Source organism: Salmonella sp. 32120201201600049SM (assembly GCF_017572835.1).
GTDB classification, from domain to species: Bacteria; Pseudomonadota; Gammaproteobacteria; order Enterobacterales; family Enterobacteriaceae; genus Salmonella; species Salmonella enterica.
This window is the reverse complement of sequence record NZ_JAGESA010000001.1, coordinates 285383-343053: the sequence shown is the minus strand read 5'-3', so window position 1 is coordinate 343053 and position 57671 is coordinate 285383. Positions and strand designations below refer to the sequence as shown.

Annotated in this window: 49 protein-coding genes and 1 other RNA gene (2 of these 50 running past the window's edge); 32 read left to right on the top strand and 18 right to left on the bottom strand. The window is 50.5% G+C overall.

Features of this window, described 5'->3' with window-relative positions; all coding sequences use genetic code 11:
- Positions 1–1008, bottom strand: the 5' portion of a protein-coding gene (gene spiA / locus J4650_RS01700; protein ID WP_000261287.1) for an SPI-2 type III secretion system protein SpiA. Its footprint begins 486 nt before the window's first position; only the first 1008 of its 1494 coding nucleotides appear in the window; the start codon lies at positions 1006–1008; its stop codon lies off the left edge, out of view.
- 1 nt (position 1009) lies between these two features.
- Entirely contained in the window at positions 1010–1411 is a 402-nt protein-coding gene (spiC, locus tag J4650_RS01695) for an SPI-2 type III secretion system protein SpiC (protein ID WP_001562740.1), read from the bottom strand.
- A gap of 400 nt (positions 1412–1811) precedes the next feature.
- On the opposite strand from spiC, the gene J4650_RS01690 reads away from it, so the two are divergent.
- The 4 genes from J4650_RS01690 to mlrB all read left to right on the top strand — a co-directional run bounded on the left by J4650_RS01690 (position 1812) and on the right by mlrB (position 7281).
- The gene (locus J4650_RS01690; RefSeq protein WP_023993761.1) at positions 1812–4574 is read left to right on the top strand and encodes a two component system sensor kinase; all 2763 of its coding nucleotides are present in this window, start codon (positions 1812–1814) and stop codon (positions 4572–4574) included.
- Positions 4575–4604: 30 nt separating this feature from the next.
- A complete protein-coding gene (locus J4650_RS01685; RefSeq protein WP_000666335.1) occupies positions 4605–5243 on the top strand; it encodes a two component system response regulator in 639 nt (212 codons plus the stop codon).
- A 178-nt stretch (positions 5244–5421) separates the two neighbouring features.
- A complete protein-coding gene (locus J4650_RS01680) occupies positions 5422–6150 on the top strand; it encodes a MerR family transcriptional regulator (protein WP_000122320.1) in 729 nt (242 codons plus the stop codon).
- A gap of 171 nt (positions 6151–6321) precedes the next feature.
- Positions 6322–7281 carry a transcriptional regulator MlrB gene (gene mlrB, locus J4650_RS01675; protein WP_001060717.1) on the top strand — a complete coding sequence of 320 codons (960 nt, stop codon included), beginning with the start codon at positions 6322–6324 and terminating at the stop codon, positions 7279–7281.
- 95 nt (positions 7282–7376) lie between these two features.
- Here mlrB and fumD read toward each other — a convergent pair whose 3' ends face one another.
- The 3 genes from fumD to ttrS form a co-directional block, all read right to left on the bottom strand.
- A complete protein-coding gene (gene fumD / locus J4650_RS01670; RefSeq protein WP_000165779.1) occupies positions 7377–7589 on the bottom strand; it encodes a fumarate hydratase FumD in 213 nt (70 codons plus the stop codon).
- Positions 7590–7686: 97 nt separating this feature from the next.
- Positions 7687–8307 carry a tetrathionate respiration response regulator TtrR gene (gene ttrR, locus J4650_RS01665; protein WP_000190927.1) on the bottom strand — a complete coding sequence of 207 codons (621 nt, stop codon included), beginning with the start codon at positions 8305–8307 and terminating at the stop codon, positions 7687–7689.
- On the bottom strand, positions 8282–10060 hold the full coding sequence (ttrS, locus tag J4650_RS01660) for a tetrathionate respiration histidine kinase TtrS (protein WP_001214415.1): 1779 nt from the start codon (positions 10058–10060) through the stop codon (positions 8282–8284). Before ttrS ends, ttrR begins: the two co-directional genes overlap by 26 nt.
- Positions 10061–10241: 181 nt before the next feature.
- Between ttrS and ttrB the strand changes: the two genes are divergently transcribed.
- The 10 genes from ttrB to J4650_RS01610 all read left to right on the top strand — a co-directional run bounded on the left by ttrB (position 10242) and on the right by J4650_RS01610 (position 22355).
- Positions 10242–10976, top strand: a complete 735-nt coding sequence (gene ttrB, locus J4650_RS01655) for a tetrathionate reductase subunit TtrB (RefSeq protein WP_001523928.1) — start codon at positions 10242–10244, stop codon at positions 10974–10976.
- Positions 10977–11999 carry a tetrathionate reductase subunit TtrC gene (gene ttrC, locus J4650_RS01650; RefSeq protein WP_000149760.1) on the top strand — a complete coding sequence of 341 codons (1023 nt, stop codon included), beginning with the start codon at positions 10977–10979 and terminating at the stop codon, positions 11997–11999. It begins immediately after the preceding gene.
- A complete protein-coding gene (gene ttrA / locus J4650_RS01645; protein WP_023993760.1) occupies positions 11992–15054 on the top strand; it encodes a tetrathionate reductase subunit TtrA in 3063 nt (1020 codons plus the stop codon). The genes ttrC and ttrA overlap by 8 nt, the downstream gene beginning before the upstream one ends.
- A 322-nt stretch (positions 15055–15376) precedes the next feature.
- The gene (locus J4650_RS01640; protein WP_000471822.1) at positions 15377–16603 is read left to right on the top strand and encodes a PfkB family carbohydrate kinase; all 1227 of its coding nucleotides are present in this window, start codon (positions 15377–15379) and stop codon (positions 16601–16603) included.
- 11 nt (positions 16604–16614) lie between these two features.
- Positions 16615–17352 carry a glutamine amidotransferase gene (locus tag J4650_RS01635; RefSeq protein WP_000697195.1) on the top strand — a complete coding sequence of 246 codons (738 nt, stop codon included), beginning with the start codon at positions 16615–16617 and terminating at the stop codon, positions 17350–17352.
- A 58-nt stretch (positions 17353–17410) separates the two neighbouring features.
- Entirely contained in the window at positions 17411–18304 is an 894-nt protein-coding gene (locus J4650_RS01630; RefSeq protein ID WP_001000506.1) for a proline iminopeptidase-family hydrolase, read from the top strand.
- Positions 18305–18325: 21 nt separating this feature from the next.
- Positions 18326–19669 carry an APC family permease gene (locus J4650_RS01625; RefSeq protein WP_000756089.1) on the top strand — a complete coding sequence of 448 codons (1344 nt, stop codon included), beginning with the start codon at positions 18326–18328 and terminating at the stop codon, positions 19667–19669.
- 401 nt (positions 19670–20070) lie between these two features.
- Complete coding sequence (gene pykF, locus J4650_RS01620) at positions 20071–21483, top strand: pyruvate kinase PykF (protein ID WP_000751447.1); 1413 nt, start codon at positions 20071–20073, stop codon at positions 21481–21483.
- Between the two features lie 310 nt (positions 21484–21793).
- Positions 21794–22030, top strand: a complete 237-nt coding sequence (gene lpp / locus J4650_RS01615; protein WP_001082307.1) for a murein lipoprotein Lpp — start codon at positions 21794–21796, stop codon at positions 22028–22030.
- A gap of 82 nt (positions 22031–22112) precedes the next feature.
- Positions 22113–22355, top strand: a complete 243-nt coding sequence (locus tag J4650_RS01610; protein ID WP_023993759.1) for a major outer membrane lipoprotein — start codon at positions 22113–22115, stop codon at positions 22353–22355.
- Positions 22356–22421: 66 nt separating this feature from the next.
- Here the strand turns inward: J4650_RS01610 and J4650_RS01605 are convergent, their stop codons facing one another.
- The 7 genes from J4650_RS01605 to sufA all read right to left on the bottom strand — a co-directional run bounded on the left by J4650_RS01605 (position 22422) and on the right by sufA (position 29097).
- Entirely contained in the window at positions 22422–23423 is a 1002-nt protein-coding gene (locus J4650_RS01605; protein WP_000817060.1) for a L,D-transpeptidase family protein, read from the bottom strand.
- A 154-nt stretch (positions 23424–23577) separates the two neighbouring features.
- Positions 23578–23994 (bottom strand): cysteine desulfuration protein SufE, encoded by a 417-nt coding sequence (sufE, locus tag J4650_RS01600; protein WP_000729470.1) that lies wholly within the window; start codon positions 23992–23994, stop codon positions 23578–23580.
- A 12-nt stretch (positions 23995–24006) separates the two neighbouring features.
- Positions 24007–25227: a cysteine desulfurase SufS gene (gene sufS / locus J4650_RS01595; RefSeq protein WP_023993758.1), complete on the bottom strand. Its 1221-nt coding sequence runs from the start codon at positions 25225–25227 to the stop codon at positions 24007–24009.
- Positions 25224–26495: a Fe-S cluster assembly protein SufD gene (gene sufD / locus J4650_RS01590; protein ID WP_020438065.1), complete on the bottom strand. Its 1272-nt coding sequence runs from the start codon at positions 26493–26495 to the stop codon at positions 25224–25226. The genes sufS and sufD overlap by 4 nt, the downstream gene beginning before the upstream one ends.
- Positions 26470–27216, bottom strand: a complete 747-nt coding sequence (sufC, locus tag J4650_RS01585; protein WP_000948902.1) for a Fe-S cluster assembly ATPase SufC — start codon at positions 27214–27216, stop codon at positions 26470–26472. The genes sufD and sufC overlap by 26 nt, the downstream gene beginning before the upstream one ends.
- Positions 27217–27232: 16 nt before the next feature.
- The gene (gene sufB / locus J4650_RS01580) at positions 27233–28720 is read right to left on the bottom strand and encodes a Fe-S cluster assembly protein SufB (protein ID WP_000089375.1); all 1488 of its coding nucleotides are present in this window, start codon (positions 28718–28720) and stop codon (positions 27233–27235) included.
- An 8-nt stretch (positions 28721–28728) separates the two neighbouring features.
- Positions 28729–29097 carry a Fe-S cluster assembly scaffold SufA gene (sufA, locus tag J4650_RS01575; RefSeq protein ID WP_000418970.1) on the bottom strand — a complete coding sequence of 123 codons (369 nt, stop codon included), beginning with the start codon at positions 29095–29097 and terminating at the stop codon, positions 28729–28731.
- A 426-nt stretch (positions 29098–29523) separates the two neighbouring features.
- On the opposite strand from sufA, the gene J4650_RS01570 reads away from it, so the two are divergent.
- Positions 29524–30870: an L-cystine transporter gene (locus J4650_RS01570; RefSeq protein WP_023993757.1), complete on the top strand. Its 1347-nt coding sequence runs from the start codon at positions 29524–29526 to the stop codon at positions 30868–30870.
- 287 nt (positions 30871–31157) lie between these two features.
- Here J4650_RS01570 and J4650_RS01565 read toward each other — a convergent pair whose 3' ends face one another.
- From J4650_RS01565 to J4650_RS01555, 3 genes are all read right to left on the bottom strand, one after another.
- The gene (locus J4650_RS01565) at positions 31158–31346 is read right to left on the bottom strand and encodes a YdiH family protein (protein ID WP_001537749.1); all 189 of its coding nucleotides are present in this window, start codon (positions 31344–31346) and stop codon (positions 31158–31160) included.
- A gap of 98 nt (positions 31347–31444) precedes the next feature.
- Complete coding sequence (gene menI, locus J4650_RS01560) at positions 31445–31855, bottom strand: 1,4-dihydroxy-2-naphthoyl-CoA hydrolase (protein ID WP_000637927.1); 411 nt, start codon at positions 31853–31855, stop codon at positions 31445–31447.
- Complete coding sequence (locus tag J4650_RS01555) at positions 31852–34908, bottom strand: FAD-binding and (Fe-S)-binding domain-containing protein (RefSeq protein WP_023993756.1); 3057 nt, start codon at positions 34906–34908, stop codon at positions 31852–31854. Before J4650_RS01555 ends, menI begins: the two co-directional genes overlap by 4 nt.
- A 264-nt stretch (positions 34909–35172) precedes the next feature.
- Between J4650_RS01555 and ydiK the strand changes: the two genes are divergently transcribed.
- The 9 genes from ydiK to J4650_RS01510 all read left to right on the top strand — a co-directional run bounded on the left by ydiK (position 35173) and on the right by J4650_RS01510 (position 44709).
- Positions 35173–36291 (top strand): AI-2E family transporter YdiK, encoded by a 1119-nt coding sequence (ydiK, locus tag J4650_RS01550; protein WP_000248615.1) that lies wholly within the window; start codon positions 35173–35175, stop codon positions 36289–36291.
- Between the two features lie 182 nt (positions 36292–36473).
- An RNA gene (rprA, locus tag J4650_RS01545) (antisense sRNA RprA) lies at positions 36474–36581 on the top strand.
- A gap of 167 nt (positions 36582–36748) precedes the next feature.
- On the top strand, positions 36749–37108 hold the full coding sequence (locus tag J4650_RS01540) for a YdiL family protein (RefSeq protein WP_000980455.1): 360 nt from the start codon (positions 36749–36751) through the stop codon (positions 37106–37108).
- 140 nt (positions 37109–37248) lie between these two features.
- On the top strand, positions 37249–38460 hold the full coding sequence (locus J4650_RS01535) for an MFS transporter (protein ID WP_000797669.1): 1212 nt from the start codon (positions 37249–37251) through the stop codon (positions 38458–38460).
- A gap of 363 nt (positions 38461–38823) precedes the next feature.
- The gene (locus J4650_RS01530) at positions 38824–40059 is read left to right on the top strand and encodes an MFS transporter (RefSeq protein WP_000081207.1); all 1236 of its coding nucleotides are present in this window, start codon (positions 38824–38826) and stop codon (positions 40057–40059) included.
- A 66-nt stretch (positions 40060–40125) separates the two neighbouring features.
- Positions 40126–40992: a quinate/shikimate dehydrogenase gene (gene ydiB, locus J4650_RS01525; protein WP_000383488.1), complete on the top strand. Its 867-nt coding sequence runs from the start codon at positions 40126–40128 to the stop codon at positions 40990–40992.
- Positions 40993–41036: 44 nt separating this feature from the next.
- Entirely contained in the window at positions 41037–41795 is a 759-nt protein-coding gene (gene aroD, locus J4650_RS01520; RefSeq protein WP_000860221.1) for a type I 3-dehydroquinate dehydratase, read from the top strand.
- Between the two features lie 153 nt (positions 41796–41948).
- Entirely contained in the window at positions 41949–43544 is a 1596-nt protein-coding gene (locus J4650_RS01515; RefSeq protein WP_124234953.1) for an acyl CoA:acetate/3-ketoacid CoA transferase, read from the top strand.
- A gap of 13 nt (positions 43545–43557) precedes the next feature.
- Entirely contained in the window at positions 43558–44709 is a 1152-nt protein-coding gene (locus J4650_RS01510; protein WP_000347819.1) for an acyl-CoA dehydrogenase, read from the top strand.
- Between the two features lie 75 nt (positions 44710–44784).
- Here J4650_RS01510 and J4650_RS01505 read toward each other — a convergent pair whose 3' ends face one another.
- Positions 44785–45675: an AraC family transcriptional regulator gene (locus J4650_RS01505; protein WP_023993754.1), complete on the bottom strand. Its 891-nt coding sequence runs from the start codon at positions 45673–45675 to the stop codon at positions 44785–44787.
- Between the two features lie 462 nt (positions 45676–46137).
- Between J4650_RS01505 and J4650_RS01500 the strand changes: the two genes are divergently transcribed.
- The 5 genes from J4650_RS01500 to fadK all read left to right on the top strand — a co-directional run bounded on the left by J4650_RS01500 (position 46138) and on the right by fadK (position 51370).
- On the top strand, positions 46138–46902 hold the full coding sequence (locus tag J4650_RS01500) for an electron transfer flavoprotein (RefSeq protein WP_000692095.1): 765 nt from the start codon (positions 46138–46140) through the stop codon (positions 46900–46902).
- 21 nt (positions 46903–46923) lie between these two features.
- Positions 46924–47859 (top strand): electron transfer flavoprotein subunit alpha, encoded by a 936-nt coding sequence (locus tag J4650_RS01495; RefSeq protein WP_001015885.1) that lies wholly within the window; start codon positions 46924–46926, stop codon positions 47857–47859.
- 56 nt (positions 47860–47915) lie between these two features.
- Positions 47916–49202, top strand: a complete 1287-nt coding sequence (locus J4650_RS01490) for an FAD-dependent oxidoreductase (protein ID WP_001278555.1) — start codon at positions 47916–47918, stop codon at positions 49200–49202.
- Positions 49199–49492, top strand: coding sequence for a ferredoxin family protein (locus J4650_RS01485; protein ID WP_000093364.1), 294 nt, complete (start codon positions 49199–49201; stop codon positions 49490–49492). Before J4650_RS01490 ends, J4650_RS01485 begins: the two co-directional genes overlap by 4 nt.
- A gap of 237 nt (positions 49493–49729) precedes the next feature.
- On the top strand, positions 49730–51370 hold the full coding sequence (gene fadK, locus J4650_RS01480; RefSeq protein ID WP_000117492.1) for a medium-chain fatty-acid--CoA ligase: 1641 nt from the start codon (positions 49730–49732) through the stop codon (positions 51368–51370).
- Between the two features lie 41 nt (positions 51371–51411).
- Here fadK and ppsA read toward each other — a convergent pair whose 3' ends face one another.
- Positions 51412–53790 (bottom strand): phosphoenolpyruvate synthase, encoded by a 2379-nt coding sequence (ppsA, locus tag J4650_RS01475; RefSeq protein WP_000069340.1) that lies wholly within the window; start codon positions 53788–53790, stop codon positions 51412–51414.
- 336 nt (positions 53791–54126) lie between these two features.
- Here ppsA and ppsR point away from each other — a divergent pair, with 336 nt between their 5' ends.
- The 3 genes from ppsR to hemP all read left to right on the top strand — a co-directional run bounded on the left by ppsR (position 54127) and on the right by hemP (position 56510).
- Positions 54127–54960 (top strand): posphoenolpyruvate synthetase regulatory kinase/phosphorylase PpsR, encoded by an 834-nt coding sequence (gene ppsR / locus J4650_RS01470; RefSeq protein WP_000370992.1) that lies wholly within the window; start codon positions 54127–54129, stop codon positions 54958–54960.
- A gap of 155 nt (positions 54961–55115) precedes the next feature.
- Positions 55116–56162: a 3-deoxy-7-phosphoheptulonate synthase AroH gene (aroH, locus tag J4650_RS01465; protein ID WP_001082194.1), complete on the top strand. Its 1047-nt coding sequence runs from the start codon at positions 55116–55118 to the stop codon at positions 56160–56162.
- A 156-nt stretch (positions 56163–56318) separates the two neighbouring features.
- Entirely contained in the window at positions 56319–56510 is a 192-nt protein-coding gene (gene hemP, locus J4650_RS01460; protein WP_000089115.1) for a hemin uptake protein HemP, read from the top strand.
- Between the two features lie 34 nt (positions 56511–56544).
- Here hemP and selO read toward each other — a convergent pair whose 3' ends face one another.
- Positions 56545–57671, bottom strand: partial view of a protein adenylyltransferase SelO gene (gene selO / locus J4650_RS01455; RefSeq protein ID WP_000175682.1) — the 3' portion only. 316 nt of this gene lie beyond the right edge of the window; the window shows 1127 of its 1443 coding nt (coding positions 317–1443); its start codon lies off the right edge, out of view; the stop codon is at positions 56545–56547.

Below are 57671 nucleotides of genomic sequence, written 5' to 3'. Positions count from 1 at the left end.
AGAGCTTTTTTCCAGGGCATTCAAACGCACCATAAAGTTTGAGGTATCGCTGATTACCGTTGAAAAACCACTAGCACCACCGTCATTCAAACCTGTATTGAACGCAATTTTCTTGCCACCCAGCGACACTGCCGTTCCCCAGTCGATGCCTAACTGGTTAATATCTCCAGCATTAACATCGATAATTTTCACCGAAATCTCTATCATCTGCTGGCGTTGATCTAATTCTGTGATGAGTTTCCGATACCCGGCCATATTGGCCGCATAATCACGAACGATCACTGCATTCTGGCGTGGGTCGGCAGCAAACATGGGCAATGCCTGTGTAGCGGGTGAACCATTGGTCGTCGATGACGCCGGTACGCTGGTTTTACTCATCTCACGCAATACACTCACGACCCCTGGAACCACGACGGACTGATCGCGATATTGGTATTGGGTATCCATCGCAGTGGCATACTTAAGCGTGTATATACTTACACTCACCGCACTGTCTTTTCGTTTGATTAACGCATTATCCAGCACTGAAGCTAATTGACTAATACGAGTCAGACAGCTGGGAACACCGCTCACCTCCACAGCTCTGGTACCGGTAATTTCTTTAACCTCGCATCCCGGTGATGAAAGGATATTCTGGCTGCGTAAGTAATGAATGAACCGTCCAGTAGATAAAATATTGAAAGTGATAACCTGATGTTTTAATAACGATGCAGGATATACATATAACATGCTGCCATCAAACCAGGTTAGCAAATCATATTGTGCTGCCAGGTTATTCAAAATATCGACCGGTGGTCCAGGCGGAATTTTTCCACTAAATGTAGCTGTTATCAATGGGCTAATAGTAATAGCCGTATCATAGTTCTCTGAGAGCAGATGTAAAACCTCTGCTAATGGCATTTGTCTGGCATAAAGGGTGAAGTCATTACCTTTCCATGATAACTCATCACTCTTTGCTGTATTGAGTATAAATAGTAAAATTAAGATTAAACGTTTATTTACTACCATTTTATACCCCACCCGAATAAAGTTTATGGTGATTGCGTATTACATTTTTTAAAATGCAAGTTAAAGCCAGGTGTTTTTCTATCTCAATAGCAATAAGCTCAGAGCTACTACTTGTGGTATAATAACCGTTTAACCATCCCCCATCCGCTGTGAGCTGTATAGCATAATCATGGACGTCCGGGTGTGCTGCAAGCAGTAGTGTCACATAGGCAAGACAAGGCTTAGGTAAGCTTTCCAGGTCATTTAAGAACAAAGAAATAGAAAATGCTTCTGAGAAAATTTCTCCTCTGGCAGGATGCCCATCAATAGTCATTATCCAGGATCGGCTATTACCTTCGGCCTTGATATCCTGAATTAATGGAATGCCTTTTAAAACTGCCAGCATGAATCCCTCCTCAGACATAAATGGGAGTTTCTATCAAATTCGCTCACAACCACATCCGTAAAAAGCCTGATTCACATTTATTTCGACTATACTCTTCTTGTACAATATCAGGATGCTGTCTACATATACCTTGTCACAGGCGATTCTATCATTCGGATTTTCCGATAAATTCACAATTACACTTTCAGCATTGACATAAAAAATTACAATTTGAAAAATTATTTATTAAATAAACTGTTACGATGTTTTTACATCGCCATCTTATTAAAAAGTAATTGTAGTCATCGACTGGGTTATATATGAAGAAATTTATCTTCCTAATGATAACACCATCGATTAATCTTCTGATGAAACTATATGTACTGCGATAGTGATCAAGTGCCAAAGATTTTGCAACAGGCAACTGGAGGGAAGCATTATGAATTTGCTCAATCTCAAGAATACGCTGCAAACATCTTTAGTAATCAGGCTAACTTTTTTATTTTTATTAACAACAATAATTATTTGGCTGCTATCTGTGCTTACCGCAGCTTATATATCAATGGTTCAGAAACGGCAGCATATAATAGAGGATTTATCCGTTCTATCCGAGATGAATATTGTACTAAGCAATCAACGGTTTGAAGAAGCTGAACGTGACGCTAAAAATTTAATGTATCAATGCTCATTAGCGACTGAGATTCATCATAACGATATTTTCCCTGAGGTGAGCCGGCATCTATCTGTCGGTCCTTCAAATTGCACGCCGACGCTAAACGGAGAGAAGCACCGTCTCTTTCTGCAGTCCTCTGATATCGATGAAAAAAGCTTTCGTCGCGATAGTTTTATTCTTAATCATAAAAATGAGATTTCGTTATTATCTACTGATAACCCTTCAGATTATTCAACTCTACAGCCTTTAACACGAAAAAGCTTTCCTTTATACCCAACCCATGCCGGGTTTTACTGGAGTGAACCAGAATACATAAACGGCAAAGGATGGCACGCTTCCGTTGCGGTTGCCGATCAGCAAGGCGTATTTTTTGGGGTGACGGTTAAACTTCCCGATCTCATTACTAAGAGCCACCTACCATTAGATGATAGTATTCGAGTATGGCTGGATCAAAACAACCACTTATTGCCGTTTTCATACATCCCGCAAAAAATACGTACACAGTTAGAGAATGTAACGCTGCATGATGGATGGCAGCAAATTCCCGGATTTCTGATATTACGCACAACCTTGCATGGCCCCGGATGGAGTCTGGTTACGCTGTACCCATACGGTAATCTACATAATCGCATCTTAAAAATTATCCTTCAACAAATCCCCTTTACATTAACAGCATTGGTGTTGATGACGTCGGCTTTTTGCTGGTTACTACATCGCTCACTGGCCAAACCGTTATGGCGTTTTGTCGATGTCATTAATAAAACCGCAACTGCACCGCTGAGCACACGTTTACCAGAACAACGACTGGATGAATTAGATAGTATTGCCGGTGCTTTTAACCAACTGCTTGATACTCTACAAGTCCAATACGACAATCTGGAAAACAAAGTCGCAGAGCGCACCCAGGCGCTAAATGAAGCAAAAAAACGCGCTGAGCAAGCTAACAAACGTAAAAGCATTCATCTTACGGTAATAAGTCATGAGTTACGTACTCCGATGAATGGCGTACTTGGTGCGATTGAATTATTACAAACCACCCCTTTAAACATAGAGCAGCAAGGATTAGCTGATACCGCCAGGAATTGTACACTGTCTTTGTTAGCTATTATTAATAATCTGCTGGATTTTTCACGCATCGAGTCTGGTCATTTCACATTACATATGGAAGAAACAGCGTTACTGCCGTTACTGGACCAGGCAATGCAAACCATCCAGGGGCCGGCGCAAAGCAAAAAACTGTCATTACGTACTTTTGTCGGTCAACATGTCCCCCTCTATTTTCATACCGACAGTATCCGTTTACGGCAAATTTTGGTTAATTTACTCGGGAACGCGGTAAAATTTACCGAAACCGGAGGGATACGTCTGACGGTCAAGCGTCATGAGGAACAATTAATATTTCTGGTTAGCGATAGCGGTAAAGGGATTGAAATACAGCAGCAGTCTCAAATCTTTACTGCTTTTTATCAAGCAGACACAAATTCGCAAGGTACAGGAATTGGACTGACTATTGCGTCAAGCCTGGCTAAAATGATGGGCGGTAATCTGACACTAAAAAGTGTCCCCGGGGTTGGAACCTGTGTCTCGCTAGTATTACCCTTACAAGAATACCAGCCGCCTCAACCAATTAAAGGGACGCTGTCAGCGCCGTTCTGCCTGCATCGGCAACTGGCTTGCTGGGGAATACGCGGTGAACCACCCCACCAGCAAAATGCGCTTCTCAACGCAGAGCTTTTGTATTTCCCCGGAAAACTCTACGACCTGGCGCAACAGTTAATATTGTGTACACCAAATATGCCAGTAATAAATAATTTGTTACCCCCCTGGCAGTTGCAGATTCTTTTGGTTGATGATGCCGATATTAATCGGGATATCATCGGCAAAATGCTTGTCAGCCTGGGACAACACGTCACTGTTGCCGCCAGTAGTAACGAGGCTCTGACTTTATCACAACAGCAGCGATTCGATTTAGTACTGATTGACATTAGAATGCCAGAAATAGATGGTATTGAATGTGTACAATTATGGCACGATGAGCCGAATAATTTAGATCCTGACTGCATGTTTGTGGCGCTATCCGCTAGCGTAGCGACAGAAGATATTCATCGTTGTAAAAAAAATGGGATTCATCATTACATTACCAAACCAGTGACATTGGCTACCTTAGCTCGCTATATCAGTATTGCCGCAGAATATCAACTTTTGCGAAATATAGAGCTACAGGAGCAGGATCCGAGTCGCTGCTCAGCGTTACTGGCGACAGATGATATGGTCATTAATAGCAAGATTTTCCAATCACTGGACCTCTTGCTGGCTGATATTGAAAATGCCGTATCGGCTGGACAAAAAATCGATCAGTTAATTCACACATTAAAAGGCTGTTTAGGTCAAATAGGGCAGACTGAATTGGTATGCTATGTCATAGACATTGAGAATCGCGTAAAAATGGGGAAAATCATCGCGCTGGAGGAACTAACCGACTTACGCCAGAAAATACGTATGATCTTCAAAAACTACACCATTACTTAATATTATCTTAATTTTCGCGAGGGCAGCAAAATGAAAGAATATAAGATCTTATTAGTAGACGATCATGAAATCATCATTAACGGCATTATGAATGCCTTATTACCCTGGCCTCATTTTAAAATTGTAGAGCATGTTAAAAATGGTCTTGAGGTTTATAATGCCTGTTGCGCATACGAGCCTGACATACTTATCCTTGATCTTAGCTTACCTGGCATCAATGGCCTGGATATCATTCCTCAATTACATCAGCGTTGGCCAGCAATGAATATTCTGGTTTACACAGCATACCAACAAGAGTATATGACCATTAAAACTTTAGCCGCAGGTGCTAATGGCTATGTTTTAAAAAGCAGTAGTCAGCAAGTTCTGTTAGCGGCATTGCAAACAGTAGCAGTAAACAAGCGTTACATTGACCCAACGTTGAATCGGGAAGCTATCCTGGCTGAATTAAACGCTGACACGACCAATCATCAACTGCTTACTTTGCGCGAGCGTCAGGTTCTTAAACTTATTGACGAGGGGTATACCAATCATGGGATCAGCGAAAAGTTACATATCAGTATAAAAACCGTCGAAACACACCGGATGAATATGATGAGAAAGCTACAGGTTCATAAAGTGACAGAGTTACTTAACTGTGCCCGAAGAATGAGGTTAATAGAGTATTAACCAGGGGCGTCCGATGATATTAAGCATTGGTCATATTTTGATGAGCCTTACGCCACGCAGTATTGCTCATCATCGACAAAATCCATACGGATGCCCTGGTATGCCGCACCATTTATCACTACCTTAGTCTTCATTTGATCATGATATAGTAGAATCCCCTTATTTAACGGGCTTTACCATGTCGTATTCTATAGGCGAATTTGCCAGACTATGCGGTATCAATGCCGCCACGCTAAGGGCATGGCAGCGACGCTATGGTTTATTGAAACCGCAGCGTACTGATGGCGGGCATCGCTTATACAGCGATGACGATATTCGACAAGCGCTTAGCATCCTCGACTGGGTGAGAAAAGGCGTACCGATAAGCCAGGTCAAACCCTTACTGTCGCGTCCGGTCATTCGCCTGGGCGATAACTGGATAACGATCCAGGAGACGATGCTCCAACATCTCCACGAAGGGCGAATTGACGCGCTGCGGCAGTTGATTTATGACTGTGGCCGGGAATATCCTCGCGCAGAACTGGTGACCCATTTATTGCGTCCGTTGCGCAGCAAAGTGTCCGCGCACCTTCCCGCCGTGATGACGCTGCGCGAAATACTGGATGGCATCATTATTGCCTACACCTCTTTTTGCCTTGAAGGCGACAGAAAAGCGCCTGGCAACAATGCCTTTATTAGCGGATGGCATCTCTCGGATCACTGTGAAATCTGGCTGGAAGCGTTGACTCGTACCGGACAAGAGCTGCGGCTCAATGTGCTTCCCTCTCCACCAGCCGTGCTGGCGCCCGAGCTGTTCGCCCAGAGAAAATGGTTCCTGGTGACCACCGGAAAGCTCACTGCCGGACAGAAAAAACAGCTTGCCCAGTGGCGCAACGTGGTCGCTTCGCTGGAGGTTATCACACTATAAGCGCTGAAATAGATTTCTTCCCCTAATTATATCTTATTGATATTTAAGTACATCAAAAAAATCTCCGCGAAAACTTAGACAAAAAAACAAAGTTGTGTAAGTTTTAAATCAGCGTGAGATAACATTTTGCGCCATTGGCGTCAGTCGTCGTACTTTCAATAAGGGGGAATCATGAATAACAAACCCGTAGTCGGCATTAGCGGATGTCTGACTGGCGCCGCGGTACGCTTTGATGGCGGACATAAGCGTATGGATTTTGTCATGAACTCTCTGGCACCGTGGGTGGCCTACAAACCGATCTGCCCGGAGGTGGCGATCGGCCTGCCCGTGCCCCGCCCTGCGCTGCGTCTTATCCAGACGACCTGTGGCGACATTCGGATGCGCTATAGCCATGCCCCGCACGATGACGTCACCGAGCGAATGAATGCCTTTGCCGATCGGTTTCTGCCAACAATAGGCGAGCTGGCGGGGTTTATTGTGTGTGCAAAATCGCCCAGTTGCGGAATGGAGCGCGTTCGCCTGTATGATGAAAAGGGTAACAGGGGCCGCAAAGCTGGCACGGGGCTGTTTACCGCCGCGATGATGGACAAATATCCCTGGCTGCCGATAGAGGAAGATGGTCGCCTGCACGATCCGGTACTACGCGAGAATTTCATCGCACGTATCTTCGCGCTACATGAATTAAATGCGCTACGCGCGCAGGGCTTGAGTCGTCACAGTTTGCTCGCGTTTCATAGCCGATACAAACTTCAGCTTCTCGCCCACCACCAGGCCGGCTACCGCGAAATTGGCCCTTTCGTCGCGCGTCTGCATGAGTGGGACGATCTGGATGCCTTCTTTGTCCGATACAGAGAAAAACTGATGGCTATCCTGCGCCACCCCGCTTCACGTAAAAATCACACCAATGTGCTGATGCATATCCAGGGCTATTTTCACCGCGCGTTGAACAGCAGGCAACGCGCGGAATTACGCGAGGTGATTCTCGGCTACCGGGCGGGCCGACTACCTATCCTGGCACCGTTAACGCTGCTGAAGCACTATCTGGCGGAACATCCGGATGACTATCTACGCAGCCAGAATTATTTTGAGCCGTACCCTGATACATTAGGGCTGCGCTTAGCCATCACCTGATAACCCTGCGCATCGCTAACGGCGGGCAACCCGCCCGCCATGGTGACAATCGCGACGATTCAAAGGCGATTTCGTTATTGCCACCCTGATAGCGGCTATGACCGCGCCAGAGCGTTAATCACGGTTTCCATAGCCTGTTTTTCTAACGCGCTACGTTGGATGCGTTGATTCGCCAGCGCGGTTCTTAACACGCCCGCAATAACAATATATTTAGGCTCCTGCCCCAGATCGCGCATTTCCAGCACGACCTTGCCCACCACCCGGCACATCTCGCGGTACAGTTCGTCATCTTTTGTCGGTTTTGTCATACGTTTTACTCGTCGCCAGCTCAAACCAACAGAATATAACAGTCTTCTCAATTAAACAAAATTTGATGCAAATCAAAGAAATAACGCAGTTTATTATTCATGGCTCATACGTTGTTCGTATTCTGGTCTCTGGCGAGGCCATTTTTTCGAAACGCCTAATCAGTTCCGCCAGGCTACCGGCCTGCATTTTTTCCATGACTCTGGCGCGGTGCACCTCTACGGTACGCACCGCGATATTCATCGCTTCCGCAATTTCACGGTTCATAAATCCTTTTGCCACCAGGCTGGCCAGCTCACGCTCTTTCGGCGTCAACTGCTGGTAACACAGTATAATCTCACGACGCGCCACCGCTGCCGATGAAACCGTCAGCGCACGCTCCAGCGCCGCCTGTAGCGGTTTTACCGATACCGGTTTTTGCAGAAAATCGACGGCGCCGCGTTTCATCTGCTCCACGGCCATCGGTACATCGCCATGCCCGGTAAGAAAAACAACCGCCAGGGTACTTCCGCACTGGCGCAACGCATCATGAACGCCCTGCCCATCCAGTACCGGCATTCGCATATCCAGTAATACGACCCCGGCCTGATACAGACTGGCCTGCGCCAAAAAATCCGCCCCCTGCGTCCAGCATTTTACGTCATATCCCAGACTTTCCAGTAAAAACGCGCACGCGTTAGTGACCGCCGTATCATCATCCAGTAGATGAATTGTCGCCATCCCTGCCCCCATTTTCATGTAAGAAATGTATCGTAACCACCGTTCCCGACAGACCGTCCGGCGCGGTCTGGTTCCTGATACTGATATCGCCCCGCCCATACCGCACCAGCCGCTGGCAAATCGCCAACCCTAAGCCCATCCCCTCTTTGCGGGTGGTCATAAACGGCTGAAACGCCTGACGTAATAGCGCCTCATCGATTCCCCCGGCGTTATCCTGTAAAGCGATACTGATGCCGTTTTCAGTGCGTTCAGCAACGACCCATAAATGGGTGGCGCCCGCCTGAGCCGCATTAAGAATGATATTCGCCAGCACCTGTTCCAGCAGCACTGACGGCAGCGTTACGCGCAGCGCAGCGCTAACCTCGGTATGCAGAGTCACTGTCGGAAACTGTTGCGCCATACGCAACAATTGCCAGACATGATCAATCGCCTCCCGAATGGCTATGGCCTTCCACGCTTCGGTTAGCACCGGGTTGCCCTGCGCCTGGCTGACCCAGTGACGCAGGTTACGCAAAGTATCCGCACCGCGTTGCGCCTGCTGGTCAATCTGCTCCAGCGCCGGCAGCAAGGGATGCTGTTCATCTGCAGCGCGCAGTCGAATCAGGCACCCCTGGGCATAATGTCGAATCGCGGAAAGCGGCTGATTAAGCTCATGGGCAAACCCGGAGGTCATTTCACCCAACACGCTCATTTGCCGGGCGGTTTCCAGCGCCCGCTCATGCTGATGAAGAACTACGCTATTACGTTCCAGTTGCTTTCCACGTCGACGCACCAGCAGCATGACCCAAATATAATTGAGCGTGAGCAACAGGAACGCCAGAATCACGCCGCCGACCATTAGCTGGTGCTGGATTAACCAACTTTTGACATCCAGCCACAGTCGACGCTGCTGAGGGTGCTGACGAACATCACGCAGCAACGCTTCTACCTGACTGGTCGACGCAGGCGCGCCCCAGTGAAATGACGCGGCGGCGGGCGCGTTGAATAGCGCTCGCGTTACGCGATCCGCCAGCGCATCGCTTACCGCAGGTAGCGCCGCGAACGACCAGTCAGGATATAACGGCGTACTGGTTAAGCAAGGCAGGGGCGTCGGTCGGGAAAGCAGCGCGATAAAGTCCTTTTTATTAATCAATCCTTCCTGATCCATATTTTCTAACAGGCACACTGGCACAATTGCCGCCTGCACCGCTTTTTCGCGCAGCATATAGACTAAGGCATCGCCAGGAAATCCGGTAAAACGGAGATGAAAATCGCGCTCCGGGCGTAAGCCCGCGTCGCTGAGCGCTTTATAGCCTAATAAATAGCCGCCAAACGCCTGAGCATCAATCGCGCCGACGGTCTTACCGATGAGATCATGCGCCGTGGTGATGCCGCTATCGCGTCGGGTCAAAATCACGCTGCCAATAACATTACTCACTGCTTTCCCATCGCGCGTGGAGCGCAGGGAAGCTAACCAGCGCAGCGGCGCATGGCTGTTCAGTTGGACAAATTGCGCCGGGTTGGTTATCACAAACTGCACGGTTCCCTGGTTAACGGCTTCCTGCATTTGATGCAGATCCAGCGGCTGGATGTGAAAGGTTTCGCCTGGAAGCTGTTGGCTTAATGTCTTTGCCAACGGTTGCCAGTGGCTACGCGTAGACGCCTCGCCGCGCATGGCCAAAATACCGATATTCCACGTCCCTGCCCACGCGCCATGACAAAGTAGCCCTACTGCCGCCAACACCGCCAGGCGCCTTACGGTTTTACCTCTCACCCTAATATCCCTGTCAATTATGTTGTTTTAGATCAACAACAAGCCGGGTATGTGGTTAACCACAATAGAGCGCACCCCGCCTCGATTTTTACACTGTAAATCATCGACATTTTTTATTCATTACACATGAACCAACACCGTGACAAATGTTTCATTGTTGGCAATGTGGACGGGAGTCAATATGGACAGCAGTAAACGGCAATTTCTCCAGCAGCTTGGCGTCCTGACCGCTGGCGCCTCGCTGGTTCCGCTGGCTGAAGCGAAATTTCCTTTTTCGCCGGAGCGGCATGAAGGCTCTCCCCGACACCGTTACGCCATGCTTATCGACCTGCGGCGTTGTATCGGCTGTCAGTCCTGTACCGTAAGTTGCACTATTGAAAACCAAACGCCGCAGGGCGCGTTTCGTACGACCGTGAACCAATACCAGGTCCAGCGTGAAGGTAGTCAGGAAGTCACGAATGTGCTGTTGCCGCGTCTGTGCAACCATTGCGATAACCCCCCCTGTGTGCCGGTCTGCCCGGTACAAGCCACCTTTCAGCGGGAAGATGGCATTGTGGTGGTGGATAACAAACGCTGCGTCGGCTGCGCCTATTGTGTCCAGGCGTGTCCTTACGACGCCCGATTTATCAATCATGAAACGCAAACTGCCGATAAATGCACGTTTTGCGTCCATCGTCTGGAAGCCGGACTGTTACCCGCTTGCGTAGAGTCCTGCGTCGGCGGCGCGCGTATTATTGGCGATATCAAAGATCCCCATAGCCGCATCGCCACCATGCTTCATCAGCATCGCGACGCTATCAAGGTATTAAAGCCGGAAAACGGCACGTCGCCCCATGTTTTCTACCTGGGTCTGGACGACGCCTTTGTCACCCCATTAATGGGCCGTGCGCAGCCCGCGCTTTGGCAGGAGGTCTGAATGACGCATTCACTCATCATTGAAGAAGTGCTGGCTCACCCGCAGGACATTAGCTGGCTGCCGTGGGCGGTACAATATTTCTTTTTTATTGGCATTGCCGCCTGCGCCGCACTGTTTGCCTGTTATCTTCACTGGCGGAAAAAAGACGCCGCAACAGAAGAAAATCGGGCATTACTGATTGCCATTACCTGTGCGATTACCGCACCGCTGGCGCTGACGGCGGATCTGCACCAGACCGCCCGCGTCTGGCATTTCTATGCCTGGCCGACGCCCTGGTCGTGGATGCCCTGGGGAGCGTTATTCCTGCCGCTGTTTACCGGATTTCTCGCTCTGTGGTTCCTGGCGCAGCAGATTAAACGATTATTCAATAAAAGTTACAACGTCACTAAATGGTTGGCGTTAGCCAGCGCGCTTTGCGCGGTGGGCCTGTTGATTTATACCGGCCGCGAAGTCTCCGTTGTGCTGGCGCGCCCAATCTGGTTTAGCTACGCCTTCCCCGTGGCGATGTTCCTTAGCGCCTTACAGGCGTTCTTCGCGCTGATGATTGTCGCCGCCCGACGCGACTCGGTAAGGCTGCCAAAAATATTGTGGGGACAAATCTGGACGCTGGCGGCGCTGGGGCTGGTTGTGGCCATGTGGGTTAGCGGCGATACGCTTTCCGGCACGGCAATCCGTCAGTGGATTACCGTCGCCCTGTCAGCCAAATATTACGCTGTCGGCTGGGTAGCGCTGTGGGTATGCACACTGCTGTTCTGTAGCCTGGCGCTACGCCATCCGTTATCACAGCTAAGACGCGTCCTGCTGGTTCTCAGCGCGCTGGCGCTATGTTGGCTGATGCGCTGGACATTGTTGATTCAGGTACAAACCGTCCCCAAGTTCAACGCGCAATTTAACCCTTACTCGTTACCAGGCGGAACGGATGGCTGGCTGGCTATTCTCGGCACCTTCGGCCTGTGGATAGCGCTACTGATTATTATTCGTGAAACGCTGAACGGACTCACCAGGAGATTACAACATGGCTAATTTAACCCGTCGTCAGTGGCTAAAAGTCGGTCTCGCCGTCGGTGGGATGGTCACTTTTGGTCTGAGCTACCGTGATGTGGCGAAACGCGCAATTGATGGCCTGTTAAACGGGACATCCGGCAAGGTAACGCGCGACCGCATCTTTGGCAATGCGTTAATTCCGGAGGCGCAGGCGCAAACGCACTGGCAGCAAAATCCACAACAAACCATCGCCATGACGCAATGCTTCGGCTGTTGGACACAGTGCGGTATCCGCGCCCGGGTTAATGCCGATGGCAAAGTGATACGCATCGCCGGCAATCCCTATCACCCCTTGTCGCAGGAACACCCGATTGACTCGTCCGTCCCTTTTAGCGAAGCCATGGAGCAACTGGCGGGAGAAAGCGGTCTTGACGCCCGCTCAACCGCCTGCGCGCGCGGCGCCACGCTGCTGGAAAGCCTGTACAGTCCGCTACGACTGCTTGAACCGATGAAACGCGTGGGTAAACGCGGCGAAGGGAAATGGCAGCGCATCAGCTTTGAGCAACTTATTGAAGAAGTCGTGGAAGGCGGCGATCTGTTTGGCGAAGGTCATGTGGACGGACTGCGCGCTATTCATGCGCCGGATACGCCAATTGACGCAAAGCACCCCAGTTTCGGGCCCAAAACCAATCAGTTACTGGTCACGAATACCAGCGACGAAGGCCGCGATGCGTTTCTGCGTCGTTTTGCGCTAAATAGCTTCGGCAGCAAGAATTTCGGCGCGCATGGCGCCTACTGTGGACTGGCTTACCGGGCCGGCTCCGGGGCATTGATGGGCGATCTGGATAAAAACCCGCATGTCAAACCCGACTGGGAAAACGTGGAGTTTGCGCTCTTTATGGGCACCTCCCCGGCACAGTCCGGCAATCCGTTTAAACGCCAGGCGCGTCAGTTGGCGAGCGCCCGGCTGCGTGAGAATTTTCAATACGTCGTGGTCGCCCCCGCCCTCCCCTTATCAACGGTGCTCGCCGATCCTCGCGGTCGCTGGCAACCGGTCATGCCCGGCAGCGATTCGGCGCTGGCAATGGGGATGATCCGCTGGATCATGGATAATCAACGTTATAATGCTGATTATCTGGCGATTCCCGGCGTACAGGCGATGCAGCAGGCTGGCGAGCAAAGTTGGACCAACGCCACGCACCTGGTCATTGCGGATGAACTGCCGACGCTTGCCGGACAGCACCTGACGCTGCGCCATCTTACGCCCGATGGCGAAGAGACCCCTGTCGTGCTGAATACCGACGGCGAGTTGGTCGATGCGTCCACTTGCCGACAGGCACGGCTTTTCGTGACGCAGTACGTTACGCTCGCCGACGGCCAACGGGTCACGGTGAAGAGCGGGTTGCAACGCCTGAAAGAGGCGGCAGAAAAGCTCTCGTTGGCGCAATACAGCGAACAGTGCGGCGTGCCGGAAGCGCAAATTATCGCGCTGGCGGAAACCTTTACCAGTCACGGACGTAAAGCTGCGGTCATCAGTCACGGCGGCATGATGGCCGGCAATGGGTTTTATAACGCCTGGTCGGTCATGATGCTTAACGCGCTGATCGGCAACCTCAGCTTGTCCGGCGGCGTCTTTGTCGGCGGCGGCAAATTCAACGGCGTTAGCGACGGCCCCCGCTACAACATGAATAGTTTTGCCGGAAAAGTGAAACCGTCCGGGTTAAGTATTGCCCGTAGCAAAACCGCTTATGAAGCATCGGAAGAATACCGCGACAAAATTGCCGGTGGGCAATCCCCTTATCCAGCCAAAGCGCCGTGGTATCCCTTTGTGGCAGGCCAGCTTACCGAACTGTTGACCTCCGCGCTCGAAGGCTATCCTTATCCGCTTAAAGCCTGGATTTCCAATATGAGCAACCCGTTTTACGGTGTTCCCGGTCTACGCGCCGTGGCGGAAGAAAAACTAAAAGACCCTCGCCGACTGCCGCTCTTTATCGCGATTGACGCCTTTATGAATGAAACGACGGCGCTGGCGGATTACATTGTGCCGGATACGCACAATTTTGAGAGCTGGGGCTTTACGGCGCCCTGGGGCGGCGTAGCCAGTAAAGCCACTACCGCCCGCTGGCCGGTTGTCGCCCCCACCACTCACCGCACGGCGGACGGGCAACCTGTCTCAATGGAAGCATTTTGTATTGCGGTAGCAAAACGGCTCCATCTGCCCGGCTTCGGCGACCGGGCGATAACCGATCCGCAGGGCAATACTTTTCCACTGAACCGGGCGGAAGACTTCTATCTGCGCGTAGCCGCTAATATCGCCTTTATGGGCAAGACGCCGGTCGCGCTGGCAAATCAGGAAGATATTTCGCTTACCGGCGTCAGCCGCATTCTGCCAGCAATTCAGCACACGCTTAAAGCTGATGAGGTCGGTCGCGTGGCGTTTATCTACTCGCGTGGCGGCCGGTTTGCGCCCGAGGATAGCGGCTATACGGAGCAACGGTTAGGTAACGCGTGGAAAAAACCCTTACAGATCTGGAATGCAGATGTCGCCGCCCACCGTCACGCCATCACCGGGGAGCGCTTCAGCGGTTGCCCGGTCTGGTATCCGGCGCGTTTGTCAGATGGTCGTGCGATTGACGACCAGTTTCCCATTGGACAATGGCCGCTGAAACTGATTTCATTTAAATCAAACACCATGTCCAGCTCAACAGCCGTCATCCCGCGCTTACACCATGTGAAGCCAGCAAACCTGGTGGCGCTGAATCCGCAAGACGGCGAACGTTATGGACTGCAACATGGCGATCGGGTACGGATCATTACGCCGGGCGGTCAGGTCGTGGCGCAAATCAGTTTGTTAAATGGCGTGATGCCAGGCGTCATCGCCATCGAACACGGATATGGTCACCGCGAGATGGGCGCAACGCAGCACTCTCTGGATGGCGTGCCTATGCCGTATGATCCACAAATCAGGGCAGGCATAAATCTTAACGATCTGGGCTTTGCCGATCCGACAAGAACCATTACCAACACCTGGCTCGACTGGGTTTCTGGCGCGGCAGTACGTCAGGGGCTGCCGGCAAAAATCGAGCGTATATAACCCCCGGGCCGGAGAGCGATATCGTCTTATTTCGTCGAGGGTAGCGACTGATAAGCGAACGCTGTCCGGCTGCATATACTCACTGAATCGTGCAAGCCCAACTATTTTACGTTCACCCCGTCATATTACATAGAAAATATATGACAACACTCACAAAACTATTTTCCCCTTCTGTAAGCAATTAATATTTAACACATTGGCTGCGCTTCTGATTATTGACATTCATTTGGGGTTACTTCCGGTTGACCGCATAATCTGTGATTGAATTCACCGCATGACAACATTGCCATAAATACAATTCAACTCACTACCCGGAGGCAATATGTTTAAAGAAGAAAGACGTCATGCCATCATTAATTTACTGATAAAGGATAATAGTGTTAGCGTCAGTAAACTTTCAGACCTTTATAAGGTTAGCCAGGAGACTATTCGTTCCGATCTACGCTATTTCCAGAAATCAGGTATGCTTCAGCGTTGCTATGGCGGAGGGATTTTAAACCGTGACGCGCTGAGTAAGCTTATCACTGAAAATAAGATTGATATCTCCAGTACTATCGCCACGCCAATCCATCAGGATGCAAAACTGCGCCGGGAAAACACAAAAAAAGCAGGCAAGGTGTGTGTTTTAGGCTCCTTCAATATTGATGTTTCAGCAACCGTGCCGTGGTTTCCACAAAGCGGAGAATCCATTCTGGCCAGTCAATTTGGATTCTATCCTGGCGGTAAAGGAGCCAACCAGGCTTTAGCGGCAAACAATGCCGGCGCTGCGGCGCATTTTATTTTTAAAGTGGGTAAAGATCAGTTCAGCGCATTTGCTATGAATCATATTATTCAATCAGGCATCACCTCATACAGCGCGTATCAAACAGATAAAGCGCCCACCGGTAGCGCATTGATCTATGTCTCCGCCGTGGATGGCGATAATATTATCGCCATCTACCCTGGCGCCAATATGATGCTCACCACGCAAGAGATTAACGAGCAACACCGTTATATCGCCGAGTCTGACGTTATGTTAATGCAGCTCGAAACGAACATTGAAGCGTTGACTGAATTTATTCGCCTGGGCAAACAAGAAAATAAAATGATCATGCTCAATCCTGCCCCCTATACGAAACAGGTGACGCATTTATTATCTGATATTGACATCATCACGCCGAATGAAACTGAAGCCTCTTTTTTATCCGGCGTAACCATTACTGATATTAATGATGCGAAAAAAGCCGGAAATATTATTCTGCAATCCGGGGTGAAAAAAGTCATCATTACCCTTGGCGCCCGTGGCTCTCTGCTCTGTGAGCACGCCCGCACGTTGTATATTCCTGCGTGGAGCGCCGTGGTAAAAGATGCCGCCGGGGCCGGTGACGCTTTTAATGGCGCCTTAGCCGCCGCGCTGGCGCGACAAGCAGATATGGTCGCAGCCATTCAATATGCCTCCGCTTTCGCTTCTCTGGCGGTGGAACAAGTCGGTGCGTCGAGTATGCCTCAGCACTTGCAGGTTTTACATCGAATGCGTACCCAATCTAATAAAGTCATTCACATTAATTAACAGGTGACATAATGAAAATTTTATTTATTGGCGAATCCTGGCACATTCATATGATTCACTCTAAAGGTTTTGATAGCTTTACATCGAGCAAATACGAAGAAGGCGCAGACTATTTATTATCCTGCTTACGCCAGAGTAATATCGATGTGGACTACATGCCTGCCCATATTGTGCAAACTCGTTTTCCACAAACCGCCGAAGCATTAGCCTGCTATGATGCGATCGTCATCAGTGATATCGGTAGCAATACGTTCCTGCTACAAAACAGAACGTTTTATAATATGGACATTATTCCTGATGCATTACAACTTATCGCCGATTATGTTGCTGAGGGCGGCGGTCTGTTGATGATCGGCGGGTATTTATCCTTTACGGGAATAGAAGCAAAAGCCAATTATAAAAATACGGTTCTGGCGGAGGTATTGCCGGTTGATATGCTGGATGTAGATGACCGCGTAGAACTACCGCAAGGATGTAAAGCAGTAAATACTGCGGTAGAGCATGTTATTACCCAGCCATTTAGCGAATGGCCGCCGCTATTGGGCTATAACAAGCTTATCGCCAAAGAAAATAGTCAAGTCCTTGCTGAAATTAATGGCGATCCACTGTTAGTTATGGGTACTTACCATAAAGGGAAAGTATGTTGCTTTGCCAGTGATTGTTCACCGCACTGGGGAAGCCCGCAGTTTCTGCAATGGGAACATTACGCCACCTTCTGGTGTAATGTTTTACACACAATAAAAAAATAATATTACCCAGGCGAATATAAATTTCGCCTGCCCTGCCACACACTGAGTCATTAAGAATATGAATGATACTTATCTCTATGGCGAAATGTTTTCTGAAAACATATTGACAAGCTATCGGATTTATGGAGACAGAAAATCATTACTCACGCCGCTCATTATCCTTCACGGCGGCCCTTCTGGCGGCTTTGATTATTTATTAAATTATCGCCATCTGGCTGATGACGGGCGCATGGTAATATTTTACGATCAATATGGCTGCGGTCGTTCAACGCATTTTCCTCATGCCGACGCGTCTTTCTGGACTATTGCGCGTTATCTCCGTCAATTAACCCAATTAATTAATCACCTGGGTATCGGACAAGGGTATTCGATACTGGGACATTCCTGGGGCGGAATGCTTGCCGCAGAGCACGCCTGCTTACAGCCTGCCGGGCTTCGCGGGACGATACTGGCCAGTTCGCCGGCCAGTATCGCCCTGTGGCAACAGGAAGCCATACGGCTCTTTAACGCTCTGACGCCAATGTCCGATGACGATATCAAAAACGTCATTATGCCCGCCGTCATTTATCAAAACCCACCGGAACAGCTGGTCGCTTATTATGCCAGGCACGTTTATACCCTCGCGGAAGAAGCCGTTCATGTTCAGCGATCTAATGCGCAGTTCGCCGCCGACCCTACGGGTTATCACATTTTATGGGGAACCAATGAACTGGCGGCAAATGGCAAACTTGCCGACTGGGATATTACGCCCCATTTGTGCCAGATACGCTGTCCTGTTCTGGTACTACGCGGCGAAAACGATCAGGCAACCGAGCGCGTCGTCTCTCCGCTGCTCTCTCACATTTCAGACTGCCGCGCGGTCACTATTCCTGGCAGCAGCCATAACCCGCATGAAGAAAATATCGCGCCCTGCCTCGCAGCGGTAAGCGCGTTTTTACGCGATCTGGCATAAAAAGCCATTAAGGTATTTATCATGAAAAAAGTCAAAAAATTGTCTCTTACCGATTTAGTGCTTTATGGTCTGGTGTTTATGGTGCCTATCGCGCCAGTCTCTCTTTATGGCGTCGTTTATAATCTTTCGCACGGTATGGTTGCGCTGGTTTATATTATTGGCGCTATCGCGATGTTTTTTACCGCGTACAGCTACTCTACCTTATCGCAGCATATCTCCTCGTCGGGTTCGGCCTATGCGTATGCTGGCGTATGCATTAATCCCGCCGTAGGGTTTCTGACCGGATGGATATTACTGCTGGATTATCTTTTGTTCCCTACGCTCGTGGCAGTGCTGGGCGGCGTCGCGGTCCACGCTATTTTACCGCAAATTCCGGTCTGGGTCTGGCCGTTGATTTATGTGGCTATTGGCACCGGAGTCAACTATCTCGGGATACAGCAAACGGCGAAATTCGATAAGTTACTGGTCTTTATTCAACTCGGTATTCTGGCGATTTTCGTGCTACTCATTGTCCGTCTGATGCTGCTGGACAGTAGTCAGATAACGCTTTCCTTCCGGCCTTTTTTCGATTCACAGTGGTTCACCCCAGGGCTCATCGCGACGGCGATTTCGGTGGCTGCGCTGAACTTTCTCGGCTTTGACGCTATCAGTACATTAAGTGAAGAAAGCGAAGGCGGGGGGCGCGCCGTCAGTAAAGCAACGCTGTTGGCGTTAGTTTTGGCGACAGTACTGTTTATTATCGTTGTGGCGTTTGCGGCGTTCGCCACCGGTAACGTCGACCGCTTCGCGGAAGGTAATGCGACGAATGAAGCATTTTTCACCATTGCCGGCAACGTTGGCGGTATCTGGCTCAAAGTGGCATTTTCCATCATTGTGGCGTTTGTGTGCGCCGTCGGCAACATTATTACCGCGCAAACGGCGGTGTCCAGAGTGCTATTTTCAATGGGGCGTGACCGAATGTTGCCCGCCTTCCTCGCTCACGTCCATACCACGCGTAAAACGCCGGATTATGCCATTCTGTTTACCGGCGGCGTCACCCTGCTGCTCAGCTACCTGTTTTCCGGCAAGATTGAATCTATCTCCACGCTGGTGAACTTTGGCGCGCTTTTCGCTTTTTTTGTCGTGAACCTGTGTGTGTTTATCCTGTTCAATTTTCGGATGAAAGCCCAGCGGCGCATTTTCGCCCATGTCATTTCGCCGATCATGGGGATGATCGTCATCGGCTACGTCTGTTTAAACATGAACATTCACGCTCTGATACTCGGAATTAGCTGGGCGGCGATCGGGATAGCGATTCTGTGCTATCGAAAAGCACACAACCAAAACATCGCCATCGACCTGGAAGGCAAAAAGTTGCTCGATTGACATTATGCGCAACAACACCCACTGTTGCGCAACGCCGCCCCTGTTCGGGCGGCGTTATCGCCAGCGACATCGTAAACAGCGTAATAACAAACCGTTGTGGATCTGCACAGATGTCTTTTGAAACAGGGTTTTCATTTTCCTTTTTTGTAAATTTCAGCGTATAATGCGCGCCAATTGTCTCTTGAATGGTTTCAGCGCATTGGACTGTAAAACTCAACGACTAAAATTATCCCCTTCCCGTTGGGCTGAAACGCGAGCACACATTCCTCTGCACGCTCTTTCGATGTCACCTATCCTTAGAGCGAGGCATCATCACTTTAGCAACACAGGCTTAGCTTCCGGGCCGTGCGCGCCCGAAGCCAGATTTCCATATCCTCCTCAACTTAAAGACTAAGACTGTCATGAAAAAGACGAAAATTGTTTGTACTATCGGTCCGAAAACCGAATCCGAAGAGATGTTAAGCAAAATGCTGGACGCGGGCATGAACGTGATGCGTCTGAACTTCTCTCATGGCGATTATGCAGAACACGGTCAGCGTATCCAGAACTTGCGCAACGTGATGAGCAAAACCGGGAAAAAAGCCGCTATTCTGCTTGATACTAAAGGACCAGAAATCCGCACCATTAAACTGGAAGGCGGTAACGACGTTTCGCTGAAAGCGGGTCAAACCTTCACTTTTACCACCGACAAATCCGTGGTCGGTAATAATGAAATCGTTGCCGTCACCTATGAAGGCTTCACCAGCGACCTGAGCGTTGGCAACACCGTCCTGGTTGACGATGGTCTGATCGGTATGGAAGTGACCGCCATCGAAGGCAATAAAGTCATTTGTAAGGTGCTGAACAACGGCGATCTGGGCGAGAACAAAGGCGTTAACCTGCCGGGCGTTTCTATTGCTCTGCCGGCGCTGGCTGAAAAAGACAAACAGGACCTGATCTTCGGTTGCGAACAGGGCGTTGACTTTGTTGCTGCGTCCTTTATCCGTAAACGTTCTGACGTTGTCGAAATTCGCGAGCATCTGAAAGCCCACGGCGGCGAAAACATCCAGATTATCTCTAAGATCGAAAACCAGGAAGGCCTGAACAACTTCGATGAAATTCTCGAAGCTTCCGACGGCATCATGGTTGCGCGTGGTGACCTGGGCGTAGAAATCCCGGTTGAAGAAGTGATTTTTGCGCAGAAAATGATGATCGAAAAATGTATCCGCGCACGTAAAGTCGTGATCACCGCGACTCAGATGCTGGATTCTATGATCAAAAACCCGCGTCCGACCCGCGCAGAAGCAGGCGACGTAGCGAACGCCATCCTCGACGGTACGGATGCGGTTATGCTGTCCGGCGAATCCGCAAAAGGGAAATACCCGCTGGAAGCCGTTTCTATCATGGCGACCATCTGCGAACGTACCGACCGCGTCATGAACAGCCGTCTGGACTACAACAACGACAGCCGTAAACTGCGCATTACGGAAGCGGTATGCCGCGGTGCGGTAGAAACCGCCGAAAAACTGGAAGCGCCGCTGATCGTGGTAGCGACCCAGGGCGGTAAATCCGCTCGCGCCGTGCGTAAATACTTCCCGGACGCCACCATCCTGGCATTGACCACCAATGAAGTGACCGCCCGTCAGTTAGTACTGAGCAAAGGCGTGGTATCGCAGCTGGTGAAAGAAATCAATTCTACTGATGATTTCTACCGTCTGGGCAAAGATGTCGCCCTGCAAAGCGGCCTCGCCCAGAAAGGCGACGTCGTAGTGATGGTCTCCGGCGCGCTGGTTCCAAGCGGCACCACTAACACCGCCTCTGTTCACGTACTGTAATAATTGTTGTGTGAATTAATTTGTTTAAAAAAGCGCCCTTCCGGCGCTTTTTTTATTTAATCGATAGCCACTATTAATAAAAAAATCAAATCGGATTTTACTATCTAATTGCGGATTATCTAAGAAGAATCCGATGGAAGCCCCCTGTTTTCTTTCGGTTTTTTAGGGACTTTCATGCATTTCGATGCTTCTTTGAGCGAACGATCAAAAATAAGTGCATTCCCATCAAAAAAATATTCTCAACATAAAAAAGTTTGTGTAATACTTGTAACGCTACATGGAGATTAACTCAATCTAGAGGGTATTAATAATGAATCGTACTAAACTGGTACTGGGCGCGGTAATCCTGGGTTCTACTCTGCTGGCTGGTTGCTCCAGCAACGCTAAAATCGATCAGCTGTCTTCTGACGTTCAGACTCTGAACGCTAAAGTTGACCAGCTGAGCAACGACGTGAACGCAATGCGTTCCGACGTTCAGGCTGCTAAAGACGACGCAGCTCGCGCTAACCAGCGTCTGGACAACCAGGCTACTAAATACCGTAAGTAATAGTACCTGCGTAATAAAAATGGCGCACGATGTGCGCCATTTTTTTTACCTATATAACCACACAAAATATAATGTTATTGTTATGAACCGCACTAACAAGCTGATCTTAGGTGCAGCAGTTCTGGGTTCCACGTTACTGGCAGGTTGTTCAAGCAACGCTAAAATCGATCAGTTGTCTTCCGATGTACAGACGCTGAGCGCTAAAGTTGAGCAACTGAGTAATGACGTAAATGCAATGCGTTCCGACGTTCAGGCTGCTAAAGACGATGCTGCTCGCGCGAACCAGCGTCTGGACAACAAAGTAGTATCCCACGTCCGTAAGTAATTTGACGCACGATATAAAATGGCGCACATCGTGCGCCATTTTTTTGTCCGTCGTTTGCTGCGAAGGCTACTGCGTGACGCGCGTTTGCCCCTCTTCTCCGACAAAACCGTTCTGAGCGGATTCGACTGCGGTCGTATTTACCGCTGGCGTCTGCCCGGCGCTCACGCTGACTGGATACCCGGCTCGCCGGTATAGCGCCTTATCGACCAGGCGACTATCCACCCCTTGTGCGTTTCTGAACGCGGTAAATTCCGCAGGCAACACGTAGGGCATCGTCTGCACGTTTTGCTCTTCTTCCGGCGATAGCGGCCTGTGTACCTCTACATAACGAATGCCATTCGGCTCGACAGAGAATTTCACCGGCTGGTTAATCACTTTTACCGGCGTCCCCGTTCTGACCTGCGCAAATAACGCCTTGATGTCCGGCGCGTTCATGCGAATGCAACCGGAACTCACGCGCAGACCCACGCTATCCGGCGCGCTGGTGCCATGAATGAGATATTCCCCATTACCGTGCGCCAGACGCAGCGCATAGCGTCCCAGCGGGTTATTTGGCCCGGCAGGGATCACCGGTGGCAGCGTGATCCCCCGCTCAAGCGAACGTTGGCGTATGCCCGCCGTCGGCGTCCACGTCGGGTTGGGGATCTTTTGCCCTATCCGGGTATCCATGACGGGAGTTTCCAGTCCCTGCAAACCGATGCCGATGGGATACACCTGAACGCGGTTTTCTCCCGGCGGGTAATAATACAACCGTAGCTCCGCGAGGTTGACGATGACGCCTTCCCTGGGCGCATCCGGCAATAGCATCTGTGAGGGAATGGTAATTAGCGTACCGGGCTTAGGCACCGGCGCAATCGTATTGTTCGCTTCAAGGATGAGCATCGCCGCCGTATCAAAACGCCGGGCGATAGCCTGCAGGTTTTTATCACCTTCCTGTACGGTATAGGTTTGATTCTGACCAATAAGACGGCTGCCTTCGGGCGGTAATGGATAATCAACCGCCCAGGCTGCCTGTAACGCGCTATACGCGCCGATAATAGTTAGCGTAATGAAAGACGCACGTTTCATACCAAACCTCCTGTATTCCTGGTGATGCCCTCTGCGACCACTGGTAGCGCTTCGCTTATCAGAACAACAAAATATACGCTCTGTCCACTCTGGATAAAGCGACGTCGCCGTCCGACAAAGGATTTGACATCAGGTAGAACGCTGTCTGTACAGTTTAGCTAAGAGTGGCGGCCTTAGCGCGAATTGCGCGAATCATTGCTTCCAGCCCCTGAGAACGAGAAGGCGTGAGGTGCTGTGTAAGCGCCATTTTTTCGAACCATGGCCGGACATCAAAATGCACAATATCCTGCGCCGTCATCTGGTGGTACAAAATAAATACCACCGCCATAAGGCCTTTAACGATCGCCGCGTCGCTGTCGCCCTGCAATTCGATAATGCCGTTGGCGTTTCGCCGCATCACGATCCACACCTGGCTCTGACAGCCATGAATCGTATTTTGCGGATTGCGATCCTGCGGATTTAACTCCGCCAGGCGCTGCCCCAACTCAATAATATATAAATATTTCTCTTCCCAATTAGCGCAACGCGTAAAGTTACGCAGCAATTTTTCTTTATCCGGTAGCGCAGCCATAAAACCTCACTGTTATCCCAATAAGCGGTGGATACGCGTTAATCCTGCCACCAGTCGGTCCACTTCTTCATGGGTGTTATACATCGCCAGCGAAGCCCGGCACATTGCCGGCACGCCATACCAGGCCATGAGCGGCATCGCGCAGTGATGCCCCGTTCGTACCGCGATGCCGTAATTATCAAGAAAGCTGCCGACGTCGTAAGCATGGTGTTTACCCAGATTAAACGCGATGACACCCAACCGCTGCGCCGGGCCATATAGCGTGATATCAGGCACCTGCGCCAGTTGCTCCAGCGCATAGCGCATCAGCATCTGCTCATAATCGCCAATCTTATCCAGTCCCAGCGACGTCACATAGTCAATCGCCGCGCCGAGACCGATGATGCCGCCAGTATTCGGCGTTCCCGCCTCAAAACGCCAGGGCGCTTTCGCCCATGTCGTTACCTGCGTCAGGCTGACGGTCGAGATCATCGACCCGCCCCCTTCCCACGGCGGCATTTCTTGCAGCAACGCCTCTTTAACATACAGAATACCGATGCCGGTCGGCCCGTAAAGTTTATGGCCGGAGAAAACGTAAAAATCGCAGTCCAGCGCCTGGACGTCAACTGCATGGTGCATCACGGCCTGGGCGCCATCCACCAGCACTTTCGCTCCATGCTGGCGCGCCAGCGCAATCATGTCCGGCAGTGGGTTTTCCGTCCCCAGCACATTGGAAACATGGGTAATGGCCAGCAGTCGGGTCCGGTCATCGAACAGCGCAGCTAAGGTCTCCAGCCGCAGCGTACCGTCAGGATGCAATGGGATCACGCGCAGTTCAGCGCCTTTGCGCTCGCACAGCATCTGCCAGGGAACGATGTTGGCGTGATGCTCCATCTCGCTGATGATAATGTTATCCCCGGCGCGAATATTTTCCGTTCCCCAACTGTTGGCGACAAGGTTAATGCCCTCCGTCGTACCGCGCACGAACACCAGTTCTTCTGCGGAGCGGGCGTTAATAAACCGCGACGCCTGCTTACGCACATTCTCCATGCTTTCGGTCGCCTGCGCGCTTAACGTATGGATACCCCGATGTACCGCAGCATAGCCGTGACGGTAGAAGGCAGATTCAGCATCAATCACCTGATTAGGTTTTTGAGCGCTGGCTGCGCTGTCCAGGTAAGCCAGCGGCAGGCCGTTAACTTCACGCTGCAGTATGGGAAAATCCGCCCGTACTTTTTCTACAGGAAATGTCATACCAGGCCTCCGGGCAGTCGCTGGCCGATTCGCGCCAGCACCTGCTGTTTAAGGGCGCTATCATGGATAGCTTCCGTTAACTCTGCGGCAAACGCGTAAAGAATCATGTGCCGCGCCTCCTGCTGCCTGATGCCGCGTGATTGCAGATAAAACATCTGCTCATCGTCAATACGCCCGATCGTCGCGCCGTGGCTGCACTTCACGTCATCGGCATAGATCTCTAATTGCGGTTTGGTATCGACTTCAGCCAGTTTCCCCAACAACAGGTTATTATTGGTCATCTGGCCGTCGGTTTTAATGGCGTGTTGCGCCACGTTAATCAGGCCATTAAAGACCGCGCGTCCTTTGTCGCTGACGATGGTCTTGTGCAACTGGCGGCTGTTACAGTAGCCTTTGTTATGTTCCAGCCATGTCCGCGTATCGCAGACTTCATTTTTCACCGGCATCGCCAGACTATTCAGTCGAAGCGTCGCGTTTTCACCATTCAGTTGTGAGCTGCTGTGGTGACGTAGTACTGCGGCGCCCAGCAGAAAACTGTGGCTAAACGCCGAGGCGTCTGTCGCCAGCAGAAGATCGTTATGCGCAAAGTGATAGCTGGACGCATTTTCAAACGCCAGTTTGATATGACGCAGTTGCGCATTGTCTGCAACGTTCATCGTCAGACGCGCGCCGGTAAAATGTTTTGCCGCTGTAAGGCTGACATAATGCTCAATAACCGTCGCTTCCGCGCCTTCCGCCAGCGCCAGATGGTGGCGATAATGCGCGGTGTTCAGCTCGTCGCCATCCACGCCCTGCGTGATATGCATTAACAGTAGCGGCCTGGTCGGACGCTGATTTCGCCGTACCTGTATATACGTGACACATTGCGCCAGGCTTTCCGTCAGATGCAGAAAAACCTCAGGCTGTACCGGCGCGGCAAGCGTCTGGCGCTCATCCCTGACGCTAACGTCAAATCCGCTGTTTTGCGTGCTATCACTGAGCTCTGGCATAAACCGACCATCGACAAACACCAGCCGCACGGCATCGATTTGCAGCGCCAGCGCATCACGCTGTGCGGCGCTGATAGTCACACACTGCTGGATAAACTGGCTATGGGTTAAGCCCTCCAGCGGCGTGTATTTCCAGTCTTCATGTTTACGCGTCGGCAATCCCAGACGTAACATCTGTTGTAAATGTTGTCTTGCCTGCTCAGTTCGACTTTCTCCTTTTTCTTCAAAGAGATGCTGCCATTGCTGTAGCGCTTTACTGCTGTTCGGTAAGCCAGCCATAACCCTGCTCCTCCAGTTGTTTGACCAGAGTAAAATCGCCGGATCGGACAATTCGCCCCTGATAGAGGACATGGACGTAATCAGGCTTGATGTAGTCCAGTATGCGCTGATAGTGGGTCACGATAATAAAAGCGCGTTTATCGTCGCGTAACGCGTTGACGCCTTCCGCCACAATTTTCAACGCATCGATATCCAGTCCGGAGTCAGACTCATCAAGGATGCACAGTTCCGGCTCCAGCACCGCCATTTGCAAAATATCATTGCGCTTTTTCTCCCCGCCGGAAAAACCGACGTTTACCGAACGGGTCAGTAAATCTTCCGGCATTTTCAGCAATGCGATCTTTTCTTCCATCAGATCCTGAAAATCAAAGCGATCCAACGACGCCTGCCCGCGGTAGGCGCGCACGGCATTCAGCGCGGTTTGCAGGAAAAACTGGTTACTGACGCCGGGGATTTCTACCGGGTACTGGAAGGCCATAAAAATCCCTTCGCCCGCCCGTTCCTCCGGCGACAGTTCAAGCAGATCTTTACCCTTGAACGTAACCGAGCCGCCGGTGACCTCATAATCTTCACGTCCCGCCAGGGTGGCGGAGAGCGTGCTTTTCCCGGAACCGTTCGGCCCCATAATGGCGTGAACTTCGCCGGGGCGAATCTCCAGATTCAGGCCACGCAAAATCGCTTTTTCTTCCACACTGACCTGTAAATCTTTAATGCTTAACATGGGTTTTCCTTCATCATTAACCGACGCTGTGCTCAAGGCTAATCGCCAGCAGTTTTTGCGCTTCAACGGCAAACTCCAGCGGCAGTTCCGAGAAAACGTCTTTGCAGAAACCGTTGACGATCATCGAAATAGCGTCTTCTTCGCTGATGCCGCGTTGCAGACAATAGAAAAGCTGATCTTCACCGATGCGTGATGTTGTCGCCTCGTGCTCCAGCTGCGCGCTGTTATTGCGGCATTCAACATACGGGAACGTATGCGCGCCGCAGTCCGCGCCAATCAACATGGAGTCGCATTGGGTGAAATTTCGGGCGTTGGTTGCCGTCGGCATAATTTTTACCAGCCCACGGTAGCTGTTCTGGCTGTGGCCGGCGGAAATGCCTTTTGAGATAATGGTTGAGCGCGTGTTTTTACCGATATGGATCATTTTGGTGCCGGTGTCAGCCTGCTGATGTCCACTGGTCAGCGCAACGGAATAGAACTCGCCGATAGAATTATCACCGCGCAGAATGCAGCTCGGGTATTTCCAGGTAATCGCCGAACCGGTTTCCGACTGGGTCCACGACATCTTGCTGTTTTCCCCTTCGCACAACGCCCGCTTGGTCACAAAGTTCAGAATGCCGCCCGTGTTGTTGTCGCCCGGGAACCAGTTTTGTACGGTGGAATATTTTACTTCAGCATCTTTATGGATGATGACTTCCACTACCGCGGCGTGTAGCTGATAACTGTCGCGTACGGGCGCGGAGCAGCCTTCGATATAACTCACATAGCTGCCTTCATCCGCCACCAGAATCGTGCGCTCAAACTGACCGGTTTTCTCAGCGTTAATGCGAAAATAGGTGGATAACTCCATTGGGCAACGCACGCCTTTGGGAACATAGATAAATGTCCCATCGGAAGCGACTGCCGCATTCAGCGCGGCAAAAAAGTTATCGTTCCCCGGCACGACGGTGCCAAGATATTTCCTGACCAGGTCAGGGTGATCGTGTATCGCTTCGCCAAAAGAACAGAAAATAATGCCCTGTTCCGCCAGTTTTTCACGGTATGTGGTCGCTACGGAGACCGAGTCAAAAATCGCATCGACGGCGACCTCTTTCCCTTCGCGAACCGGAACGCCAAGCTGCTCGAAGGCGTCTTCAACCTCTTTACTCAAAAAGGTATTCGCGCCCGTTTGCTGTACGGCTCCCGGCTGGGAAACGCAGTTATCGTCGCAGTTTCCGCATGATGGCGCAGAGTAATAGCTGTAGTCCTGATAGTTCAATTTATCGTAGTGCGCTTTCAGCCAGTGCGGTTCATCCATGTCCAGCCAGGCTCTATAGGCATTGAGACGAAATTCCAGCATCCACTCAGGTTCGTTACGCTTTGCGGAAATCGCGCGCACCACCTCTTCGCTGATGCCTTTTGCCAGTTCATCAGTGGGTAGTTGCGTGAAAAATCCTTCTTTGTAATTAAGGCGTCCGCCTGTCCAGATGCCGACCTCTTCCGTTGCTTCAGTGTTACGAGACATAGTACCGCCTATACCCCAAAACTTTCGCCGCAGCCGCATTCATTCTGGGCTTTGGGGTTATGAAATTTAAATAACTGGTTCAGCCCTTCCTGTACGTAATCCACTTCTGTTCCGTCAATAAAAGGCATCGCCTGTAACGGTGCGAAAAGCTTTGCGCCTTCGGCTTCAAAAACCAGATCGTCTTTATCCGGCTCCCGAACGGTATCCAGAACATAGCCAAATCCGGCACATCCCGTCTGTTTTACGCTTAACCGCACGCCCAACATGCCCGGCTGCTTTTCTGCCAGTTCACGTATGTGCGCTGCCGCCGCTGGCGTTAGCGTCAGCCCTTGCCAGGGGAAGTCCTCCGGGTTAAACGTGTCTGAATGCAATTCCATAGAGTTACCTCGCGTTCTAAATCACCAGGATATAACAGCATGTTAGTGATAATGATTATCACTTCAACCCATTAACCGCAGGGGCTTTCCAACAAATGGTCATATTGAGCGCCTTTTATTAAGCATAGACCCTGTCCGCCAGGTCATACGACGGACAAAAAACAACTTAACTTTTTGATAAGTAATGATTTATAAGATATTAACCGTTCTGACAGGTCAAAAACGAAAAGATGTATAGAAAATGACTATTTAATTAATAGGCTGTCGACATTGCCGGGCGGCGAGGTCAGAACCCCATTTTTTGTATGGATACCTGGCGTTGCGCTCTTTATAATCCGCTGCGGTTCTATAACTCAGTTTGAGCTATAGGTTTATGTAAACTCTTTCCGGCATTTCAGGTGCTGAATGAGGCAAGAGGCTTAAAATATGGTTGTTACGCTCGCGTATATCGAACTTTTTTTGGTTTTCTCGTGGGTCATCTTGAGAATTAATCAAAAAAGCGATTCCCTGTCGAAAAGCGTTTTTATCGCTATTTTTTTAGGGGCTGTTATTGGTTTATCCCTGCATTTTATTTCAGCAAATCACACTAAAACTATTATCGAATGGTACAGCATCGTCGGCAATGGTTACGTCCACCTGTTAAAACTGGTCGCTATACCGCTAATTTTTATTTCTATTCTTTCCGCCATCAATAAACTGGAAAATAGTGCCGGCATCGGAAAAATGTCGCTGACGATCGTCGGATGCATGTTATGCCTGGTGATGGCTGCTGGTTTTATCGGATTACTGACCGCCCATGTACTGGGGCTTGACGCCAGCGCTTTTGTGCACATGCCGTCAATGTTAACTACAGAAGAAGTCAATAAGACTGCCGCGGTGTCGATTCCCCAGTTAGTGACATCTCTGATTCCGACTAATATTTTTCTTGATCTTACGGGGGCCAGAAGTGTTTCCGTTATCGGCATCGTTATCTTCACGCTAATAGCGGGGATCGCCCTGTTAAAGGTCAAAAAAGAGGCGCCGGAAGAAGGTCAGAAATTAAGCGCAGGCATTAACGCTATCCAGATCTGGGTCATGAAGATGGTACGTATCGTTATTGCATTAACGCCCTATGGCGTCATGGCATTAATGACTACCGTATTTTCATCATACCACTTTGAACAATTCGCCAGCTTACTGGGTTTTATCGGCGCCTGTTACATCGCGATTTTTATGATGTTTATCGTGCATGCCATCTTGCTGATCCTCAGCGGTAATAATCCAGCGCGTTATTTCAGAATGGTCTGGCCCGTCTTAACCTTTGCGTTTGTTTCCCGCAGCAGCGCAGCCTCTATCCCGCTGGCCATTTCCGCCCAGGAAAAATTTGGCGTACAAAGCACCATTGCCAATATTTCCGCCTCGTTTGGCTCCAGTATGGGGCAAAATGGCTGCGCCGGGATTTATCCGGCTATTATGGTAGCGATGATTGCGCCCACCATCGGCATTGATCCGCTCTCGCTGCATTTTCTGGCCGCGATGTTGCCTGCCATTGCGCTAGGGTCTATTGGCGTAGCCGGCGTCGGCGGCGGTGGTACGTTCGCGGCGCTGATTGTCCTGTCGACGTTGAATTTTCCCGTTGCGCTGGTCGGTATTTTTATTGCCATTGAACCTATCGTTGATATGGCCCGCACGGCACTGAACGTTAACGGATCGATGATGTCAGGTGTGCTGGCTAACCGTATTTTGAATAATCATACGGCTGACGACATGCCAGCGGTTATTGACAGACCTTAGTTTTTTACGCGCCCGGAAAAGAAAAACCCTTAAGTCTGTTCAATACAGGCTTAAGGGTTCCGGCCCCATCCGGCGCTTATCTCCGGCACTCTTAATGGCTTAGCTCTTGAAGGGGCATAAGAATAATCTCATAAAGAGAGCGCGCCTTTTTAGCACAAATGGCGATCTGTATTTTTTTTAAACAAAATCAAGGGGGTTATCTATTACCTGGGGACAGTGTCTGGTGAGATTGCCTGGTAACATAGCCGGATGGCGGCTAACGCCTGATCCGGCCTACACAGACTTTATTAATGCACGCCCAACCGCCAGGCGAAATAGATCTCTTCTTTCAGTTCGGTTGCAGAGAGGGTGAGGAGATCGGCAAACTCTAACTCCAGCTGTTTTAAACGCTTCAAATACTGCGCGGGAGAAAGTTCGGTTTTATCACGGCGTAAAAATTCAATCGCCAGTTGGGTTGGGTCTAAATCAGTAGACATATCATCCTCGCTTATGTGTAAACGTGCACAGTATATCACCTTTTTCTGCGCACATTTTGACCAAAAGCAATATGCATCACACTTTTATGGTGACAACGTCACACAACCGCCGTAGTAAGACGCGAAGAACAGCACAGACGTCCCTGTTCATCAAAGATCTCTATCTGCCAGACCTGATGGCGAGCCCCGGTATGCAACGCTTTACAGACGCCTCGTACGCGCCCCTGACGCGCCGACCGTACATGGTTGGCATTCACCTCCAGCCCCACCACCTTTTGCTCCCCCTGCGTACACAGATAGCCTGCGACCGAGCCGATACTTTCCGCCAGCACCACAGACGCTCCGCCATGCAGCAAGCCGAACGGCTGTTTGGTGCGATGATCGACGGGCATTGTCGCTTCCAGCGTATCATCCCCAATATGCTCAAAGCGGATATCAAGCAGGCCAACCATATTCCCTTCCCCCATCGCATTAAGCGCATCGAGGGTCACTTCACGTTTCCAGATCAACCTATAATCTCCAGTAATGCCTGCAACGGGTGACGCACGCCCGTACCTTCAATGCGTTTAACCTGGCTTCGGCAGGAATAGCCGGTTGCCAGGCAGCGGTTTCGCGGTAGACGTTGCATCGCCTGATGCCAGGATAGCTCATAAATTCCCAGCGAATTTTTATGATTGGTGAGTTCATGTCCATAAGTGCCCGCCATACCGCAGCAGCCTACGCTGACATTTTCCAGCTTCGCGCCAAAATGGGCAAAGATGGCGGCCCACTGCGCAGGCGCGCCGGGTAAAGCCGTGACTTCCGTACAATGACCAAAAAAGTACCACGGTTCGCCGCTCACCTCGACGGACAGTCTTGCATTTATTTCCTGCGCCAGCCATTCATTCACCAGCAACACATGAAAATCGCCGCGCTGTTCGCCCAGCGCCAGTTTGTATTCGTCGCGATAACACAGAACCAGTGCCGGATCGACACCCACCATCGGCATCCCCAACGCGGCGATCCGATTAAGGAACTCAGAGGTTTTTTTCGCCGTTTTCGCAAAGCGATTAAGAAAACCTTTAATATGCTGCGCCTTACCATTCGGCGAGAACGGTAACAATACCGGCCTCCTGCCCAGCTTTTCCGCCAGGCGGATAAAGTCCGCCACGACCCGGGCGTCGTAGTAGCTGGTAAACGGATCCTGAACCACCAGTACCGTTTTCGCTTTTTGCTCGGCGCTCATGCGCTCCAGTTGCTCAAGCGTCATATTAGCGGACGGATGGCCCACCAGTTGCTGTTGCAATGAAGGGGCAGAAAGCAGAGGTAAATCCACCATACCGATATGTTTTTTCGCCAGATTGCGAACCATCGGTTGGTTAATAAAAAAGTTAAAGGTCTTTGGCGCACGCGCCATCAGCGGCGCGTAGGTCTCGACCGTCGCCACCAGATGATCGCGTACCGGACGCAGATAACGCGTATGGTAAAGCTGTAAGAAACGTGAACGAAACTCCGGAACATCGATTTTAATCGGACACTGGGTCGTACAGGCTTTACACGCCAGACAGCCGGACATGGCCTCTTTAACTTCATGGGAAAAGTCATACTCGCCTTTGCGTTTGTGCCAACTATTCCGGGTGCGGGCAATCAGCGTGCGTAAGCTGGCGCGTTTTTCCGGCAACTCCTTTTCCAGCTTCAGCGGATCGACGCCGCGATCGGCCAATAGACGGAGCCATTCCCGTACCAGCGTCGCCCGCCCTTTCGGCGAGTGGATCCGGTTAAGGCTAATTTTCATCGACGGGCACATCGGGCTTTTCGCATCGAAATTAAAGCACAGGCCGTTACCATTACACTCCATAGCGCCGCGCCAGGTCTGCCGTACCGCCAGCGGGATTTGCCGATCCCAGGTGCCGCGTTTTACCGCATCCACCTTCATCATCGGCGCCTCTATCCCCTGCGGCGGACAGATTTTACCCGGGTTAAGTCGATTATGCGGATCAAAAGCCGCTTTTATTTTGCGCAGCTCGCCATACAGGACTTCGCCGAAAAAGGCCGGGCTGTATTCCGCACGGAAACCTTTTCCATGCTCGCCCCACAACAGCCCACCGTATCTGGCGGTCAGCGCGACGACCTCATCGGAGATCTGTTTCATCAACAGTTCCTGCTGCGGATCGCACATATCCAGCGCCGGACGCACATGCAGCACCCCGGCATCCACGTGGCCGAACATGCCGTAACTTAAGCCATGACCATCCAGCAGGGCGCGAAATTCGGCGATGTAATCGGCCAGATGTTCAGGCGGCACGCAGGTATCTTCCGCAAAAGGAATCGGTTTGGCAGCACCTTTCGCATTACCCAGCAGCCCTACCGCTTTTTTACGCATCGCGTAAATACGCTCAATACCCGTCAAATCGGTACAAAGTTGCCAGCCGATCACGCCCGCTTCCGCACGCGCCATCAGGCCATCCAGCCGGTGGCACAGCGCCTCGACCTGTCCGTCAATAAGCGCTTCATCGTCACCCGCGAATTCCACGATATTCAGGCCAAGCATCTCTTTATCCGGCACATCGGTAATCAATTCGCTAACGGAGTGCCAGACAATATCTTCCCGAGCGAGGTTAAGGACTTTGGAATCGACCGTCTCGACGGATAAGGCGCGCGCATCAACCATAAAAGGGGCGTTACGCAGCGCGGAATCAAAGGAATCGTATTTTACATTCACCAGACGGCGGACTTTGGGTATCGGGGTAATATCCAGCCGGGCTTCAGTAATAAACGCCAGCGTCCCTTCCGACCCCGTTAAGATGCGGGTAAGATCGAAGCGGGTCATGTCATCGTTAAAGACGTGGCGTAAATCGTAGCCTGTCAGGAAACGATTGAGCTTTGGAAAGCTATCGAGGATAAGTTGACGGTTTTCCAGGCAGGACTGATAGACGGTCTGATAGATGCGGCCTGGCATCGTCGTGTTTTCATCCAGCGTCCGGGCAAGCTCTACGGGCATCGATTGCGTGTCAAGGATATCGCCCCCCAACAATACGGCCCGTATGCCTAAGACGTGATCTGACGTTTTTCCATAGACCAGCGAACCCTGACCGGAGGCATCGGTATTAATCATACCGCCAAGCGTGGCGCGATTACTGGTGGAAAGTTCCGGCGCAAAAAAATAGCCATACGGCTTTAACGCTTGATTAAGCTGATCTTTTATCACTCCCGCCTCTACCCGCACCCATCCCTCTTCAGGATTAATTTCAATAATGCGGTTCATATAGCGGGACATATCAACAATAATGCCCTGGTTTAGCGCCTGGCCATTCGTGCCAGTACCGCCGCCTCGAGGGGTAAATATCAGCGACGTAAAGCGCGGCTCCGCCGCCAGACGGGCAAGAAGCGCGACATCCGCCGTAGAACGGGGAAACACAACAGCATCGGGAAGAAGCTGGTAGATACTGTTATCGGTCGACATTGTCAGACGGTCGGCATAGCTGGTTGCCGTATCGCCCGTAAACCCTTGCTGCTCCAGCGCCTGCAAAAAATTGAGCACCAGCTGAACGACGCCGGGTGCCTGAGAAATTTGTGGAATCATTATATTGACCTTTTCCTGCGGTCTATGTTGTGAACGGTGGCGCCCAACCCGGCGAGCGCGAGCGGTCTACGCACAGGAAGGGATGCTTAATCGTTTGCGTGTTGCGTTATTTGTTGTATCACATTTTTTTCCTGTGCGCCCAACAGAATTACATGCAGAATCGGCCTGTTAAAAACCGCTGAAATTGCTCATCATTATAGGGTGTGGTTTGCATGTTCACGTCGCGCCAACGTTCTGGCGCAAAGACAAAGGTGAAAAGTATTTATGGTAAATGTTCGTCAGCCCAGGGATATTGCGCAAGTGCTGCTATCGGTGCTGTTTTTAGCCATCATGATTGTGGCCTGTTTGTGGATAGTACAGCCTTTTATTTTGGGGTTTGCATGGGCAGGTACGATTGTTATCGCGACCTGGCCCGTTTTGCTGAAATTACAAAAAATATTGTGGGGCCGCCGCTCGCTTGCCGTACTGGTCATGACGCTGCTGTTAGTGCTGCTCTTCGTTATTCCCGTCGCCTTGCTGGTGAACAGCATTGTCGATGGTAGCGGCCCGCTCATCCATGCAGTGACCGGCGGCGATATGACGCTACCCGATCTGGCATGGTTAAATAATATTCCGTTAGTTGGCGCCAAACTGTATGCCGGATGGCATAGCCTGCTGGATATGGGCGGTAGCGCTATTATGGCGAAAGTGCGGCCTTATATCGGCACAACCACGACCTGGTTTGTCGGTCAGGCGGCGCATATCGGACGCTTTATGATGCACTGCGCCCTGATGCTGTTGTTTAGCGCCCTGCTTTACTGGCGCGGCGAACAAGTGGCGATGGGAATACGTCATTTTGCCTGTCGTCTCGCGGCTAAACGCGGCGATGCGGCGGTTCTGCTGGCTGCCCAGGCGATCCGCGCCGTGGCGCTTGGCGTGGTGGTCACCGCGCTGGTACAGGCGGTACTTGGCGGCGTCGGGCTGGCGATTTCCGGCGTGCCTTACGCTACCCTGTTGACGGTAGTGATGATCCTTTCGTGTCTGGTTCAGTTGGGGCCGTTGCCGGTATTGATTCCAGCCATTATCTGGCTTTACTGGACAGGCGACACCACCTGGGGCACCGTGCTGCTGGTTTGGAGCGCCGTCGTCGGCACTCTGGATAACGTGATTCGCCCGGTACTCATCCGCATGGGCGCCGATTTACCGCTGCTTCTGATCCTTTCCGGGGTAATCGGCGGCCTGATTGCATTCGGTATGATTGGTCTGTTTATTGGACCGGTGCTTCTGGCCGTGACCTGGCGTTTGTTCTCCGCATGGGTACATGAAGTTCCGGCGCCGACGAATGAACCAGAGGAGATCCTTGAAGAGCTGGATGACATCGAGGAAGCCAACAAGCAGTCATAATCCCGTCGGGCGGCATTGCCGCCCGATGCTTTAGCGACGTTTATCAATTCAACGCACACCCCATTTTGATTCGCCCGTCTGTTCCCCGCCGCATCTCATTTCTGTCGCAAATCCGTTACAGTTTTTAAACTATTGAGACGAATCTGATCGACGCAAAAAGTGCTCATGCCTACTATTAGCACACGGTTATAAATCAACACATTGATTTATAAGCATGGAAATCCCCTGAGTGAAACAACGAATTGCTGTGTGTAGTCTTTGCCCGTCTCCTACGATGGGCTTTTTTTTTAACTTTTTTCGCTGCATTGTTACATAAGCCAGCTCCCGTTTCCCTTCAACACCGCGATATCTGCAACGAACAAATAATATTGCACAAAATAGTGTGATTCTGTTCAAGTCGAAACGGTGTCGGTGGTGCTATTTATAGCATCACTTTTTTCATATAAAAGCCTAAAAAATGATGAACGCGTTAGAACTACAAGCACTACGGCGTATTTTTGATATGACGATTGAAGAATGCACAATCTATATCACCCAGGATAATAATTCGGCAACCTGGCAACGATGGGAAGCTGGCGACACTCCCATCTCTCCAGAAATCATTGCCAGGCTAAAGGAAATGAAAGCCAGGAGACAGCGACGAATTAACGCCATTGTTGACAAAATAAATAACCGCATCGGCAATAATACAATGCGTTACTTCCCTGATTTATCTTCTTTTCAGTCCATTTATACAGAGGGTGATTTTATCGAGTGGAAAATTTATCAATCTGTTGCTGCCGAACTTTTCGCACATGATCTGGAGCGGCTGTGTTAGACGTAAACTTTATCGCCGCATCGTATTGATACCGGATAGAAAACCACACAATCACGACATTGACTTGTCACCCTATCCAATATGCTTCCTGCCTGTGTATACCACTGTAACGTTCAGGCGGCATCTCTGAGTCAGATAATATGAAAAATCGTTATTTCCCTACCGCTGTAGGGTTGTATTTTAATTACTTTGTACATGGCATGGGGGTTATCCTGATGAGCCTGAACATGTCATCGCTTGAACAGCAATGGCATACCAGTGCCGCAGGCGTATCTATTGTGATCTCTTCGCTTGGTATTGGCCGGCTAAGCGTTTTGTTAATCGCCGGTATGCTTTCCGATCGCTTTGGTCGCCGTCCTTTTATCATTCTGGGGACCGCCTGTTACCTGATTTTTTTCATTGGCATTCTTTATGCTCAGACGATTTTTGTCGCTTATGCCTGTGGCTTTTTAGCGGGTATGGCCAACAGTTTTTTGGATGCAGGTACCTATCCCAGTTTGATGGAAGCCTTCCCTCGCTCCCCCAGTACGGCAAATATTCTGATCAAAGCATTTGTCTCTGGCGGGCAATTCTTGTTGCCCATTATTATCAGTTTATTAGTCTGGGCTAATATGTGGTTTGGCTGGTCCTTCCTGCTTGCCGGGGCGATCATGCTTATTAATGCTCTGTTTTTATTACGCTGTCCTTTTCCACCCTATCCTGGTCGGATATTGAAGCCCAAAATCTCGCAAGCGCCTGTCACAGGCGTACATCATTGCTCCCTCATCGATCTTATCAGCTACACCCTTTATGGTTATATCTCGATGGCAACCTTTTATCTTATCAGCCAGTGGCTGGCGCAGTATGGACAGTTCGTCGCAGGAATGTCGTATACCCAATCCATCAAACTGTTAAGTATTTATACCTGCGGATCGCTACTGTGCGTTTTTATTACTGCCCCGCTGGTCAGAAAAACAATTCGCTCTACCACATTATTGATGTTTTATACCTTTATCTCTTTTATTGCGCTTCTGACGGTCTGCCTGCATCCTCAGGCCTATGTTGTTATGATCTTCGCATTCGTCATTGGATTCTCTTCCGCCGGTGGCGTAGTACAAATCGGCCTGACGCTGATGGCGGCCCGTTTTCCACAGGAGAAAGGTAAAGCGACCGGCATTTATTACAGCGCCGGCAGTATCGCGACGTTCACTATTCCGTTGATCACAGCGCGGATTTCAGAAATGAGCATTGCACATATTATGTGGTTTGATACCGGTATCGCCGCAGCGGGATTTCTCCTCGCGCTGTTCATCGGTTACCGAAGTCGGGCTGAATCACAACATCACGCTGAAGCAGCGTCAACTGCACAATAAATGTTAGCGTGCCAACTGCAATATTATTGCCTTGCTATGCAAAATAAAACGTTAGCCATTATCACCGGGAAACAAAAAATGTAATTTTCGTGTTAATTATTATTCATTATCTTCACACTTATCAGAAAAATTGCGATGAGCATCACGAGTTATATGTGTTAAACAACAAATTCGCAGCAATTTTTATATTTCCCGGCTAACAAATGAAATGCTATCAATGCAATAAACCTGGCATTTTAAACGCCATGTTATGTACATATAACGACAATACCGACTTATAGTGTTACTGAACAATCGCTGCATGTAGTAAAGCAGTAATAAGCAGGACATTGAATCAAACCATCAGCAAGGAGCTGTGAACAAATGTCTCAGAACAAGGCTCGCAACATGCCATATTTGCTGGCTGTTATCTGCATTTATTTTAGTTACTTTCTCCACGGCATGAGTGTTATTACACTAGCCCAGAACATGACCTCCCTTGCACAGAAATTCTCCACGGATAGTGCCGGTATTGCCTATTTAATCTCTGGCATTGGTCTTGGTCGTCTGGTCAGTATTTTATTCTTTGGCGTACTGTCCGATAAATTTGGCCGTCGGGCAATAATACTGCTTGGCGCCGTACTATATATGCTGTTTTTCTTCGGTATTCCCGCCAGTCCTAACCTGATGATCGCTTTCATATTAGCGGTGTGTGTCGGCGTGGCGAACTCCGCGCTGGATACCGGCGGATACCCTGCATTAATGGAGTGTTTTCCCAAAGCATCGGGCTCGGCAGTTATTCTGGTTAAAGCGATGGTCTCTTTTGGGCAAATGATTTACCCCCTTATCGTCAGCGCCTTGTTAGTCAACCATATCTGGTACGGCTACGCGGTGGTAATCCCCGGTATCCTTTTCGTCCTCATCACGTTGATGCTGTTGAAAAGCCGTTTTCCCAGCCAACTTGTCGATGCCAGTATTGCGAAAGAATTACCCCAGATGAACAGTTCTCCCCTCGTCTGGCTGGAAGGCGTAGCTTCCGTTTTATTTGGCGTCGCCGCGTTCTCAACCTTCTATGTGATTGTGGTCTGGATGCCTAAATATGCGATGGCCTTCGCCGGAATGGCGGAATCCGACGCGCTGAAAACCATCTCTTATTACAGTATGGGATCGTTGGTTTGCGTGTTTATTTTTGCCGCATTGCTGAAAAAAATGGTTCGCCCTATCTGGGCCAATGTTTTCAATGCCGGGCTGGCGACACTCACCGCTGCGGCAATTTACCTGTATCCCTCTCCACTGATCTGTAATGCTGGCGCCTTCGTGATTGGTTTTTCCGCTGCTGGAGGTATTTTACAATTAGGTGTATCGGTAATGTCGGAATTTTTCCCTAAGAGTAAAGCTAAAGTCACCAGTATATATATGATGATGGGGGGCGTAGCTAACTTTATTATTCCACTGATCACCGGTTATCTCTCTACTATTGGCCTGCAATATATCATTTTGTTAGATTTTGCCTTTGCACTACTGACATTTATCACCGCCATTATTGTATTTATTCGCTATTATCGCGTATTTAAGATCCCGCAAAACGATGTCCGATTTGGCGAGCGTTATTTCCAGTAAAAATGTTAACGATGCGCAACAGGCATGCGCCCTGCTCTGCACTGTCCACTTATTAAGGAGTATAAAATGGATGTTACCGCAAAATATGAATTAATTGGTCTTATGGCGTATCCTATCCGTCATAGCTTATCGCCCGAAATGCAAAACAAAGCGTTAGAAAAAGCGGGGCTACCGTATACCTATATGGCTTTCGAAGTGGATAACACGACGTTTGCCAGCGCCATTGAAGGACTGAAAGCATTAAAAATGCGCGGTACGGGCGTCTCCATGCCAAACAAACAGCTCGCGTGTGAGTATGTCGATGAATTAACGCCAGCAGCAAAACTGGTTGGCGCTATCAACACCATTGTTAACGATGACGGCTATCTACGCGGCTACAACACGGATGGTACGGGCCATATTCGGGCAATTAAAGAAAGCGGTTTCGATATTCGGGGAAAAACCATGGTGCTGCTCGGCGCGGGAGGCGCGGCTACCGCCATTGGCGCCCAGGCAGCCATTGAAGGCATTAAGGAAATTAAACTGTTTAACCGTAAAGATGACTTTTTCGAAAAAGCGGTTGCCTTTGCGAAGCGGGTGAATGAAAACACCGATTGCGTCGTTACCGTCACCGATCTTGCCGATCAGCACGCTTTTACTGAAGCGCTTGCCAGCGCAGATATTCTGACGAACGGTACCAAAGTTGGCATGAAACCATTGGAGAACGAATCCCTGATCGGCGATGTTTCCCTGCTCCGCCCTGAATTGCTGGTCACCGAATGTGTTTATAATCCGCATATGACAAAGTTATTGCAGCAGGCGCAACAAGCTGGTTGCAAAACAATTGATGGTTACGGCATGTTGTTATGGCAAGGAGCCGAACAGTTTGAACTGTGGACAGGAAAAGCATTTCCATTGGACTATGTGAAGCAGGTGATGGGATTCACAGCCTGACCGGTAAAATTATAATTGCGACGAATGACAATGAAGGGTACCAAATGAAAACCGTAACTGTAAGAGATCTCGTGGTTGGCGAAGGCGCGCCAAAGATCATTGTGTCGCTAATGGGAAAAACCATTACCGATGTGAAATCGGAAGCACTCGCCTACCGTGAAGCGGATTTCGATATTCTGGAGTGGCGCGTTGACCATTTTGCCAACGTGACAACGGCGGAAAGCGTACTTGAGGCCGCCGGCGCCATCCGGGAGATTATCACCGATAAACCCTTGCTATTTACCTTCCGCAGCGCGAAAGAAGGCGGCGAACAGGCACTAACCACCGAACAGTATATCGCTCTGAATCGTGCAGCAGTTGACAGCGGTCTGGTCGATATGATCGATCTTGAGCTTTTTACCGGCGACGATGAGGTGAAAGCCACCGTCGGCTATGCTCATCAACACAATGTTGCGGTGATCATGTCTAACCATGATTTTCATAAAACGCCCGCAGCGGAAGAGATTGTTCAGCGTCTGCGTAAAATGCAGGAACTGGGCGCCGATATTCCGAAGATCGCCGTCATGCCACAGACTAAAGCCGATGTCCTGACCTTACTTACCGCCACTGTAGAAATGCAGGAGCGCTATGCGGATCGTCCGATTATTACCATGTCGATGTCGAAAACCGGGGTAATATCTCGTCTTGCCGGCGAAGTGTTCGGTTCTGCGGCAACGTTTGGCGCGGTGAAAAAAGCATCTGCGCCGGGACAAATATCGGTAGCCGATCTGCGTACCGTATTAACTATATTGCACCAGGCGTAATACTTTATCGTGTGGCGGAATATTCTCTTTCTGCCACAATAAAATAAATAGTTATCTGACATGAATATGTTCCATATTCATTAAAAGCCGCTGTCTTTATTACCTTAACACGGTTATATCGATATTGCTTTCAGGGATAATAGTGGAGTAAATATGAAAATCAATAAGCCATCACGCATTAATGGCCGCGTTCCCGTGCTCTCTGCACAAGAAGCAGTAAATTATATTCCAGATGAGGCCACTTTATGTATTCTGGGCGCAGGCGGCGGTATTCTCGAAGCGACAACATTAATTACCGCACTGGCAGATAAATATCAAACAACCCAGTCACCACGAGATTTATCTATTATTAGCCCTACCGGATTAGGTGACCGCGCCGATCGCGGCATCAGCCCGCTGGCGCAGGAGGGGCTGGTAAAATGGGCGCTATGCGGACATTGGGGGCAATCTCCCCGTATTTCTGAACTGGCTGAACAAAATAAAATCGCCGCCTATAACTACCCACAAGGCGTATTAACCCAGACGCTGCGCGCCAGCGCCGCACACCAGCCGGGTATTCTGAGCGATATTGGTATTGGTACCTTTGTCGACCCTCGCCAACAGGGCGGAAAATTAAACAACGTGACTAAAGAAGATCTCATTAAGCTGGTAGAGATCGATAATAAAGAATATCTCTATTATAAAGCGATAGCGCCTAATGTGGCTTTTATCCGCGCCACCACCTGCGACAGCGAAGGCTATGCATCATTTGAAGATGAGGTGATGTATCTTGATGCGCTGGTGATCGCCCAGGCCGTTCACAATAATGGCGGTATTGTAATGATGCAGGTGCAGAAAATGGTAAAAAAAGCCACGCTGCATCCAAAATCCGTGCGTATTCCCGGCTATCTGGTGGATATTGTGGTTGTCGACGCCGACCAGACGCAACTCTATGGCGGCGCGCCGGTGAACCGATTTATCTCCGGGGATTTTACTCTTGATGACAGTACCCAGCTTACCCTGCCCCTTAATCAGCGCAAGCTGGTAGCCCGACGCGCGCTGTTTGAAATGCGTAAAGGCGCGGTAGGCAATGTGGGCGTAGGCATTGCCGACGGTATTGGTCTGGTCGCTCGCGAGGAAGGCTGCGCCGATGACTTCGTGCTGACCGTGGAAACAGGCCCGGTGGGCGGTATTACCTCTCAGGGCGTGGCCTTCGGTGCCAATGTCAATACCCGCGCGATCCTTGATATGACCTCACAATTTGATTTTTATCACGGCGGTGGGCTCGATGTCTGCTATTTAAGTTTTGCCGAAGTGGATCAACACGGTAATGTCGGTGTACATAAATTCAACGGCAAAATTATGGGCACCGGCGGGTTTATCGATATTAGCGCAACGTCGCAAAAAATTATTTTCTGCGGAACTCTGACGGCCGGAAGTTTAAAAACTGAAATTACCGATGGCAAATTAAATATTCTGCAGGAAGGTCGCGTCAAAAAATTCGTCAGCGAACTGCCGGAAATTACGTTCAGTGGAAAAATTGCGCTTGAGCGCGGGTTAGATGTGCGTTACATCACTGAACGTGCGGTTTTCACTCTCAAACAAGATGGCCTGCATTTAATTGAAATTGCGCCTGGCGTCGATCTGCAACGGGATATTCTTGACAAGATGGATTTTTCACCGGTTATCTCACCAGATTTAAAACTGATGGACACAAGATTATTTACCGATAGCACTATGGGATTCACGCTTCCTGACGCAAAACATTAAAAGGAGTACAAATATGGATTTTTCATTAACTGAAGAACAAGAACTATTACTGGCCAGTATTCGCGAGTTAATCACCAGCAATTTTCCGGAAGAGTATTTCCGTACCTGCGATCAAACGGGCACCTATCCCAAAGAATTTATGCAGGCGCTGGCGGAAAACGGTATTTCGATGCTGGGCGTCCCAGAAGAATTCGGCGGCATTCCGGCTGACTATGTAACGCAAATGCTGGCGCTGATGGAAATCTCAAAATGCGGTGCTCCGGCCTTTTTGATTACCAACGGCCAATGCATTCACAGTATGCGCCGTTTTGGTTCCGCAGAACAACTGCGTAAAACAGCAGAAAGTACTCTGGCCACCGGCGATCCAGCATATGCGCTAGCTTTAACAGAACCTGGCGCGGGATCTGATAATAATAGCGCCACAACAACCTGGACGCGTAAAAACGGCAAGGTTTATCTTAACGGTCAGAAAACGTTTATCACCGGTGCAAAAGAATATCCTTACATGCTGGTTCTGGCGCGCGATACGGAGCCAAAAGATCCTAAAAAAGCGTTCACGCTTTGGTGGGTGGACTCAAATAAACCGGGCATAAAGATTAATCCGCTGCACAAAATTGGCTGGCACATGTTGAGTACATGCGAAGTTTATCTCGATAATGTCGAGGTGGACGAAAGCGACCGGGTCGGTGAAGAAGGCATGGGTTTCCTCAATGTCATGTACAATTTTGAAATGGAGCGTTTGATTAATGCGGCGCGCAGTACAGGTTTCGCCGAATGCGCATTTGAAGATGCCGCCCGTTACGCCAACCAGCGTATCGCCTTTGGTAAACCCATCGGCCATAACCAGATGATCCAGGAAAAGCTGGCGTTAATGGCCATCAAAATCGAAAACATGCGCAATATGGTGTTGAAAGTCGCCTGGCAGGCCGATCGGGAAGAGTCACTGCGTACCAGCGCCGCGCTGGCTAAACTGTACTGCGCACGCACAGCGATGGAAGTGATTGACGATGCGATTCAGATTATGGGTGGGCTTGGTTATACTGACGAAGCCCGTGTCTCCCGCTTCTGGCGCGATGTTCGCTGCGAACGTATCGGTGGCGGCACGGATGAAATTATGATCTATGTGGCAGGACGCCAAATTCTGAAAGACTATCAGAACAAGTAAGGATCGTACCGGAACGTCTTATTCGGCCTGACTGCTTTACGGCATCAGGCCGAATAAATCAGATAAATTTCGCCGTCAGGTATTTGGCAGCAAATACGCCTGCTCAACCAGGCTATTTTTAAATTGCTTACGATAATCGTTGGGAGAACATCCTACATGCCGCATAAACAATTTGGCAAAATGGTCCACATTTTCATATCCTACCCGCCATGAAATTTCTGTCAGTGGCGACTCAGTGTTTGTCAGCGCAAACTTGGCCTCGGTCATACGTCGTTGAATAACATAGTTGATAGGGGATATATGATATTCCTTGGCAAATTCATGGCATATATAACTGACGCTGGCGCGAAATTTTTTCGATAGCTGGTCAAGCGTGATTTTCTCACGATAATTATTATTGAGATAAACAAGTACATCCTTAATTAATACATCTTTTTTAATGTAACCTTGTTCAGAACGATAGGCGTTTTTAAAATTTTCATAGTAAAGTGCGGTCAGAGTGTAAGCAAATGCATCGTATACAGAGGAAGCCAATACATTTTTCCCCTGCGGAAGTAACACGCTTAATTCATTAAAGATACTTTTAATGACCTCTTTCCCCTGAACCACGGAAACCACCGGACAGGAATGACTCTGCAATAGTTGGTTTTCTTCCCAACCTGGAAAACAAAACCCATACAGCGCACAGGTATAGGTGGTAGCCGGCGAATTGCTGTCGGATGCTACAGCGTGTAGCCGCCCCCGCTCAACGACGACAATATCGTCCGCATGCGCGACGTAGAGTGAAGAGTCAATAATTAACCTGGCTATCCCTTTTTTGACGTAAATAAGCTCTGTTTCATTATCATGCATATGATGGCCAGACTCCCAGTTTGGATCATCGCTAATGACAAAACGTGAAAATCGAGGGGTCTTGTCCTGTTCAAAAATCGTCTCCGCGGCGGAGTCAAAACAGCGCTGATACATAATAACCTCTGTCAGGTTTAAAAAGATAACCAGGATAAAATAAAGCGAGCGTCAGTGTTGTACAACCGTGGAGATTACCAGCAAAACAAGATTATTCGTTCCGAATGCAAGATATTATGTTCTTTTGCAGACAGCTCAGATTACCTGTCGATAGCGTATTATCAGACAAAAATACATAGCCGACATATCTTTGATGTTTTCTTTTAACCTCACAGAAACAACATCGCACGTTTCATGTTAAAAAATGATGATATGCTTCGCACTTATTATTCTCACTACCGTATTTATATTTTTATGACGCCCTTTTCAGATGGTTGCTAACGATTCTCTGTTCGCAGATTTTTCGTGCAAGATTGTTGGCAAGGAAAACAGATTGACCCATCGAAAACCTCTTCAGACTGCCGCAGACTATTTTCAGTCAGATTTACGTTACTTATCCGCACGCGACTCACTGGAGATGCAATGAAAATAATAACCTGCTTTAAGTTGGTGCCTGAAGAACAGGACATTACCGTGACCCCGGAGCATTCGCTCAATTTTGATCGTGCCGAGGCCAAAATCAGCCAGTTTGATTTAAATGCAATTGAGGCCGCCGCGCAGTTAGCTGGCGATGGCGACGAGATCGCCGCGCTCACCGTCGGCGGCTCTCTGTTACAAAATTCAAAAGTCCGCAAAGATGTGTTATCCCGCGGGCCAGATGCGCTTTTTATGGTTCAGGATGCGCAGCTGGAGCACGCCCTGCCCAAAGAAACCGCGCTGGCGCTAGCATCCGCGGCGGAGAAAATCGGCTTTGACCTGCTGCTCTTTGGAGAGGGCTCCGGCGATATTTATGCCCAACAGGTGGGCCTGCTGACTGGCGAACTCCTGAAACTCCCCGTCATCAACGCAGTAAGCCATATTCAACGCGACGGCGACAAAATCATCGTTGAACGCACACTGGAAGAAGACGTTGAAATTATCGAGCTCACGCTGCCCGCGGTGCTTTGCGTGACCTCAGATATTAACGTTCCACGCATCCCGTCAATGAAAGCCATTCTCGGCGCCGGGAAAAAAGCCGTTACGTCGTGGCTGGCGAGCGATATCCACTGGACCCCAACCACGCCACTGGCGGAACTGGTCGCCATCTCGGTACCGCCGCAGACAGAACGCAAGCATATCATTCTCGATAACGATTCGCCGGAAGCCATTACCGCACTGGCCGACCATTTGAAAAAATCCCTGAACTAAACCCAACGGAGAAAAATTATCATGAATCATTTAGCTAACGTATGGGTATTTAGCGATAACGTAGAGCGTTATGCCGAATTAATGACCGGCGCGCGGCAGTGGGGAGAAAAAGTTTACGCCATCGTGCAAGGAAACACGGAGATCGACTACGTGAAAGCGCTTGGCGCTGATGAGATAGTCGTTCTTGAATCGCATACGGATTTGCAGCGCGTGGAAAACTATGCCGAAACGCTGGCCTCATTATTAGGCGACCAAAATGGGCTGCTGCTCATGGCGGCGACCAAGCGCTGTAAAGCGCTTGGCGCCCGGCTGAGCATCCAGCTTGACGCCATGATGGTGAACGACGCGACGTCTATTGACCTCCTCGACGGGACGCTACACGCAGAGCATCGCATGTACGGCGGACTTGCTTTCGGCAAAGAGAAATTAAACAGTCCGCAGGCGATTATTACGCTGGCACCCGGCGTGCTGGAACCCGCCGCCCCTCTCCCCGGTCATACTTGCCCGCAGACCACGCTGGCATATATTGCCCCACGCCACGAGGTATTGTGCCAGCAGCGGCGCGCGAAATCGCTAAGCAGCGTCGATTTGAGCAAAGCCAAACGGGTCATCGGCGTAGGACGAGGCCTGGCGGCGCAAAGCGATCTGGATATGGTGCATAAACTGGCGACCGTCCTCGGCGCAGAAGTGGGCTGTTCCCGCCCCATTGCGGAAGGTGAAAACTGGATGGAACGCGAGCGTTATATTGGCGTATCCGGCGTTCTGTTGAAATCCGATCTCTATCTGACGCTGGGCATTTCCGGCCAAATTCAACATATGGTGGGTGGAAACGGCGCAAAAATTATTGTCGCAATTAACAAAGATAAAAACGCGCCCATTTTCAATTATGCCGATTATGGTCTGGTGGGCGATATCTATAAGGTTGTTCCTGCCCTCATCGACCAGTTAAGCCGCTAATTCCTTTTTCAACGCACATCTCCCGTCGTCGATACGGCGGGAAAGGAGCATAAAGCATGTCGGATGATAAATTTGACGCTATTGTGGTGGGCGCAGGCGTAGCAGGAACGGTCGCTGCGTATGTGATGGCAAAAGCGGGACTGGATGTACTGGTTATTGAACGCGGAAACAGCGCGGGCAGCAAAAACATGACCGGTGGCCGGCTCTACGCTCACAGTATCGAAAGTATTATGCCGGGATTCGCAACGTCCGCCCCCATCGAACGTGTCGTTACCCGTGAAAAAATCTCCTTTTTAACCGAAGAAAGCGCCGTCACACTTGATTTTCACCGCGCGCCCCCTACTCCGCCCCTTACGTCATATACCGTACTGCGCAACAAACTGGACCCGTGGTTAATGGCGCAGGCGGAGCAGGCTGGCGCGCAGTTTATCCCGGGTGTACGGGTCGACGCACTGGTACGTGAAGGCAATCGCGTCACTGGCGTTCAGGCCGGGGATGATATTCTGGATGCGAATATTGTGATTCTCGCGGACGGCGTGAATTCCATGCTGGGCCGTTCACTGGACATGGTGCCTGCCTCTTCTGCGCATCACTATGCCGTCGGCGTAAAAGAGTTGATTGGGCTCTCGCCGGCACTTATTGAAGAACGCTTTAATCTGGCGTCCCATGAAGGCGCCGCCTGGTTATTCGCTGGCGCGCCCTCCAACGGGCTCATGGGCGGCGGGTTTCTTTATACCAACCGCGATTCGGTTTCTCTGGGGCTGGTATGTGGCCTGGGCGACATTGCTCACGCGACCAAAAGCGTACCGCAAATGCTGGAAGATTTTAAACAGCATCCGGCAATACGCCCTTTGATTCAGGGAGGAACGCTGCTTGAATACTCCGCTCATATGGTGCCCGAAGGCGGCATAGCAATGATGCCGGAGCTGGCAAATGACGGTGTGATGATTGTCGGCGACGCCGCCGGTCTTTGTCTGAATCTCGGCTATACCGTCCGCGGCATGGATTTAGCCATCGCGTCCGCGCAAGCGGCCGCTCAAACCGCCATTGACGCTAAAGCGCGGCAAGATTTTTCCGCCGCGAGTCTTGCCGGTTACAAACGCGCGCTGGAGAAAAACGGCGTGTTACGCGATATGCGGCATTTCCGCAAACTCCCCGGATTAATGGAAAACCCACGGCTTTTTACCGAGTACCCGCGAATGGCGGCAAACATTGTGGGCGATCTGTTCACCGTTGATGGCGGTCCAGTCCCACCGTTGCGTAAAACTATCCTGTCACATGCGAAAAAAATTGGACTGGTGAATCTATTAAAAGACGGCATAAAAGGGGCTACGGCATTATGAGTTCGGACAATAAGGTGAATGTTGACGTCAAATTGGGCGTAAATAAATTTTACGTAGATGAAGGACACCCACATATCATTTTGCGATCCTCGCCTGACATGCAGGAGTTTACTAAATTAATAAAAGCCTGCCCTGCCGGACTCTATAAGCTGGACGATGCGGGAAATATTCATTTTGACTCTGCGGGCTGCCTGGAATGCGGAACCTGCAGGGTTCTCTGCGGCAATACTCTTCTCGAAAAATGGGAATACCCGGCGGGAACGTTCGGCGTTGAGTTTCGCTACGGCTGACGCTCTGAAACACCGGATAACGACGCTACGGCGTCTTAGAGCCTATCCCAGTAGGCGTTATTGGCGCAGCCAGTTTGGACACGGACAGCGCGCAAAAACCGGAGCGTACACGTAGTACGTGAGGATTTTGAGCACTGCCCAGGTCTAAAATGGCAAGTAAAATAGCCCTAATGGGATAGGCTCTTATTCGGCTTGCCCCCGGAGATTACGTCATTTGTATTAATAGAGAACAAGTCAATGAGTGTTACATTAACGTTTGACGCCGCGCGGCGGAAAACCTATCGCGAGTCCGGCTACTGGGGCGATGCTTCACTGGGCGACTACTGGCGGCAAACCGCACGCGCCGTACCCGATAAAATCGCCGTGGTCGATAATCATGGCGCGTCCTGGACCTACGCCGCGCTCGACTGCGCGGCAAGCCGCCTGGCAAACTGGTTACTGTCTCAGGGGATTCAACCGGGCGATCGCGTGGCCTTTCAGCTTCCGGGCTGGTGTGAGTTTACCCTCATTTATCTGGCCTGCCTGAAAACGGGCGCGGTATCTGTCCCGCTACTTCCCGCCTGGCGAGAAGCAGAGCTGGTTTGGGTGCTGAACAAATGTCAGGCTAAAATATTCTTCGCCCCCACCGTGTTCAAACAGAATCGTCCGGTCGATCTTATCCTTCCGCTACAAAATCAACTGCGCCATCTGACGCATATTGTCGGCGTGGATAAACTGGCGCCTGCCACCACAGCGCTTGCGCTTAGTCAAATCATCGACCGCAGCGAACCGTTGCAGTCAGACATTAACATTCACGGTGATGAGCTGGCGGCAGTGCTGTTTACCTCCGGCACAGAAGGAATGCCGAAAGGGGTGATGTTGACCCACAATAATATTCTTGCCAGCGAACGGGCGTATTGCGCGCGGTTGAATTTAACCTGGCAAGATGTGTTCCTGATGCCTGCGCCACTGGGCCACGCCACCGGATTTTTACACGGCGTCACCGCGCCCTTTTTAATCGGGGCGCGTAGCGTATTGCTGGACATCTTTACCCCAGAAGCCTGCCTTACCTTATTAGCGCAGCAACGCTGTACCTGTATGTCAGGCGCGACGCCGTTTATTTACGATCTGCTTTGTGCCGTTGAGCAACAGCCTGCCGACCTCTCCTCACTGCGATTCTTCTTATGCGGCGGCACGACTATTCCCAAAAAGGTTGCCCGCGACTGCCAGCAGCGCGGTATCAAATTATTGAGTATTTACGGTTCTACAGAAAGTTCTCCACACTCGATGGTTAATCTGGGTGATTCGACTTCACGCATGATGAATACCGATGGTTATGCCGCCACCGGTGTAGAAATTAAAATCGTGGATGAAGATCGCAATACGCTTCCAGCAGGCCACGAAGGCGAAGAAGCCTCGCGCGGGCCGAACGTTTTTATGGGATACCTGGACGAGCCGGAACTTACCGCCCGCGCACTGGATAATGAGGGCTGGTATTACAGCGGCGACCTCTGCCGCATGGATGAAGACGGTTATATCAAAATTACCGGGCGCAAAAAGGATATTATTATACGTGGAGGTGAAAATATCAGCAGTCGCGAGGTGGAGGATATTTTATTGCAACACCCCCGCATACACGATGCTTGCGTCGTTGCTATGCCTGATGAACGCTTAGGCGAACGTTCATGCGCGTATGTAGTCTTAAAACCGCCGCACCTTTCGCTGACGCTGGAAGAGGTGATCGCTTTTTTCAGTCGAAAACGGGTAGCGAAGTATAAATATCCGGAACGGATCGTCATCGTAGAAAAACTGCCCAGAACCGCCTCTGGCAAAGTGCAGAAGTTTCTGTTGCGGCAGGATATTATTGAGCGGCTGCGCCAGGAGCACACTGCGGTATAAATTGCCGGATGGCGACGTTAACGCCGCCATCCGGTATTACACTACTTCTTCAGTTCCGCCAGACTCAGCCAGGTCTGAACCACGGTGTCCGGGTTCAGCGACAGGCTGTCGATCCCCTCTTCCATCAGCCAGGCGGCAAAGTCTTCATGGTCGGACGGACCCTGACCACAAATTCCAACATATTTGCCCTGTTTTTTCGCCGCGCGGATCGCCATCGACAGCAGCGCTTTCACCGCGTCGTTACGCTCGTCAAACAGTTCAGACACCACGCCGGAATCGCGATCCAGCCCCAGCGCCAGCTGCGTCATGTCGTTAGAACCAATCGAGAAGCCATCAAAATACTCGAGGAACTGTTCAGCCAGCAAGGCATTGGACGGGATCTCGCACATCATGATGATCTTCAGCCCGTTCTCGCCGCGTTTAAGCCCCTGGCGCGCCAGCTCTTCGATGACCGCTTTCGCCTGGTCGACCGTCCGCACGAACGGGATCATGATTTCGACGTTGGTAAGGCCCATATCGTTGCGCACGCGTTTCACCGCTTCGCATTCCAGCGCAAAACAATCGCGGAAACTTTCTGCGACGTAACGACCCGCGCCGCGGAAGCCCAGCATCGGGTTTTCTTCATGCGGCTCATAACGTTCGCCGCCGACCAGGTTGGCGTATTCGTTGGACTTAAAGTCAGACAGGCGAACGATGACGCGTTTCGGGTAGAAGGCGGCGCCTAACGTCGCGATCCCTTCCGTCAGTCGACCAACGTAAAATTCACGCGGCGAGTCAAACCCTTTCATCATCTCACGAATGTCGTTTTGCAGCGCGGCATCCTGGTCGTCAAACTCCAGCAGCGCGCGCGGGTGAACGCCAATCATACGGTTAATGATGAATTCCAGTCGCGCCAGACCTACGCCTTCATTCGGCAGGCAGGCAAAGTCAAATGCCCTGTCCGGGTTGCCGACGTTCATCATGACCTTCAGCGGTAGCTCTGGCATGGTATCTACGCTGGAGCTTTTTACGCTGAAATCCAGCATGTCGGCATACACATAACCGGTATCACCTTCCGCACAGGAGACGGTTACTTTTTCGCCATCTTTCATGCGTTCGGTGGCGTCGCCGCAGCCGACTACCGCCGGAATGCCCAATTCGCGGGCGATAATCGCCGCGTGACAGGTGCGCCCGCCACGGTTAGTGACAATCGCCGCCGCTTTTTTCATGATCGGTTCCCAGTCCGGGTCGGTCATATCGGTGACAAGCACATCGCCAGGCTCAATACGGTTCATTTCGCCGATATCGTGAATAACTTTTACCGTACCTGCGCCGATACGATGCCCAATGGCGCGACCTTCGGCAATGATTTTCCCCTGCGCATGTAGCGTATAACGCTCCATCACCTGGCCACGAGAGCGCACGGTTTCCGGACGTGCCTGCACAATAAAGAGCTTACCGGTATGACCGTCTTTCGCCCATTCGATATCCATCGGACGACCATAGTGCTGCTCAATCTGCACCGCTTGTTTCGCCAGTTCCTGCACTTCTTCGTTGGTGAGCGAGAAAATGTCGCGCTGTTCCTGCGGCACATCCTCAATCTTCACTTGCTTACCGTGCTCCTGGGTGGCGGCGTAAACCATGCGGATTTTTTTCGACCCCATGGTGCGGCGTACGATGGCCGGACGGCCTGCCGCCAGGGTTGGCTTATGGACATAAAATTCATCCGGGTTAACCGCGCCCTGCACCACCATTTCACCCAGTCCCCATGCCGAGGTGATAAAGACCACCTGGTCAAAGCCGGATTCGGTATCGATAGAGAACATCACCCCTGACGAGGCGAGATCGGAGCGAACCATCCGCTGCACGCCAGCGGAAAGCGCTACGCCGCGATGATCATATCCCTGGTGAACGCGATAAGAGATGGCGCGATCGTTAAACAGAGAAGCAAATACGTGTTTCACTGCCACCAGCACCGCGTCGAAGCCCTGAACGTTAAGAAACGTTTCCTGTTGGCCCGCAAACGAAGCATCTGGCATATCTTCCGCCGTGGCGGAGGAACGCACGGCAAAAGAGGCATTTTCATCATCCGACGAAAGCTGCGCATAGGCATCGCGGATGGCGTTTTCCAGCTCCGGCTGGAAAGGAGTGTCGATAATCCACTGGCGGATCTGCGCGCCCGCTTTCGCCAGCTGGGAGACATCATCAATATCTGTCTTATCCAGCAGCTCATAAATGCGCTGGTTTACGCCGCTTTGATCCAAAAACTGGTTAAACGCATCGGCAGTGGTTGCAAAACCATTCGGAACGGATACGCCCATGCCGGAAAGGTTAGTAATCATTTCACCCAGGGAGGCATTTTTGCCCCCAACTCTGTCTACATCATTCATGCCGAGTTGGTTATACCAAAGCACCAGCGGTGACGAGCCATTGTTGGACATCGAACAATCCTTTTGTGATAAATGAACGAGTTTAAGAAACACATAGTTGCGTATTTATCCTGGCATACTTAAACCCGCGAAAAAAACGGTGAATCGTTCAAGCAAATTTATTTTTTCATTTTTTCAGATTGTTTACGTAGTTGCGCAAACCCGCGCATAGCACGGCATTCCCTTAATCACCCCCGGTGTAAACTGCGTTTCCAGGAAATGAAACACACTTTTCATTAATTATAAAAAGTCCCTGTCATTTTATAAAATAAGCGACAAGTTCTACGTTTCCCGTTACTTTTAATTTATGCTTTCAGATAATTATGTTTACTCTTCAGGATGAACAGAATGGATAATGTTGTTGATCGCCATGTTTTCTATATTTCTGATGGTACCGCCATCACCGCCGAGGTCCTGGGTCACGCGGTTATGTCGCAGTTTCCGGTGACGATCAGCAGCATCACGCTGCCATTCGTGGAAAACGAAAGTCGCGCCCGCGCCGTCAAAGACCAAATTGACGCCATTTATCAGCAAACCGGCGTTCGCCCGCTGGTGTTTTACTCGATTGTTTTACCTGAAATTCGCGCCATCATCTTACAGAGCGAAGGTTTCTGCCAGGATATCGTCCAGGCGCTGGTGGCGCCGCTTCAGCAGGAGATGAAACTGGATCCGACGCCGATCGCTCATCGTACTCATGGGCTTAATCCGGGTAACCTGAACAAGTATGACGCCCGTATTGCCGCTATCGATTATACCCTGGCGCATGATGATGGCATTTCATTGCGCAACCTCGATCAGGCTCAGGTCATTTTACTTGGCGTTTCGCGCTGTGGAAAAACGCCCACCAGCCTCTATCTGGCGATGCAATTCGGTATTCGTGCGGCTAACTACCCTTTCATCGCCGATGATATGGATAATTTGACGCTGCCCACATCGTTAAAACCGCTACAACATAAACTGTTCGGCCTGACAATTGACCCTGAACGCCTGGCGGCAATTCGCGAAGAACGCCGTGAAAACAGTCGCTATGCCTCGTTGCGTCAGTGCCGCATGGAAGTGGCGGAGGTCGAAGCGCTGTATCGTAAGAATCAGATCCCCTGCCTGAACAGCACCAATTATTCCGTTGAAGAGATAGCCACCAAGATTCTCGATATTATGGGGCTTAACCGCAGGATGTACTAGTAAACTAGTTTAATGGGTTGGTTTTTGTTATCATGCCGTTCTGCCTGCGAGGTGTGACACGCCTCGCACTTGAAATCAGCAGGGATTGGTTTATCGTGATGCCCATCACTTCCCGGTAGTCCTGCCGTTGAAGCAACAAATTTCTGAGACTTGTAATGAACAGAACCGACGAACTCCGTACTGCGCGTATCGATAGCCTGGTAACACCAACCGAACTCGCGCAGCGGTATCCTGTATCGTCCTCCGTCGCCAGTCACGTTACCGACTCCCGACGCCGGATAGAAAAGATTTTAAATGGTGAAGATCCACGGCTACTGGTCGTCATTGGCCCCTGTTCGATTCACGATCTGAATGCTGCCATGGAATACGCGACGCAGCTCCAGGCACAACGCCAAAAGCATCAGGCGCGTCTGGAGATCGTCATGCGCACCTATTTTGAAAAACCGCGCACCGTCGTGGGATGGAAAGGCCTGATTTCCGATCCCGACTTGAATGGCAGTTACCGCGTCAATTATGGGCTTGAACTGGCGCGTCGCTTGCTATTGCAGGTGAACGAACTGGGAGTACCGACCGCCACAGAGTTTCTTGATATGGTCACCGGCCAGTTTATTGCCGATCTGATCAGTTGGGGAGCGATTGGCGCGCGTACCACCGAAAGCCAAATCCATCGGGAAATGGCTTCTGCGCTCTCTTGTCCGGTCGGCTTTAAAAATGGTACGGATGGCAATACCCGCATTGCCGTTGATGCTATTCGCGCCTCCCGCGCCAGTCATATGTTTCTCTCGCCGGATAAAGACGGACAGATGACTATCTACCAAACGAGTGGCAACCCGTATGGGCACATCATCATGCGCGGCGGTAAAAAACCGAACTACCACGCTGAAGATATTGCCGCCGCCTGCGACACGTTGCATGAATTTGATCTGCCGGAACATCTGGTCGTCGACTTCAGCCACGGCAACTGTCAAAAACAGCATCGCCGCCAGTTGGACGTATGTGATGATATTTGCCAGCAGATTCGTAATGGCTCCACGGCAATTGCCGGGATTATGGCCGAGAGTTTTTTACGGGAAGGCACGCAAAAAATTATCAGCGGCCAACCATTAATCTATGGTCAGTCCATTACCGATCCTTGCCTGAACTGGGAAGATACGGAAGTTCTGTTGGAAAAACTGGCCGCAGCGGTAGACAGCCGCTTTTAATAGCTCGCCCATCCTGCCGGGATGGGCGTTTCTTCGATGCGTTACCCGCCCTTTTCTCTCCCCGCGCGTATATCACTCCACAGAATTAGCACTTGCTGTTATCGCATTAATTATTGATAATAATAATCATTGTGAGTTTGATTATTAATAAATAACATGTCGCGTATGGATAACACCGAGCTGCCTCACCCTAAGGAAATAGACAATGAAACGCTTCTCCCTGCCGCTGAACGGCGCGTCAACAGTCAGGCGCTATTAGGTCCGGACGGCAAAGTCATTATCGATCACAACGGTCAGGAGTATCTGTTGCGCAAAACTCAGGCCGGTAAACTACTGTTAACCAAATAACGCTCCGCCAGCAGACGATGCTGCTGGCATCAGGCTAACTTGAACAACTGACCTCCAGCCGCTTTCCCCACTCCGGCGGTCGGCTGGCATAGTCATCATCTCGATCGGTAAAAGGTTGACGTAAAACTTCATGCAACCGATGCAGTTCCGCCATGTCTCCCTGTTCAGCCGCATCTATCGCACGTTGCGCCAGCCAGTTGCGCAACACAATCGCAGGATTCACGCGTTGCATCTGCTGCTGGCGCAGCGCGTCATCCACCGCCTCTGTGCGCAATCGCGCCCGGTAGCGGTCGAACCAGGCATCGAACGCCGCGCGATCGATAAACGTATCCCGCAACGGCGAGGAAGCGCTCTGTTGCTCCGTATGGCTTAACATCCGAAATGTACGGGTATAGTCACTCCCTTCGCGCGCCATCAGACTAAATAATTCATTCAGTAAAGCGTTATCGTCTTTTTGCTCGGTAAAGAAGCCCAGCTTCTGGCGCATTCGCTGCCCATAGTGCGTTAACAACGCGTCCTGGTAGCGATCCAGCGCTCTGTTTAACGCGTCGATCTCAATAAAAGGGGTTAACGTCTGCGCCAGACGTTGTAAATTCCACAGCGCCACCGACGGTTGATTATCGAAGCGGTAACGTCCCTGATGATCGGAATGGTTACCAATGAAGCCGGGATCGTAGTCATCGAGAAAACCAAAGGGACCATAGTCGATGGTCAGCCCCAGAATCGACATGTTATCCGTATTCATAACGCCGTGCGAAAAACCGACGGTTTGCCACTCGGCGATGAGTCTTCCGGTACGCGCCGCCACCTCTTCAAACCACAAAGCATATTTTTCCGGGACATCCTGCCATTGCGGCCAGTAATGACGAATAGCGAAATCAGCCAGTTGCTGAACTTTTTCCGGCTCACGGCGGTAGTAGAAATGTTCGAAATGACCAAAACGCATATGACTTTGCGCCAGACGCATTAACATCGCGCCCGTTTCCTGCGTCTCTCGCTGAACCGGCGTATCGCTGGCTACGATAGATAACGCGCGCGTAGTGGGAATACCCAGATAATGCATGGCTTCGCTGGCAAGGCTTTCTCGTATGGTTGAACGCAGGACGGCGCGTCCATCCCCCATTCGCGAATAGGGTGTTAATCCGGCGCCTTTCAGATGCC

Excerpts from the sequence above, each read along its gene's own strand:
- aroD (WP_000860221.1), top strand. The coding sequence starts at position 41,037 with ATGAAAACCGTAACTGTAAGAGATCTCGTGGTTGGCGAAGGCGCGCCA.
- ydiK (WP_000248615.1), top strand. The coding sequence starts at position 35,173 with ATGGTAAATGTTCGTCAGCCCAGGGATATTGCGCAAGTGCTGCTATCG.
- J4650_RS01680 (WP_000122320.1), top strand. The coding sequence starts at position 5,422 with ATGTCGTATTCTATAGGCGAATTTGCCAGACTATGCGGTATCAATGCC.
- J4650_RS01500 (WP_000692095.1), top strand. The coding sequence starts at position 46,138 with ATGAAAATAATAACCTGCTTTAAGTTGGTGCCTGAAGAACAGGACATT.
- J4650_RS01690 (WP_023993761.1), top strand. The coding sequence starts at position 1,812 with ATGAATTTGCTCAATCTCAAGAATACGCTGCAAACATCTTTAGTAATC.
- sufC (WP_000948902.1), bottom strand. The coding sequence starts at position 27,216 with ATGTTAAGCATTAAAGATTTACAGGTCAGTGTGGAAGAAAAAGCGATT.
- ttrR (WP_000190927.1), bottom strand. The coding sequence starts at position 8,307 with ATGGCGACAATTCATCTACTGGATGATGATACGGCGGTCACTAACGCG.
- J4650_RS01555 (WP_023993756.1), bottom strand. The coding sequence starts at position 34,908 with ATGATTCCACAAATTTCTCAGGCACCCGGCGTCGTTCAGCTGGTGCTC.
- J4650_RS01605 (WP_000817060.1), bottom strand. The coding sequence starts at position 23,423 with ATGAAACGTGCGTCTTTCATTACGCTAACTATTATCGGCGCGTATAGC.
- sufA (WP_000418970.1), bottom strand. The coding sequence starts at position 29,097 with ATGGAATTGCATTCAGACACGTTTAACCCGGAGGACTTCCCCTGGCAA.
- J4650_RS01630 (WP_001000506.1), top strand. The coding sequence starts at position 17,411 with ATGAATGATACTTATCTCTATGGCGAAATGTTTTCTGAAAACATATTG.
- sufS (WP_023993758.1), bottom strand. The coding sequence starts at position 25,227 with ATGACATTTCCTGTAGAAAAAGTACGGGCGGATTTTCCCATACTGCAG.
- J4650_RS01640 (WP_000471822.1), top strand. The coding sequence starts at position 15,377 with ATGTTTAAAGAAGAAAGACGTCATGCCATCATTAATTTACTGATAAAG.
- J4650_RS01485 (WP_000093364.1), top strand. The coding sequence starts at position 49,199 with ATGAGTTCGGACAATAAGGTGAATGTTGACGTCAAATTGGGCGTAAAT.
- sufB (WP_000089375.1), bottom strand. The coding sequence starts at position 28,720 with ATGTCTCGTAACACTGAAGCAACGGAAGAGGTCGGCATCTGGACAGGC.
- J4650_RS01610 (WP_023993759.1), top strand. The coding sequence starts at position 22,113 with ATGAACCGCACTAACAAGCTGATCTTAGGTGCAGCAGTTCTGGGTTCC.
- ydiB (WP_000383488.1), top strand. The coding sequence starts at position 40,126 with ATGGATGTTACCGCAAAATATGAATTAATTGGTCTTATGGCGTATCCT.
- J4650_RS01530 (WP_000081207.1), top strand. The coding sequence starts at position 38,824 with ATGTCTCAGAACAAGGCTCGCAACATGCCATATTTGCTGGCTGTTATC.
- spiC (WP_001562740.1), bottom strand. The coding sequence starts at position 1,411 with ATGTCTGAGGAGGGATTCATGCTGGCAGTTTTAAAAGGCATTCCATTA.
- J4650_RS01635 (WP_000697195.1), top strand. The coding sequence starts at position 16,615 with ATGAAAATTTTATTTATTGGCGAATCCTGGCACATTCATATGATTCAC.
- ttrC (WP_000149760.1), top strand. The coding sequence starts at position 10,977 with ATGACGCATTCACTCATCATTGAAGAAGTGCTGGCTCACCCGCAGGAC.
- aroH (WP_001082194.1), top strand. The coding sequence starts at position 55,116 with ATGAACAGAACCGACGAACTCCGTACTGCGCGTATCGATAGCCTGGTA.
- J4650_RS01490 (WP_001278555.1), top strand. The coding sequence starts at position 47,916 with ATGTCGGATGATAAATTTGACGCTATTGTGGTGGGCGCAGGCGTAGCA.
- hemP (WP_000089115.1), top strand. The coding sequence starts at position 56,319 with ATGTCGCGTATGGATAACACCGAGCTGCCTCACCCTAAGGAAATAGAC.
- fumD (WP_000165779.1), bottom strand. The coding sequence starts at position 7,589 with ATGACAAAACCGACAAAAGATGACGAACTGTACCGCGAGATGTGCCGG.
- ttrB (WP_001523928.1), top strand. The coding sequence starts at position 10,242 with ATGGACAGCAGTAAACGGCAATTTCTCCAGCAGCTTGGCGTCCTGACC.
- ppsR (WP_000370992.1), top strand. The coding sequence starts at position 54,127 with ATGGATAATGTTGTTGATCGCCATGTTTTCTATATTTCTGATGGTACC.
- J4650_RS01540 (WP_000980455.1), top strand. The coding sequence starts at position 36,749 with ATGATGAACGCGTTAGAACTACAAGCACTACGGCGTATTTTTGATATG.
- sufD (WP_020438065.1), bottom strand. The coding sequence starts at position 26,495 with ATGGCTGGCTTACCGAACAGCAGTAAAGCGCTACAGCAATGGCAGCAT.
- mlrB (WP_001060717.1), top strand. The coding sequence starts at position 6,322 with ATGAATAACAAACCCGTAGTCGGCATTAGCGGATGTCTGACTGGCGCC.
- fadK (WP_000117492.1), top strand. The coding sequence starts at position 49,730 with ATGAGTGTTACATTAACGTTTGACGCCGCGCGGCGGAAAACCTATCGC.
- J4650_RS01625 (WP_000756089.1), top strand. The coding sequence starts at position 18,326 with ATGAAAAAAGTCAAAAAATTGTCTCTTACCGATTTAGTGCTTTATGGT.
- J4650_RS01510 (WP_000347819.1), top strand. The coding sequence starts at position 43,558 with ATGGATTTTTCATTAACTGAAGAACAAGAACTATTACTGGCCAGTATT.
- lpp (WP_001082307.1), top strand. The coding sequence starts at position 21,794 with ATGAATCGTACTAAACTGGTACTGGGCGCGGTAATCCTGGGTTCTACT.
- sufE (WP_000729470.1), bottom strand. The coding sequence starts at position 23,994 with ATGGCTGCGCTACCGGATAAAGAAAAATTGCTGCGTAACTTTACGCGT.
- J4650_RS01535 (WP_000797669.1), top strand. The coding sequence starts at position 37,249 with ATGAAAAATCGTTATTTCCCTACCGCTGTAGGGTTGTATTTTAATTAC.
- J4650_RS01685 (WP_000666335.1), top strand. The coding sequence starts at position 4,605 with ATGAAAGAATATAAGATCTTATTAGTAGACGATCATGAAATCATCATT.
- J4650_RS01505 (WP_023993754.1), bottom strand. The coding sequence starts at position 45,675 with ATGTATCAGCGCTGTTTTGACTCCGCCGCGGAGACGATTTTTGAACAG.
- J4650_RS01495 (WP_001015885.1), top strand. The coding sequence starts at position 46,924 with ATGAATCATTTAGCTAACGTATGGGTATTTAGCGATAACGTAGAGCGT.
- J4650_RS01515 (WP_124234953.1), top strand. The coding sequence starts at position 41,949 with ATGAAAATCAATAAGCCATCACGCATTAATGGCCGCGTTCCCGTGCTC.
- pykF (WP_000751447.1), top strand. The coding sequence starts at position 20,071 with ATGAAAAAGACGAAAATTGTTTGTACTATCGGTCCGAAAACCGAATCC.
- J4650_RS01570 (WP_023993757.1), top strand. The coding sequence starts at position 29,524 with ATGGTTGTTACGCTCGCGTATATCGAACTTTTTTTGGTTTTCTCGTGG.
- J4650_RS01565 (WP_001537749.1), bottom strand. The coding sequence starts at position 31,346 with ATGTCTACTGATTTAGACCCAACCCAACTGGCGATTGAATTTTTACGC.
- ttrA (WP_023993760.1), top strand. The coding sequence starts at position 11,992 with ATGGCTAATTTAACCCGTCGTCAGTGGCTAAAAGTCGGTCTCGCCGTC.
- ppsA (WP_000069340.1), bottom strand. The coding sequence starts at position 53,790 with ATGTCCAACAATGGCTCGTCACCGCTGGTGCTTTGGTATAACCAACTC.